General features: G+C 66.8%; 52 protein-coding genes (2 of these 52 running past the window's edge). 25 read left to right on the forward strand and 27 right to left on the reverse strand.

Annotated elements, in window-relative coordinates; genetic code table 11:
* Positions 1 to 1,954, reverse strand: the 5' portion of a protein-coding gene (locus CFB50_RS15145) for a DUF3683 domain-containing protein (RefSeq protein WP_089446387.1). Its footprint begins 2,072 nt before the window's first position; 1,954 of the gene's 4,026 nt are visible here — the first part of the coding sequence; its start codon is at positions 1,952 to 1,954; its stop codon lies beyond the left edge, outside the window.
* Between the two features lie 574 nt (positions 1,955 to 2,528).
* On the opposite strand from CFB50_RS15145, the gene ilvA reads away from it, so the two are divergent.
* Together ilvA and queF are read left to right on the forward strand one after the other, a co-directional pair.
* Complete coding sequence (ilvA, locus tag CFB50_RS15155) at positions 2,529 to 4,052, forward strand: threonine ammonia-lyase, biosynthetic (RefSeq protein WP_089446389.1); 1,524 nt, start codon at positions 2,529 to 2,531, stop codon at positions 4,050 to 4,052.
* 11 nt (positions 4,053 to 4,063) lie between these two features.
* Complete coding sequence (gene queF, locus CFB50_RS15160; RefSeq protein ID WP_047852210.1) at positions 4,064 to 4,888, forward strand: NADPH-dependent 7-cyano-7-deazaguanine reductase QueF; 825 nt, start codon at positions 4,064 to 4,066, stop codon at positions 4,886 to 4,888.
* Positions 4,889 to 5,012: 124 nt separating this feature from the next.
* Here the strand turns inward: queF and CFB50_RS15165 are convergent, their stop codons facing one another.
* The 4 genes from CFB50_RS15165 to CFB50_RS15180 form a co-directional block, all read right to left on the reverse strand.
* The gene (locus CFB50_RS15165; protein WP_089446390.1) at positions 5,013 to 5,432 is read right to left on the reverse strand and encodes a bleomycin resistance protein; all 420 of its coding nucleotides are present in this window, start codon (positions 5,430 to 5,432) and stop codon (positions 5,013 to 5,015) included.
* Positions 5,433 to 5,607: 175 nt separating this feature from the next.
* Positions 5,608 to 5,994 carry a RidA family protein gene (locus tag CFB50_RS15170; protein ID WP_011353171.1) on the reverse strand — a complete coding sequence of 129 codons (387 nt, stop codon included), beginning with the start codon at positions 5,992 to 5,994 and terminating at the stop codon, positions 5,608 to 5,610.
* Between the two features lie 75 nt (positions 5,995 to 6,069).
* Positions 6,070 to 7,551, reverse strand: a complete 1,482-nt coding sequence (locus CFB50_RS15175) for an N-acyl-D-amino-acid deacylase family protein (RefSeq protein WP_089446391.1) — start codon at positions 7,549 to 7,551, stop codon at positions 6,070 to 6,072.
* Between the two features lie 2 nt (positions 7,552 to 7,553).
* Positions 7,554 to 8,492 (reverse strand): MurR/RpiR family transcriptional regulator, encoded by a 939-nt coding sequence (locus CFB50_RS15180; RefSeq protein ID WP_089446392.1) that lies wholly within the window; start codon positions 8,490 to 8,492, stop codon positions 7,554 to 7,556.
* 133 nt (positions 8,493 to 8,625) lie between these two features.
* On the opposite strand from CFB50_RS15180, the gene CFB50_RS15185 reads away from it, so the two are divergent.
* Together CFB50_RS15185 and CFB50_RS15190 are read left to right on the forward strand one after the other, a co-directional pair.
* Positions 8,626 to 9,906 (forward strand): amino acid deaminase, encoded by a 1,281-nt coding sequence (locus CFB50_RS15185; RefSeq protein ID WP_089446393.1) that lies wholly within the window; start codon positions 8,626 to 8,628, stop codon positions 9,904 to 9,906.
* A 166-nt stretch (positions 9,907 to 10,072) separates the two neighbouring features.
* On the forward strand, positions 10,073 to 10,654 hold the full coding sequence (locus CFB50_RS15190) for a DJ-1/PfpI family protein (RefSeq protein ID WP_021161332.1): 582 nt from the start codon (positions 10,073 to 10,075) through the stop codon (positions 10,652 to 10,654).
* Positions 10,655 to 10,723: 69 nt separating this feature from the next.
* On the opposite strand, the gene CFB50_RS15195 is transcribed toward CFB50_RS15190, so the two are convergent.
* Both CFB50_RS15195 and CFB50_RS15200 read right to left on the reverse strand, forming a co-directional pair.
* The gene (locus CFB50_RS15195; RefSeq protein ID WP_089446394.1) at positions 10,724 to 11,170 is read right to left on the reverse strand and encodes a MarR family winged helix-turn-helix transcriptional regulator; all 447 of its coding nucleotides are present in this window, start codon (positions 11,168 to 11,170) and stop codon (positions 10,724 to 10,726) included.
* 26 nt (positions 11,171 to 11,196) lie between these two features.
* On the reverse strand, positions 11,197 to 12,792 hold the full coding sequence (locus tag CFB50_RS15200; protein ID WP_089446395.1) for an MDR family MFS transporter: 1,596 nt from the start codon (positions 12,790 to 12,792) through the stop codon (positions 11,197 to 11,199).
* A gap of 108 nt (positions 12,793 to 12,900) precedes the next feature.
* Here CFB50_RS15200 and CFB50_RS15205 point away from each other — a divergent pair, with 108 nt between their 5' ends.
* Entirely contained in the window at positions 12,901 to 13,743 is an 843-nt protein-coding gene (locus CFB50_RS15205) for an EcsC family protein (protein WP_089446396.1), read from the forward strand.
* Here the strand turns inward: CFB50_RS15205 and CFB50_RS15210 are convergent.
* From CFB50_RS15210 to CFB50_RS15230, 5 genes are all read right to left on the reverse strand, one after another.
* Positions 13,713 to 14,675 (reverse strand): alpha/beta hydrolase, encoded by a 963-nt coding sequence (locus tag CFB50_RS15210; RefSeq protein WP_089446397.1) that lies wholly within the window; start codon positions 14,673 to 14,675, stop codon positions 13,713 to 13,715. The two genes, CFB50_RS15205 and CFB50_RS15210, sit on opposite strands and share 31 nt — an antisense overlap.
* Before the next feature lie 89 nt (positions 14,676 to 14,764).
* Positions 14,765 to 15,199, reverse strand: coding sequence for a CHRD domain-containing protein (locus CFB50_RS15215; RefSeq protein ID WP_069248846.1), 435 nt, complete (start codon positions 15,197 to 15,199; stop codon positions 14,765 to 14,767).
* Between the two features lie 367 nt (positions 15,200 to 15,566).
* Positions 15,567 to 16,340 (reverse strand): class II aldolase/adducin family protein, encoded by a 774-nt coding sequence (locus CFB50_RS15220; RefSeq protein WP_089446398.1) that lies wholly within the window; start codon positions 16,338 to 16,340, stop codon positions 15,567 to 15,569.
* 199 nt (positions 16,341 to 16,539) lie between these two features.
* Positions 16,540 to 18,162, reverse strand: a complete 1,623-nt coding sequence (locus CFB50_RS15225) for a phospholipase D family protein (RefSeq protein ID WP_089446399.1) — start codon at positions 18,160 to 18,162, stop codon at positions 16,540 to 16,542.
* 225 nt (positions 18,163 to 18,387) lie between these two features.
* A complete protein-coding gene (locus tag CFB50_RS15230; RefSeq protein WP_069248848.1) occupies positions 18,388 to 19,104 on the reverse strand; it encodes a FadR/GntR family transcriptional regulator in 717 nt (238 codons plus the stop codon).
* A 134-nt stretch (positions 19,105 to 19,238) separates the two neighbouring features.
* Between CFB50_RS15230 and CFB50_RS15235 the strand changes: the two genes are divergently transcribed.
* The 4 genes from CFB50_RS15235 to CFB50_RS15250 are packed head-to-tail and all read left to right on the forward strand — an operon-like array spanning position 19,239 to position 23,972.
* A complete protein-coding gene (locus tag CFB50_RS15235) occupies positions 19,239 to 20,036 on the forward strand; it encodes a (Fe-S)-binding protein (protein ID WP_089446400.1) in 798 nt (265 codons plus the stop codon).
* Positions 20,033 to 20,767, forward strand: coding sequence for a LutC/YkgG family protein (locus CFB50_RS15240; RefSeq protein WP_089446401.1), 735 nt, complete (start codon positions 20,033 to 20,035; stop codon positions 20,765 to 20,767). The genes CFB50_RS15235 and CFB50_RS15240 overlap by 4 nt, the downstream gene beginning before the upstream one ends.
* On the forward strand, positions 20,764 to 22,209 hold the full coding sequence (locus tag CFB50_RS15245; protein WP_089446402.1) for a LutB/LldF family L-lactate oxidation iron-sulfur protein: 1,446 nt from the start codon (positions 20,764 to 20,766) through the stop codon (positions 22,207 to 22,209). The genes CFB50_RS15240 and CFB50_RS15245 overlap by 4 nt, the downstream gene beginning before the upstream one ends.
* 50 nt (positions 22,210 to 22,259) lie before the next feature.
* Positions 22,260 to 23,972 carry a lactate permease LctP family transporter gene (locus CFB50_RS15250; RefSeq protein ID WP_089446403.1) on the forward strand — a complete coding sequence of 571 codons (1,713 nt, stop codon included), beginning with the start codon at positions 22,260 to 22,262 and terminating at the stop codon, positions 23,970 to 23,972.
* Positions 23,973 to 24,072: 100 nt separating this feature from the next.
* On the opposite strand, the gene CFB50_RS15255 is transcribed toward CFB50_RS15250, so the two are convergent.
* From CFB50_RS15255 to CFB50_RS15275, 5 genes are all read right to left on the reverse strand, one after another.
* Complete coding sequence (locus tag CFB50_RS15255) at positions 24,073 to 24,834, reverse strand: M48 family metallopeptidase (RefSeq protein ID WP_089446404.1); 762 nt, start codon at positions 24,832 to 24,834, stop codon at positions 24,073 to 24,075.
* Between the two features lie 196 nt (positions 24,835 to 25,030).
* On the reverse strand, positions 25,031 to 25,813 hold the full coding sequence (locus CFB50_RS15260) for a glycosyltransferase family 2 protein (RefSeq protein WP_089446405.1): 783 nt from the start codon (positions 25,811 to 25,813) through the stop codon (positions 25,031 to 25,033).
* 125 nt (positions 25,814 to 25,938) lie between these two features.
* On the reverse strand, positions 25,939 to 27,240 hold the full coding sequence (locus CFB50_RS15265; protein WP_089446406.1) for a chorismate transformation enzyme, FkbO/Hyg5 family: 1,302 nt from the start codon (positions 27,238 to 27,240) through the stop codon (positions 25,939 to 25,941).
* Positions 27,241 to 27,327: 87 nt separating this feature from the next.
* Positions 27,328 to 28,044, reverse strand: a complete 717-nt coding sequence (gene fabG, locus CFB50_RS15270; protein WP_089446698.1) for a 3-oxoacyl-ACP reductase FabG — start codon at positions 28,042 to 28,044, stop codon at positions 27,328 to 27,330.
* Positions 28,045 to 28,155: 111 nt separating this feature from the next.
* The gene (locus CFB50_RS15275) at positions 28,156 to 28,416 is read right to left on the reverse strand and encodes a phosphopantetheine-binding protein (protein WP_069249366.1); all 261 of its coding nucleotides are present in this window, start codon (positions 28,414 to 28,416) and stop codon (positions 28,156 to 28,158) included.
* Positions 28,417 to 28,988: 572 nt separating this feature from the next.
* Here CFB50_RS15275 and CFB50_RS15280 point away from each other — a divergent pair.
* From CFB50_RS15280 to CFB50_RS15325, 10 genes are all read left to right on the forward strand, one after another.
* Positions 28,989 to 29,642: a hypothetical protein gene (locus CFB50_RS15280; protein ID WP_089446407.1), complete on the forward strand. Its 654-nt coding sequence runs from the start codon at positions 28,989 to 28,991 to the stop codon at positions 29,640 to 29,642.
* 50 nt (positions 29,643 to 29,692) lie between these two features.
* Complete coding sequence (locus CFB50_RS15285; protein ID WP_089446408.1) at positions 29,693 to 31,441, forward strand: AMP-binding protein; 1,749 nt, start codon at positions 29,693 to 29,695, stop codon at positions 31,439 to 31,441.
* Positions 31,438 to 32,421 (forward strand): LpxL/LpxP family acyltransferase, encoded by a 984-nt coding sequence (locus CFB50_RS15290; RefSeq protein ID WP_089446409.1) that lies wholly within the window; start codon positions 31,438 to 31,440, stop codon positions 32,419 to 32,421. The genes CFB50_RS15285 and CFB50_RS15290 overlap by 4 nt, the downstream gene beginning before the upstream one ends.
* A complete protein-coding gene (locus CFB50_RS15295) occupies positions 32,418 to 33,074 on the forward strand; it encodes an outer membrane lipoprotein carrier protein LolA (RefSeq protein ID WP_089446410.1) in 657 nt (218 codons plus the stop codon). Before CFB50_RS15290 ends, CFB50_RS15295 begins: the two co-directional genes overlap by 4 nt.
* Entirely contained in the window at positions 33,074 to 35,551 is a 2,478-nt protein-coding gene (locus CFB50_RS15300) for an MMPL family transporter (RefSeq protein WP_089446411.1), read from the forward strand. Before CFB50_RS15295 ends, CFB50_RS15300 begins: the two co-directional genes overlap by 1 nt.
* Entirely contained in the window at positions 35,548 to 36,441 is an 894-nt protein-coding gene (locus CFB50_RS15305) for a polysaccharide deacetylase family protein (RefSeq protein ID WP_089446412.1), read from the forward strand. The genes CFB50_RS15300 and CFB50_RS15305 overlap by 4 nt, the downstream gene beginning before the upstream one ends.
* A gap of 63 nt (positions 36,442 to 36,504) precedes the next feature.
* Positions 36,505 to 37,716: a beta-ketoacyl-[acyl-carrier-protein] synthase family protein gene (locus CFB50_RS15310; protein WP_089446413.1), complete on the forward strand. Its 1,212-nt coding sequence runs from the start codon at positions 36,505 to 36,507 to the stop codon at positions 37,714 to 37,716.
* A gap of 8 nt (positions 37,717 to 37,724) precedes the next feature.
* Entirely contained in the window at positions 37,725 to 38,540 is an 816-nt protein-coding gene (locus CFB50_RS15315) for a beta-ketoacyl synthase chain length factor (protein WP_089446414.1), read from the forward strand.
* Positions 38,540 to 39,049 (forward strand): hotdog family protein, encoded by a 510-nt coding sequence (locus CFB50_RS15320; protein ID WP_089446415.1) that lies wholly within the window; start codon positions 38,540 to 38,542, stop codon positions 39,047 to 39,049. The genes CFB50_RS15315 and CFB50_RS15320 overlap by 1 nt, the downstream gene beginning before the upstream one ends.
* Positions 39,033 to 39,377 carry a hypothetical protein gene (locus CFB50_RS15325; RefSeq protein WP_089446416.1) on the forward strand — a complete coding sequence of 115 codons (345 nt, stop codon included), beginning with the start codon at positions 39,033 to 39,035 and terminating at the stop codon, positions 39,375 to 39,377. The genes CFB50_RS15320 and CFB50_RS15325 overlap by 17 nt, the downstream gene beginning before the upstream one ends.
* A 101-nt stretch (positions 39,378 to 39,478) precedes the next feature.
* On the opposite strand, the gene CFB50_RS15330 is transcribed toward CFB50_RS15325, so the two are convergent.
* The 8 genes from CFB50_RS15330 to CFB50_RS15365 form a co-directional block, all read right to left on the reverse strand.
* Positions 39,479 to 39,685, reverse strand: coding sequence for a hypothetical protein (locus CFB50_RS15330; protein ID WP_089446417.1), 207 nt, complete (start codon positions 39,683 to 39,685; stop codon positions 39,479 to 39,481).
* A 108-nt stretch (positions 39,686 to 39,793) separates the two neighbouring features.
* Positions 39,794 to 40,537 carry an acetoacetyl-CoA reductase gene (gene phbB / locus CFB50_RS15335; protein WP_089441026.1) on the reverse strand — a complete coding sequence of 248 codons (744 nt, stop codon included), beginning with the start codon at positions 40,535 to 40,537 and terminating at the stop codon, positions 39,794 to 39,796.
* 217 nt (positions 40,538 to 40,754) lie between these two features.
* Positions 40,755 to 41,936 carry an acetyl-CoA C-acetyltransferase gene (locus CFB50_RS15340; protein ID WP_089446699.1) on the reverse strand — a complete coding sequence of 394 codons (1,182 nt, stop codon included), beginning with the start codon at positions 41,934 to 41,936 and terminating at the stop codon, positions 40,755 to 40,757.
* A 292-nt stretch (positions 41,937 to 42,228) separates the two neighbouring features.
* Entirely contained in the window at positions 42,229 to 42,813 is a 585-nt protein-coding gene (gene phaP, locus CFB50_RS15345; RefSeq protein ID WP_089446418.1) for a TIGR01841 family phasin, read from the reverse strand.
* 498 nt (positions 42,814 to 43,311) lie between these two features.
* Complete coding sequence (locus CFB50_RS15350; protein ID WP_039345972.1) at positions 43,312 to 44,076, reverse strand: ParA family protein; 765 nt, start codon at positions 44,074 to 44,076, stop codon at positions 43,312 to 43,314.
* Positions 44,077 to 44,177: 101 nt separating this feature from the next.
* A complete protein-coding gene (locus tag CFB50_RS15355) occupies positions 44,178 to 44,801 on the reverse strand; it encodes a DNA-3-methyladenine glycosylase (RefSeq protein WP_089446419.1) in 624 nt (207 codons plus the stop codon).
* Positions 44,788 to 45,336 carry a G/U mismatch-specific DNA glycosylase gene (gene mug / locus CFB50_RS15360; RefSeq protein WP_089446420.1) on the reverse strand — a complete coding sequence of 183 codons (549 nt, stop codon included), beginning with the start codon at positions 45,334 to 45,336 and terminating at the stop codon, positions 44,788 to 44,790. Before mug ends, CFB50_RS15355 begins: the two co-directional genes overlap by 14 nt.
* 481 nt (positions 45,337 to 45,817) lie before the next feature.
* On the reverse strand, positions 45,818 to 46,063 hold the full coding sequence (locus CFB50_RS15365; RefSeq protein ID WP_089446700.1) for a helix-turn-helix domain-containing protein: 246 nt from the start codon (positions 46,061 to 46,063) through the stop codon (positions 45,818 to 45,820).
* 95 nt (positions 46,064 to 46,158) lie between these two features.
* Here CFB50_RS15365 and CFB50_RS15370 point away from each other — a divergent pair, with 95 nt between their 5' ends.
* The 6 genes from CFB50_RS15370 (at position 46,159) to tnpC (ending at position 53,939) form a co-directional block, all read left to right on the forward strand.
* Entirely contained in the window at positions 46,159 to 46,869 is a 711-nt protein-coding gene (locus CFB50_RS15370; RefSeq protein WP_089446421.1) for a hypothetical protein, read from the forward strand.
* Between the two features lie 25 nt (positions 46,870 to 46,894).
* Positions 46,895 to 47,170, forward strand: a complete 276-nt coding sequence (locus CFB50_RS15375; protein WP_089446422.1) for an MbcA/ParS/Xre antitoxin family protein — start codon at positions 46,895 to 46,897, stop codon at positions 47,168 to 47,170.
* Between the two features lie 643 nt (positions 47,171 to 47,813).
* The gene (locus CFB50_RS15380; protein WP_144020658.1) at positions 47,814 to 51,146 is read left to right on the forward strand and encodes a hypothetical protein; all 3,333 of its coding nucleotides are present in this window, start codon (positions 47,814 to 47,816) and stop codon (positions 51,144 to 51,146) included.
* Between the two features lie 402 nt (positions 51,147 to 51,548).
* Positions 51,549 to 52,025 (forward strand): IS66-like element accessory protein TnpA, encoded by a 477-nt coding sequence (gene tnpA / locus CFB50_RS15385; RefSeq protein WP_144020614.1) that lies wholly within the window; start codon positions 51,549 to 51,551, stop codon positions 52,023 to 52,025.
* Complete coding sequence (gene tnpB / locus CFB50_RS15390) at positions 52,001 to 52,351, forward strand: IS66 family insertion sequence element accessory protein TnpB (RefSeq protein ID WP_027810102.1); 351 nt, start codon at positions 52,001 to 52,003, stop codon at positions 52,349 to 52,351. Before tnpA ends, tnpB begins: the two co-directional genes overlap by 25 nt.
* A 31-nt stretch (positions 52,352 to 52,382) precedes the next feature.
* Positions 52,383 to 53,939, forward strand: coding sequence for an IS66 family transposase (tnpC, locus tag CFB50_RS15395; protein ID WP_089444703.1), 1,557 nt, complete (start codon positions 52,383 to 52,385; stop codon positions 53,937 to 53,939).
* Between the two features lie 48 nt (positions 53,940 to 53,987).
* Here tnpC and CFB50_RS15400 read toward each other — a convergent pair whose 3' ends face one another.
* Together CFB50_RS15400 and CFB50_RS15405 are read right to left on the reverse strand one after the other, a co-directional pair.
* Positions 53,988 to 54,776 (reverse strand): phospholipase D-like domain-containing protein, encoded by a 789-nt coding sequence (locus CFB50_RS15400; protein ID WP_089446424.1) that lies wholly within the window; start codon positions 54,774 to 54,776, stop codon positions 53,988 to 53,990.
* Positions 54,777 to 56,492, reverse strand: the 3' portion of a protein-coding gene (locus tag CFB50_RS15405) for a hypothetical protein (RefSeq protein ID WP_089446425.1). The gene runs 189 nt beyond the window's last position; only the last 1,716 of its 1,905 coding nucleotides appear in the window; the start codon falls outside the window, past its right edge — the gene reads right to left on this strand; its stop codon occupies positions 54,777 to 54,779.

A 56,492-nucleotide genomic window follows, 5' to 3' on the forward strand; every position in this document is an offset into this window, starting at 1 on the left:
CGCGCAGCGGCTGGTCGAGCCGGTCGCGCACGAATTCCCAGCGGGCACGCACGCGCTTGAGCAGCTCCAGCGCCTGCTGGACCCGGTCTTCGAGCAGTTCGGCGCTCGGGATCTCGTTCGCGTCGTCGGTCTTGCCAAGGGGCAGGTTGCCGGCACGGAAAAACGCTTCCAGCGCGTCGACGAGCTGCAGCTTGTTCTTCAGCGACAGCTCGATGTTGATCCGCTCGATACCGTCGGTGTACTCACCCATCCGGTTCAGCGGGATCACGACGTCTTCGTTGATCTTGAACGCGTTCGTGTGCTTCGCGATCGCGGCCGTGCGGCTGCGGTCGAGCCAGAAGCGCTTGCGCGCCTCCGCGCTGACCGCGACGAAGCCTTCGCCGCTCTTGCCGTTCGCCATCCGGATCACTTCGGACGTGGCGTGCGCGACCGCATCGGCATCGTCGCCGACGATGTCGCCGATCAGCACCATCTTGGGGAATGAATTGCGCTTGCTTTTGGTCGCGTAGCCGACCGCGCGCAGGTAGCGCTCGTCGAGGTGCTCGAGGCCCGCGAGGATCGCGCCGCCCTGCTTCGACGTTTCGAACAGGTAATCCTTGATCTCGACGATGCTCGGGATCGCCTCGCGCGCCTGGCCGAAGAATTCGAGGCAGACGGTGCGCGTGTGCGCGGGCATCTTGTGCAGCACCCAGCGCGCGGACGTGATGAGCCCGTCGCAGCCTTCCTTCTGCACGCCCGGCAGGCCGGCGAGGAACTTGTCGGTCACGTCCTTGCCGAGCCCTTCCTTGCGGAACCGGCGGCCTTCGATCTCGAGCATCTCGCTCTTCAGCAGCTTCTCGCCCGGCGCGTAGGCGCCGTCGAACCACTTCAGCTCGAAGCGCGCGACCGCGATGTCGTGGATCTTGCCCTGGTTGTGCTCGTGGCGCGTGACTTCGAGCCAGTTGCCGTCCGGGTCGACCATCCGCCACCAGGCCAGGTTGTCGAGCGCGGTGCCCCACAGCACGGCCTTCTTGCCGCCCGCGTTCATCGCGACGTTGCCGCCGATGCACGATGCGTCGAGCGAGGTCGGATCGACCGCGAACACGTAGCCGGCCGCTTCCGCCGCCTCGGTCACGCGGCGCGTGACGACGCCCGCGCCGGAGAAGATCGTCGGCACCTTGTGCGCGACGCCCGGCAGCTCGGTCAGCTCGACCGCGCCGAGTTGCTCGAGCTTTTCGGTGTTGATGACGGCGGAGAACGGCGTGAGCGGCACCGCGCCGCCCGTGTAGCCGGTGCCGCCGCCGCGCGGGATCACGGTCAGGCCGAGCTCGAAGCAGGCCTTGATGAGGCCGGCGATCTCGGCTTCGCTATCGGGGGTCAGCACGACGAACGGGTATTCGACACGCCAGTCGGTCGCGTCGGTCACGTGCGACACGCGCGACAGCCCGTCGAAACGGATGTTGTCCTTCTGCGTGCAGCGGCCGAGCGCCTTGGTCGCGCGGCGGCGCAGGTCGGCCATCTTCTCGAATTCGTCGGCGAACTCGTTGACCGCGCGCTGCGCGGCGGTTTCGAGCATCTCGACGCGCGAGGCACGCTCACGGCCCGCGTCGTCGCGGTGCTCGGTGAGGTCCGCGCTGCGGCGCTTGCCGATTTCGGTGAGGCGGTGGTTCAGCGCCTCGATCAGCAGCGCGCGGCGCTTCGGGTTGTCGAGCAGGTCGTCCTGCAGGTACGGGTTGCGGCGCACGACCCAGATGTCGCCGAGCACTTCATACAGCATCCGTGCCGAGCGGCCCGTACGGCGCTCGGCACGCAGTTCGTCGAGCACCGACCACGCCTCTTCGCCGAGCAGGCGGATCACGATCTCGCGATCCGAGAAGGACGTGTAGTTGTAGGGAATCTCACGCAAGCGGGGCGCGGGGTCGGAGGCGACGGCAGCGGCCGCGCCATGCGGATCGAAAACTTGTGGTGCGTTCATGTTCGGACGACTCGGAGGGCCGATACACCGTGCACGGGCGTCGGCAAGCGCGTGGGCGCAATCTTGGGGAAATCTGTTCTGTTACCAGGCGCGCGGCTGTCCTTCATGGGGCCGGAGCGGGCGACTCGCCCCTCCTGGCCGGCGACAGGGCCTGGCGGCACTCGGAACGATCAGCACGATCGCGCGCGGCGCGCATGCCGTTCGGCCGCGGGGCAGGCTGCGCGCGGCGTCGGCTTCAACGGTGCGATCCGAGGGTGCCTCTGCATCTTCCGATCCTTGATTCAAAACGGAATTCTAACCCATGATCGGGCCATGCGTGACACGTCGGACAGGTCGTGGGGCTATCCCCGCGAGCCGCGCCAGGCCTGGCTCGGCGCGATTTCATGTGATCATTCGCCGTCCGTCCGGTCGGTAACCACGCGGTTAAGCCGGTAAAAAAGGCCGCGCGCGCTCGCCGACGCCCCGCCCACACGGCCCCGCGAGCACCCGCTCGGCATGCCGCTTGCGTGCAGGCAGACCCTTGGCGCTATCATTGATCCTTTACCGTCTGCTTCCGCACTGCACGCGAGCGCCCATGGCATCCCACGATTACCTGAAGAAAATCCTCACCGCGCGCGTCTACGACGTCGCGATCGAGACGGAACTCGAATCCGCCCGCAACCTGTCGGCCCGCCTGCGCAACGCCGTCTACCTGAAGCGCGAGGACAACCAGCCGGTGTTCTCGTTCAAGCTGCGCGGCGCGTACAACAAGATGGCGCACATTCCGTCGGAAGCACTCGCGCGCGGCGTGATTACGGCGTCGGCCGGCAACCACGCGCAGGGTGTCGCGTTCTCGGCGGCCCGGATGGGCGTCAAGGCCGTGATCGTCGTGCCCGTCACGACGCCGCAGGTGAAGGTCGATGCGGTGCGTGCGCACGGCGGCCCGAGCGTCGAGGTGATCCAGGCCGGCGAGTCGTACAGCGACGCGTATGCATACGCGGTCAAGGTGCAGGAAGAGCGCGGCCTCACGTTCGTCCACCCGTTCGACGATCCGTACGTGATCGCCGGCCAGGGCACGATCGCGATGGAAATCCTGCGCCAGCACCAGGGCCCGATCCACGCGATCTTCGTGCCGATCGGCGGCGGCGGGCTTGCGTCCGGCGTCGCGGCCTACGTGAAGGCGGTGCGGCCGGAGATCAAGGTGATCGGCGTGCAGGCCGAGGATTCGTGCGCGATGGCGCAGTCGCTGGAAGCCGGCAAGCGCGTCGAGCTGAGCGAGGTCGGCCTGTTCGCGGACGGCACTGCCGTGAAGCTGGTCGGCGAGGAAACCTTCCGGCTCTGCAGCGAATACCTCGACGGCGTCGTGACGGTGAACACCGACGCACTGTGCGCAGCGATCAAGGACGTCTTTCAAGATACGCGCAGCGTGCTCGAACCGTCCGGCGCGCTCGCGGTCGCGGGCGCGAAGCTCTACGCGGAACGCGAAGGCATCGAGAACCAGACGCTCGTCGCGGTCACGTCCGGCGCGAACATGAACTTCGACCGGATGCGCTTCGTCGCCGAGCGCGCGGAAGTGGGTGAAGCGCGCGAAGCCGTGTTCGCGGTCACGATCCCCGAGGAGCGCGGCAGCTTCAAGCGCTTCTGCTTGCTCGTCGGCGACCGCAACGTCACCGAGTTCAACTACCGGATCGCCGATGCGCAGGCCGCGCACATCTTCGTCGGCGTGCAGATCAAGCGCCGCGGCGAATCGGCCGAGATCGCCGCGAACTTCGAATCGCACGGCTTCAAGAGCGTCGACCTGACGCATGACGAGCTGTCGAAGGAACACATCCGCTACATGGTGGGCGGCCGCTCGCCGCTCGCGCTCGACGAGCGCCTGTTCCGCTTCGAATTCCCGGAACGGCCGGGCGCGCTGATGAAGTTCCTGTCGTCGATGGCGCCGGACTGGAACATCAGCCTGTTCCACTATCGTAACCAGGGCGCGGACTACAGCTCGATCCTCGTGGGGCTGCAGGTGCCGCAGGCCGATCACGCCGAATTCGAACGCTTCCTCGCGGCACTCGGTTATCCGTATGTCGAGGAGAGCGCCAACCCGGCTTACCGCCTCTTCCTGTCGTAAAGGCGTCACGCATGAATCCCGAACATTCCCCGCTCGGCAAGGCCACCGTCTACGCCGCCCAGTACGACGCGTCGCTGCTGTTCCCGATCCCGCGCGCCGGCGCGCGCGAGCAGCTCGGCATCACGTCGGCGCTGCCGTTCTTCGGCACCGACATCTGGAACGCCTACGAGCTGTCGTGGCTCAACGCGCGCGGCAAGCCGCAGATCGCGGTCGCGACGTTCTACGTGCCGGCCGAATCGCCGAACATCGTCGAATCGAAGTCGTTCAAGCTGTATCTCGGCTCGTTCGCGCAGACGAAGTTCGATTCGATCGACGCGGTGCGCGACGCGCTGAAGCGCGACGTGTCGGCCGCGTGCGGCGCGACCGTGTCCGTGCAGCTCGTGTCGCCGCACGATTTCGGCAAGCTCGAGATGGACGAGCTCGACGGGCTGTCGCTCGACCGGCTCGACCTCGACACCGACGTGTACGAACCCGATCCGTCGCTGCTGTCGGCCGCTGAAGACGAAGCGCCGGTCGAGGAGACGCTCGTGTCCGACCTGCTGCGCTCGAACTGCCCGGTCACCGGCCAGCCCGACTGGGGCAGCGTGCAGATCCACTACGTCGGGCCGCAGATCGATCACGCGGGCCTGCTGCGCTACATCATCTCGTTCCGCAATCACACGGGCTTTCACGAGCAGTGCGTCGAGCGGATCTTCCTCGACATCCTGCACGCGTGCAAACCGGTGAAGCTCGCGGTGTACGCACGCTATACGCGTCGCGGCGGGCTCGACATCAACCCGTTCCGCACCAACTACAACCAGCCGATGCCGGACAACGCGCGCAACGCGCGGCAGTGACGGCGGCGGGTGGCCGCGGTTCGCAGTTGGCAACGTGCGGCGGTACCCCCTGATAAAACGGCCCGACCGGGTTCAACCGGCCGGGCCGTTTTTCATTGCGCGGAGAAACGCGGCCGGCCCACGGTCAACCTTTCACCGGCCGCTCCGGAAGAAGCTCCACCAGGCGCAACAAATAGCCGTCGGGATCCTGCACCAGCATCTCGACCTGGCCATGCTCGATCTCGCCCTCCCGATACCAGGACGTGCGCGGCTCGACGAACAGCGTCACGCCCGCGGCGCGCATCCTGTCGAGGATCGGATCGAGCGCATCGACCTCGATCTGAAAATTGATCCCGCGCCCGAACGGCGGCTCCAGCGGGCCGGTCAACCAGCCCTCCGGGCTGTGCTGCTCGAGCATCAGCTGAGCGCCCCCGATCTCGAGATAGGCGAACCCGTCTTCCGGACGCTCGAAGCGAATCCGGAATCCGAGCACGTCGCGATAGAAGCGAATGCTTCCGGCAAGGTCCGAGCAAATCAGCTCCGGCACCAGCGCAGCCCATTCCATGCACATCCTCCCCGTATGGTCATGCGGCACCTTACATGAACGGACGGGATGCGTTGCGACGGTTGCGGCCTCGGGAACACAGCCCGCCGGTCGACCGGTGCCCGGCACATGAAAAAACGGGCCCGGCGCATGCGAATGCGCCGGGCCCGTTGCGTAGCGGCTTGCCGTGGCGGCGTTACTTCGCCGGCGCCTTGTACGCGATGCAGTCGACCTCGACCTTGCAGTCGATGACCATGCTCGACTGCACGCACGCGCGTGCCGGCGGATGCTCGCCGAAGTACGAGATGAACACCTTGTTGAACGACGCGAAATCGCGCGCGTCGTCGAGCCACACGCCGCAGCGCACGACGTGCTCGAGGCCGTAGCCGGCTTCCTTCAGGATCGCGATCACGTTCTCGATCGTCTGCTTCGACTGCGTGACGATGCCGCCTTCGACGACCTCGCCGTTCACCATCGGCGTCTGGCCCGACACGTACAGCCAGCCGTCGGCTTCGACCGCACGTGCAAACGGCATCACCTGGCCGCCCGTGCCCTTCGCTTCGCCTACGCCATATCGCTTCATCGTTTCACTCCTTGTTTCGGTTACGAATGCGCGCACCGACGACGGCGCGCGCGGCAGATCGGACAACCACCGCGTTCAGAACGCGGCGTCGGCACTCGCCGGCACGCGCTCGCCGCGCGCGACGAAGCCGCCGGCGCGCTCGCCGGTCGGCTGGCCGTTTTCATAAGTGAGCACGCCGTTCACCCACACGGCGTCGATCCCGTGCGCGGGCTGCTGCGGCTTCTCGAACGTCGCGGCGTCGATCACGCTCGCCGGATCGAACAACACGAGATCCGCGTGGTAGCCCACGTGCACCTCGCCGCGCCGTGCGATCCCGTAGCGGCGCGCGGACAGCGACGTCATCTTGCGGATCGCCTCTTCGAGCGGCAGCAGGTTCGTGTCGCGCACGTAGTGGCCGAGCACGCGCGGGAACGCGCCCCACAGCCGCGGGTGCGGCAGCGGATCGTTCGGCAGGCCGTCGGAGCCGACCATCGTCGCGGGATGCGACAGGATCCGGCGCACGTCGTCCTCGGACATGTTGTGGTACACGGCGCCCGCCGGGCGGATGCGCTGCGCGGCCTCCTGCTCGGTCACGCCCCACTCGGCCGCGATCGCCTTCAGCAGCTTGCCCGCCACTTCCGGGTGCGGCTCGGACCATGTGATCGTGATGTCGATGTCGCCCGTCACCTGCTTCAGGTCAAGAGTCGACGAGCTGCGGCTGTACGGATAGCAGTCGCAGCCGACCGGCTGGTAGCGGCGCGCGCCTTCGAGCGACGCGAGCACTTCGGTGCTGCGCCCCCAGTTCGACGGGCCCGCGCACTTCAGGTGCGAGATCACGACCGGCACGCGTGCATGGCGGCCGACCTGGTACGCCTCTTCCATCGCATCGAGGATCGCGTCGAACTCGGTGCGCATGTGCGTCGTGTACAGCGCGCCCGCATTTGCGAGCGGTTCGGCGAGCGCCATCACCTCCTCGGTCGGCGCCGCGAACGCGGAGCCGTACGCGAGGCCCGACGACAGGCCGAGCGCGCCGTTCGCGAGCGCCTCCTCGAGTTGCGCGCGCATGCCGGCGATCTCGCCGTCGGTCGCCGCGCGGTCGAGGCGGTCCATCTGGTTGTTGCGCAGCGCCGTGTGGCCGACGAGCGCCGCAACGTTCACGGCCGGACGCGCGCCGTTCACGGCCGCGACGTAGTCGGCGAAGGTCGGGTACTGGAACGCACCGCGCTCGCCGAGCAGGTTCATCGGATCGGGCGGATCGCCCGCGAGCGTCACCGGCGACGCGCTGATCCCGCAGTTGCCGACGATCACGGTCGTCACGCCCTGCGAGATCTTCGGGATCATCTCCGGTGCGCGGATCACGTGAGTGTCGTCGTGCGTGTGCACGTCGACGAAGCCCGGCGCGAGCGCGCGGCCGTTCGCATCGATGACGTTCTCGGCAAGCCAGTTCGACAGGTTGCCGATCGCCGCGATCAGGCCGTTGCGGATCGCGACGTCGCGCGTGACGGGCGGCGCGCCGGTACCGTCGTAAAGCTGCGCGCCGACGATCAGCGTATCGGCGGCTTCGGGGTGCGAATGCATGGTCAGTCTCCTACCGGTTGACGGTCTCCGCCGCCGCGGTGCGCATCGAGCGCGTGTTTGATGCGACGCAGCGATTCTCGGCCCGCATCGCCGAGCCGCAATGCGACGCCGGTAACGAGCACATCGATCGCCATCATCATCGCGTAGCGCGATGTCGACGGCTTGTAAATGAAATCGGTTTCGAACGCGACGACCGGAATCAGGTGGTCGGCCAGCTTCGCGAGCGGCGACGCCGGCGCGGTGATCGCGATCAGCTTCGCGCCGTAGCGCTTCGCGAGCCGGCAGCTCTCGAGCAGCTCGGGCACGCGGCCGCTCACCGACAGCGCGACGACGACGGTGTCGCGCGACAGCGTCGCGGCCACCATCCGCTGCAGCACGCTGTCCTGGTAGCTCGCGACCGGCCGGCCGAAGCGCACGAGCCGGAAGCGCAGCTCGTCGGCGAGCGCGGTCGAGCCGCCGCCCTGCCCGTACACGTAGGTCATCTTCGCGGCGGCGAGCAGGTCGGCCGCTGCCTCGAACGACGTATTGCGCAGCAACTGATGGTTGTGCGCGAGCGCCACGCGGATCTCGTCGTAGACCATCGACGCGGGGCTCGTATCGTCGGCCGGCGCGTCATCGGACGGCACCAGAAAGCGCTGGCCGACGGCCGCCGCCTGCGCGACGAGCACCTTCAGCTCGCGCACGTCGCGGCAGCCGACCGCTTTCGCGAAACGCGTGACTGTCGCGACGCTGACCTCCGCGTCGCGTGCAAGCGCGCCGATGCTGGCATGCGCGGCGCGCGCCAGGTCGGCGAGGATGAACGCGGCGACCTTGCGCTCGGCTTCGCGCAGCTCGGGCGCACATTCGGCGATCCGCGCGACGATGTCGAGCACCGGCGGAGCGGCCGAAGCCGGATGAAGCTCGGCTGCAAGCGAGGCGGGTGGGGTGGCGGGCGTATTCATCTGCAAAAAGGGGGCGAAGCTCGAGGGTGCGAAGCTCGATGTTACTAAATAACATCACCGCGCCGATGCTACTTTCTGTACCATCGGCGTGTCAACTTCAGTGCAATGCATAGTGATGATGGAGCGGGATGACATGAAAGTTACAAACTATCAGGAAGCGACGATCGATCCGTTCGGCAAGGGCCTCGGCAATCTGCCGAGCGCGAGCGTGCCGCTCGGCGACGCAGGCCGCCTCGAGTGGAACCTGCTGGCGGAAGACGTCAGCCTGCCGGCCGCCGTGCTTTACGAGGACCGCATCGAACACAACCTGAACTGGATGCAGGCCTTCGTCCAGAAGTACGGCGTCAAGTTTGCGCCGCACGGCAAGACGACGATGGCGCCGCAACTGTTCCGCCGCCAGCTCGACGCCGGCGCGTGGGGCATCACGCTCGCGACCGCGCACCAGACGCAGGCCGCGTATCACGGCGGCGTGCGGCGCGTGCTGCTCGCGAACCAGCTGGTCGGCCGCCAGAACATGACGATCATCGCCGGGCTGCTGTCCGATCCCGACTTCGAATTCTTCTGTCTCGTCGATTCGGCGGAGAGCGTCGACCAGCTCGGCCGCTTCTTCGGCGCACTGAAGAAGCCGCTGAACGTGCTGCTCGAACTCGGCGTGCCGGGCGGCCGCGCGGGCGTGCGCGATGCCGCGCAGCGCGAGGCCGTGCTCGCCGCGATCGCGCGCTATCCGGACACGCTGAAGCTGGCCGGTATCGAACTCTACGAAGGCGTGCTGAAAGAGGAAGGCGAGATCCGCACGTTCCTGCAGGAAGCGGTCGCGCTCACGCGCGAGCTGGCCGAAGCAGGCCGCTTCGCGCGTACGCCGGCGATCCTGTCCGGTGCCGGTTCGGCGTGGTACGACGTGGTCGCGGAGGAATTCGCGAAGGCGTCGAACGCCGGCTTCGCGGAAGTCGTGCTGCGTCCGGGCTGCTACCTGACGCACGATGTCGGCATCTACAAGAAGGCGCAGACCGACGTGTTCGCGCGCAACCCGATCGCACGCACGATGGGCGAAGGACTGCTGCCCGCGCTGCAGCTGTGGGCCTACGTGCAGTCGGTGCCGGAGGCGGATCGCGCGATCGTCGCGCTCGGCAAGCGCGACGCGGCGTTCGACGCGGGGCTGCCCGAGCCGGCGCGCCACTTCCGCCCGGGCCGCGACACCGCGCCGCGCGACGTCGCCGCCGCCGAAGGCTGGGCCGTCACCGGGATGATGGACCAGCACGCGTACCTGCAGATCCCGCCGGGCGCGGACGTGAAAGTGGGTGACATGGTCGCGTTCGACATCTCGCACCCGTGCCTGACGTTCGACAAGTGGCGCCAGGTGCTCGTGCTCGATCCGCAGTTCAACGTGACGGAAGTCGTCGAAACCTTCTTCTGACGCCCGTCGCGCACATCGTGCACAACCGCCCCGCCGCTCGCGCGGGGCGGCCGTCACGCGCGCTTCAAGCGGCCGGAGTACACTGCGCTTTCGTCCTCGGGGCCCCAGGCGGGCGTTGCACTTGCCTGTCGCGCGGGCCCTCAACGCAGCTCCACTGGAGAAAGCCATGGCCGCGAAGAAGATCCTGTTCCTGACCGGCGATTTCGCCGAAGACTACGAAACGATGGTGCCGTTCCAGGCGCTGCAGGCCGTCGGCCACCATGTCGATGCAGTCTGCCCGGGCAAGCGTGCGGGCGACAAGATCAAGACCGCGATCCATGATTTCGAGGGCGACCAGACCTACACCGAGAAGCCCGGCCACCAGTTCACGCTGAACGCGGCGTTCGACGACGTCGACGCATCGCGCTACGACGCGCTCGCGATCGCGGGCGGCCGCGCGCCCGAATACCTGCGACTCGATCCGAAGGTGATCTCGCTCGTGCGCGAGTTTGCCGAAGCCGGCAAGCCGATCGCCGCGATCTGCCACGCGGCGCAACTGCTCGCGGCGGCCGACGTGATCCGCGGCAAGCGCATCTCGGCCTACCCGGCGTGCGCGCCCGAAGTGAAGCTCGCGGGCGGCGAATACGCGGACATCCCGGTCGACGCGGCCGTGACCGACGCGCCGTTCGTCACCGCGCCCGCGTGGCCCGCGCATCCGGCCTGGCTCGCGCAGTTCCTCGCGCTGCTGGGCACGCGCATCGAGCTTTGAACCTGAAGTGAATTGAGATGAGATGAAGGGCCGGGCCGGCGGCGAGTTCGCGCCGCCCTGCCCTGCGCTTCAGCGCGCGGCCGGCGTCGAGCCGACGTCCGCGATCCGCGACTCCAGCATCGCCAGCGCGGCCGACAGTGCATTCAGCACGTCGTCCGGCAGTTGCGCCATCGTCTGATCCAGAAACGCCTTGCGGCGCGGCAGGCATGCGTCGAATGCGGCGCGGCCGTCGTCCGTCAGCGTCACGTTGGTCACGCGATTGTCGCGTGCGTCGGATTCACGCTGGATCCAGCCGAGCGCGTCGAGCGACTTCAACTGGCGCGTGAGCGCGCCCGGATCGACGCGCAGCACTTCGACGAGCTTCTTCTGCGACGCATGCCCGCCCATCGTGTGCAACGCGACCATGATGCGCCAGCGCGGCATCGGCTGCCCGACCTGCGCCTCGAACGCGATCATGAACGCGCGATACGTGCGTCCGAATTGCTGCAAGATCGCGACGCGGTCCTGTTCTTCCATGCGCTCAGTTCTACTCGTTCAATCGTTCAGTCGGCCGCGACATGCGGTTCGATCTTGTGCCGCAGCGCGATCGGCGGCACGCGGCGGCACTGCCACACCGACACCACGGCGATGACGGCTGCCATCGCGACGCCCAGGTGAATCGCGCCGACGAGCGATTCGCGGGCGGCTTCCAGCAGCAGCGCGCCATTATGCCCGGCGCGCGTCAGCTCCGCGACGAGACCGCCCTGCGCGGCGCGATCGATCAGGATCTGCGGATCGGCGAGCTGCGCATGCCACTGCATCGCGTGGTCGGCCGACAGCGCCTCGCGCACGCCGCCCGAATACATCTGGTTGACGAGCGTGCCGGTCAGCGCAGTGCCGATCATCCCGCCGACCATCCGCAGCGACTGCAGCAGCGCGGTCGCGATGCCGAGGTGCTCGCGGCCGGCCGTCTGCTGCGCGAACACGGTGAGGTTCGGCAGTACGAAGCCGAGCCCGATGCCGCCCGCGACCATCAGCGCCATCAGCAGCCACTTCGGCGTCGTGTGCGTCGACACGACGATGCCCGCGCAGGTGATCGCGAACAGCACGAAGCCGACGTGCAGCATCGCGTTCGGGTTGCGGATGCGCGTGACGACCCGGCCGTTCATGATGCTGCCGATCGTGATGAACACGACGAGCGGCGTGATCACGAGCCCCGCCTCCTTCGGCGACATCCCGAACCCGCCCTGGAACAGCAGCGGCGCGTAGAACAGCAGCGAGAACATCGAGAAGCCGGCAAGGATCGCCAGCACGAAGAGCGCCGACAGCGCGCGGTTGCCGAACATGTCGAACGGCAAGATCGGCTGCGCGCAACGCTTCTCCCAGCGCCACAGGCCGAAACCGGCCGCAACCGCGACGACGAGCAGCAGCGACGCCCAGCTCGCGACGCCGTACTTCGGCAGCCATTCGACGAACAGCTGCAGCGCGCCGAGCGACAGCGCGATCAGCAGCGCGCCCGGCCAGTCGAGCCGCATCTTGCGATCGTGCTCGACGTGGCGCAGGTGCGGCAGGTAGCGCCACACGAACAGCAGCGACAGCAGGCCGACCGGCAGGTTCACGTAGAACACCGAACGCCAGCCGAACGACTGGGTCAGCACGCCGCCGAGCGACGGGCCGACCGCGTTCGCGATGCCGAACGCGGAGCTCATCAGCACCTGCCAGCGCAGCCGCACGACGGAATCGGGGAACAGGTCGGGAATGCACGCGAACGCGGTGCCGACCAGCATCCCGCCGCCGATCCCCTGCAGCCCGCGCGCGAGCACGAGCATCAGCATGTCGTTCGCCATCCCGCACAGCACGGACGCGCCGGTGAACACGACGATCGACGCGATGACGAACGGCTTGCGGCCGTAATAGTCGCCGAGCCGGCCGAAGATCGGCACCGTGATCACGGAACTGAGCAGGTACGAGGTCGCAACCCACGCGTACAGGTCGAAACCGCGAAGCTCGGCGACGATGGTCGGCAACGCGGTGCCGACGACAGTCTGGTCGAGCGCGACCAGCATGGTGACAAATGAGATCCCGGTCATCGCCAGCAGCGATTCACGGAACGGCAGGACTTGCCCGCTCGAATGGTGGGCGGCAGTATGGACGGCCATTTTTTTGTTGGCGCAACTTTTGACGAGTCAAACAATCTCAAAATTCTAGCACGCCGGAGTAATCTAGGCTGGCGACGGTCAAACCGGACCAGACCGCCAAGGAGAAAGATGGAACCGATTTCAATCACCCCCGCGACCCCGCTGTCTCAGGAGGATCGGGACGCGCTGTGGCGCGCGAAGCAGGTGCTGGAAAGCCCGTCGCTGACGATGAAGCTGACGGGCATGCTCGGCGCGCCGGTCGAGAAAATGATCGCCCGGCTGCCGGATTTCGCGACCGGCAAGATCAACGACGCGACGCAGCTCGCGCTGCGCAAGTGCCTGAACATCGCGCTGCGCACGCTCGGCAAGCCGCCCGGGCCGGACGCCGAACCCGACAAGCCGAGCAACCTGCTGCACAAGCTCGCGGTTGCGACGACCGGCGCGGCGGGCGGTGCGTTCGGCTTTCTCGCGCTGCCGGTCGAGCTGCCGGTGACGACGACGCTGATCTTCCGCTCGGTGTGCGACATCGCGCGCAGCGAGGGTGAAGACCTGGGCTCGGTCGATACGCAGCTGCAATGCCTGGCCGTGCTCGGCATGGGCGGCAACCCGGACAAGCAGGAAGAGGACGCCGATCTCGGCTATTTCGTGCTGCGCGGCGCGCTCGCGCAGGCGATCTCGAAGGCCTCGTCGGACATCACGACGAAGGGCATCGCCGCGCACAGCTCGGCGGCCGTGTTCAAGCTCGTGCAGACGGTGGCGTCGCGCTTCTCGGTGCAGGTGACCGAGCAGATGGCCGCGAAGTCGATTCCGGCGATCGGCGCCGTGCTCGGCGCGACCGTCAATACGCTGTTCATCGACCACTTCCAGCAGATGGCGCACGGCCACTTCACCGTGCGCCGGCTCGAGCGCAAGTACGGCTCGGTGGCCGTCAAGGCCGCCTATCAGGCGATCGACGCCTCGCCGGCCCGCTGAACCGCGCGTTCGACCGCGACGCGGCGCAGGAACGCGGCCGCGCGGTCGAGCGCGTCACGTGCTTCCGGCACCATCGGCGCGTACAGCTGCCACACGTGCGGCATGTCCGGCCACACCTCGATCTCCACCGCGACCCCGGCCGCCTTTGCCTTTTCGGCGACGCGGCGCGAATCGTCGAGCAGCACCTCGGTGCTGCCGACCTGGATATACAGCGGCGGCAGGCCCGCGAAATCCGCATAGAGCGGCGATGCGTACGGATTCGTGCCCGGCTCGTCACCCAGGTACAGCTTCGCGGCCTTCGGCAGCGCCGCGCCCGCGAACATCGGATCGGCGCCGTCGTTCGTGCGCAGGGTCGCGCCGGTGGCGGCCAGGTCGGTCCACGGCGAAAACAGGATCGCGCCGGCCGGCAGCGGCTCGCCGCGATCGCGCAGCGCGACGAGCGTCGCAAGCGCGAGGCCGCCGCCCGCCGAATCGCCGCCGAGCACGATCGACTCGGGCGGCGTACCGAGCGCCAGCAGTTGCCGGTACGCGGCCAGCGCATCGTCGAGCGCGGCCGGGAAGCGGTTCTCGGGCGCCAGCCGGTAGTCGAGCGAGAACGAGCGCACGCCCGCACGCTTCGTCAGGCCGAAGACGAGCGGACGGTGGGTCTTCGTCGAACAGAAGTAGTAGCCGCCGCCGTGGAAGTACAGCAGCGTGCGGCCAGGCCCGCGGCCCGCAACCGAGTCGGTGCGTTCGAGCCACTCGCCGCGCAGCGGCGCGTCGCCCGGGCCATAGCACGGGCGCAGCCGGTAGCCCGACGGCGCACGGCGCGGCACGACCATCCGCAAGTCGGTAAAGCGCCGTGCGCGGGCGGGATCGAGCACCTCGCGCGTGGTCTCGGGCCGGAACTGCCAGCGCAGCAGCCAGCAGGCGAACTTGCTTTGCCAACTCATCGGACGCACTCCGTAATCACAGTGTGACGATGGTACGTGCGATCGCTCCCGCACCGCTCGACAGGTGCCTCTAGATCAAACGCCCGCGCTCAGTTCGCCGGCATCACCTGGCCGCGGATCTCGCCGGCCGGGTGCTCCTTCGTATGGACGTTGAAGTACCACTTGCCGCCCATCAGGTCGGTGACCTGCGCGTCGGTGAGTTCCTTCGAGCCCTTGATCGGGCTCGCCAGTTCCTCCTTCGGAATCGGCACCTGCACGCCCGCGTTCTGGCCGACCGGCGCCGGCCCGTGGAAGTGCGCGGCGGTGGCCGGCCCCGTGAGGTGTTCGTAAGAGACCTTCCACTGCAGCATGTGCGTGGCCGTGTCGTAGGTGGCCTCGACGTCGCCAGAGCCCTTGGTCGCCGTGGGCGGCACTTCACTCGACGGCTGGAGATTGGCGGACAGGCGCACCGTTTCGGCGGCGGCGCTGCCGGCGGCCAGCACGCCCGCGAGTAACGCGACCTGGAGCAAACGCAGCTTGAGCATGGACTCTCCTTGTACGACGTTGTACGCCGCCCGAGCGGGGGCGCCAGATAGGATGGTAGTCGATCGCCGCCGGTCCGGGAGTCCACCGAACGGCCATGCTGCGAATCGCCGCACCGCGTCCGGCCGGCCCGCTCGCGCGGCGCACGGCGCATCAGTCTGCATCAACCTGGAATGGACCTTTGCAGCCGGATGACTGAATCGGCGCGCGGCCTTTCGCTACACTTCGTCTCACAGTTGCTTGTTTCCTTCGTCCGAAGGAGTCTGCGAGTATTCACGCGGCCGCCCGGCCGCGTTTTTTTTGCGCACGCCGCCGTCGGATCCGGTTCACCCCGCAACAGGCATGACGAAGCGACAGCCCCGCTTCACGTCACGCACGATAGCCCGGATCGATGCGATCGACGATCCGCTGCAGCGCGTCGAACGCGTCCTGCCCCGCGCCATGCTTCGGATCGAAATTCAGCGAATCGCGCACGCACCCTTCGAGCACCGGCGGCGCGATCGGCAGCGCGTCGCCGATCGCATGCGTGGCGACCTGCACCTCACATGCACGATTGAGCAGCCACATCAGCGAGAACGTCTGCGCAAGCGTCGCCCCGATCGTCACGGGCCCATGGTTGCGCAACAGCAGCACCGGCCGCCCGCCTGCACTTTCGACGATGCGCCGCCCCTCTTCGAGATGCACGGTGATGCCCTCGAAGTCGTGATACGCGATCTTCCCGTACAGCTGCGCCGAATAGAAATTGGAGAACGACAGCCCGTCGCGCGAACAGCACACGGCCATCGTCGGCGTCGTATGCACGTGCATCACGCAGTGCGCATCGGGCAGCGCCGCATGGATCGCGCTGTGGAACGTGAAGCCGGCCGGGTTGATCGGCCAGTCGGAATGACCGATCACGTTGCCGTCGACGTCGATCTTCACGAGGTTCGACGCGCACACCTCGCGGTAATGGAGCCCGAACGGGTTGATCAGGAAATGACCGTCCTCGCCTGGCACGCGCAGGGAGATATGGTTGTAGATCAGCTCGGTCCAGCCGAGATGATCGAAGATGCGGTAAGCGGCCGCGAGCTGCACGCGCGCCTGCCATTCGGCTTCGGAGAAGCGCGCGGGGCGCGTGAACGGCTGGTTCGGGACACGTTGCATGGGGGAACTCCGGTTGCGACGGCGCGCGGCCACGGCGAGCGGCGGTGCGCATCGTCCATCGTCTGCCGGCGCCGTTCCGACCCGCATTGTGCGAGCGGCCCGCTGGCGCCCTTCACGATTCACATATCGTTGCGCGCACAACCTTATCACCTTTCCCCGCGCACCGGTATCGCGGGTTTTGCCGGAGCCGTTGCCGCCCTTACAACTGGTCGTCGACCGGCAGCAGCGTGAAGATGCCCGTCATCACGTTGCGCAGCAGCCCCGCATGCGGGTCGACGTGATAGGTGGCGGCCTGACCGCCTTCGGTGCCCGTCCATTCGAGCGCGGGCGGGCTGCCGTCGGTCCGCTTCGCGAGCGCGACGCGGTAGCTTTCGTCCGGCTGCGTCACGCGCGCGAAGATCGCCGCGGCCTGCTGCGCGAGCACCGGGCTGTGGATCACGAGCGCGAGCTCGGTGTTCAGGTGCGCGGAGCGCGGGTCGAGGTTCAGCGAGCCGATCACGAGGATTTGCCGGTCGATCACGTACGCCTTCGCATGCAGGCTCGCGCGCGAGCGCGAACCGAACAGCCGCGCGGGCTGCTGGTCCGGCTGCGACTTGAATTCGTACAGCTCGACGCCGCGCTGCAGCAACGGCACGCGGTACGGCGCATAGCCGGCCTGCACCGCGACCGCGTCGGTCGCCGCGAGCGAGTTCGTCACGATCGCGACGCGCACGCCGCGCGCGGCCGTATCCCCGAGGATCTTCACGCCGGCGTCGTGCGGCACGAAGTACGGCGAAAACGCGAGGAATTCGTTCTGTGCGCCGCGCATCAGCTCGGCCAGGCGCTGCATCGGCGGGCTCACGTACGTGTCGGTCGGCCGCGCGATCTTGGTCGGCGCATCGACCTTGAATTCGGCCGGCGCCCATACGAGCTCGAGTTCGTCGCGCGCGATCTGCCGGGCGAGCGGCGTCGCGTTCAGCGGCTTCGCGTTGTACGGATCGGCGTTCTTGCGCCAGTGATCGCGCAGCTCGTCGCGCATCGTGTCGAGATCCTTCGGATCGAACGTCTGCTGATTCAGCACGCGCAGCGGGTAGCTGCTCGCGCTCGCCCAGTAGTCGTCGAAGCTCTTCGAGATGTCGCTCGTCACGGGGCCGGCCGCCAGCACGTCGAGATCGCGGAACTGCAGCGTCGGGCTCGCACTGAAGTATTCGTCGCCGAGATTACGGCCGCCGACGATCGCGAGCTGGTTGTCCGCGATCATCGCCTTGTTGTGCATCCGGCGCGTGAAGCTGTCGATCCGCGTGAAGAAGTTGGCCGTGCGCTCGACCATGCCGCGCTGCGATGCGCCGAACGGGTTGAACACGCGGATCTCGATGTTCTGGTGCGTGTTGAGCGCGGCCATCACGCGGTCGATATCGTGGAAGTTCAGGTCGTCGACCAGCATCCGCACGCGCACGCCGCGATCGGCCGCGTACAGCGCCGCGGCGAGCAGCAGCTTGCCGGTCGTGTCCTCGGTCGCGATGTAGTACTGCATGTCGAGCGTCTTCGTCGCCGCCCGCGCGAGCGCGATGCGCATCTGCAGCGCGGTGGCGCCATCGGCCAGCAGCCGGAAGCCCGACTGCCCCGGATGCGCGGCTTCCGGCGCGGCTAGCGCATCGCGCAACGGTGTCGCGGTATCGGCCGACAACGCGTGGGAGACGGGGCGATCGAGCGAGGTGGCGGGCGGATGCGTCGCGCACGCGGCGAGCGGCAGCAGCGCGCAGACGACCAGCGCGCGGGCCTGGCGGCATGCGGCGCGCCACGACAGCGCGGCCGGTGCGCGCCGGATCAAAGAGGTGAACACGGAAACTTCCTCGACTGGCGGGACAAAAGGCCCGCATGCGCCGCGGCGCGCGGCTGGCGCGCGGTTCCGGCCGATTCTAGTGGGCGCGCGATGAACCGGTCAATCGCGCGGGGCGGCGCCGGCCACTTCGAGGCGCAGGCGTGCCGCCGACTGCCGGGCATCGATGCCCCGCCGCGCCGGAAGCGGCCGCGGGACGGGCCACGCGCCAAAGCGGTCCAACCAATCTCAGGCGCCATCGCCGCTGCGCTCGAAATGGCTGCGCACATAGTCGATATGCGTCTGCATCGCGGTGCGCGCCTCCTCGGGCCGTTGCGCGCAGATCGCGTCGCACACGACGCGGTGCTGCAGCAACAGCAGCTCGGACGCCTGCTCGTCGTGCGTCGTCATGCCCGCCACGTTGATCGAAATGTGCTCGCGCAGCATCCCGATCACGCTCGTATGCAGGTGCAGGAACATCGTGTTGTGCGACGCGAGCGCGATCGCCTCGTGCAGCTTCGCGTCGGTCGCGGCCTCGACTGCCGCGGCGCCGTTCGCGTGCGCGGTTTCGAGCTCGCGCAGCAGCGCACGGATTCGGCGCCGGTCGTTCGCATCGGCGCGCAGCGCGGCGAAATACGCGGTCGCGCCTTCGAGCACGCGGCGGAACTCGAGGATGTCGTCGCGCAGCGCCGGATGATCGGCGACCAGTTGGCCCCACGGCGACGCGATGCCGGCACGCAACTGGTCCGTCACGTAGACGCCCGCGCCGCGCCGGCTCTGCAGCAGCCCGCGCGCGACGAGCCGCTGCGTCGCCTCGCGCACCGTATTGCGTGCGACGCCATATTCCTGCGCGAGCACGCGCTCGGCCGGCAGGCGCGCGCCGGCCGGCCACGTGCCGTCGAGCAGCGCCGTCTCGATCTTGCGCATCACCACTTCGGTCCGGCCCCGTGCCGTCATCGCTGCCATCGTCGCGTCTCCCTGCGGATTACCTGCCACGCCGATTGGCCCAACCAATTTGAGCTGCGGCGCCGTCGCGGGAATTATGCAGCGAAATCGTCGTCCCGCATCCGCATGCCGGGCCGTCGCCTCTGGAGCGAGACATGAACCCAAGGCAGTACCCCGCCGCCACCGCGCACGTCTATCTGTTCGCGACCTGCCTCGTCGACCTGTTCGTCCCCGAAGCCGGGCTCGACGCGGTCCGCCTGCTGGAACGCGAAGGCCTGACCGTCCACTATCCGCGCGGCCAGAGCTGCTGCGGGCAGCCGGCGTACAGCAGCGGCAACCCCGACGAGGCGCGCCGCGTCGCGGCCGCGCAGCTCGACCTGTTCGCCGAACCGTGGCCCGTGATCGTGCCGTCCGGCTCGTGCGGCGGGATGATCCGGCACCATTGGCCGGCGCTGTTCGCCGACGATCCCGTCCACGGCCCCAAGGCCCGCGCGATCGCGGAACGGACCTACGAACTCACCGAATTCCTCGTACACGTGCTCGACGTGCGGCTCGATGCGCTCGCCGCGCCGGCCGGCGCCGACGAGCGCGTGGTGCTGCACACGTCGTGCGCGGCCCGCCGCGAGATGGGCACACGCGTGCACGGCGTCGCGCTCGTCGACGCGCTGCCGGGCGTGACGCGCATCGAACACGAACGCGAATCCGAATGCTGCGGCTTCGGCGGCACGTTCTCGCTGAAGCATCCCGACATCTCCGGCGCGATGGTGCGCGACAAGGTCGCGTCGGCCTGCGCGACGGGCTGCGACCGGCTCGTGTCCGCCGACTGCGGCTGCCTGCTGAACATCGGCCACGCGGCCGACCAATCCGGCGCGCCGCTACCCGTCGAACACCTCGCCAGCTTCCTGTGGCGGCGCACGGCCGGCGCCGCATCGCTGCGCGGAGACAAGCGATGAGCGCGCGCGACGCAATCCTCCAGCGGCTGCGCGCCGCCGCCCCGGGCGTCGCCGCCGAAGCCGCCCCCGCGCTGGACGCGCGCATCGATACGCATTACGACACGCGCCGCGCGCTGACCGAGGCCGCTCGCGATCCTCGCATGCTTGCCCACGCGATGCAGGCCGCGCTCACCGCGTCGCACGCGGACGTCTGGTGCGCGACCGGTGACGAATGGCCCGCGCAGCTCGCCGCGCGGCTCGCCGAGGCCGGCGTGCGCCGCCTGCTGCTCGACCCGGCCCGCGCCGAATCCGCGGCGCTCGCCCGCGCGCTGCCCGACACGGTCGCGCCGGTGCCGTTCGACCGACCGATCGACGCGTGGAAAACCGAACTGTTCGACACGATCGACGCGGGCTTCACCGTTGCGCGCTCGGGCATCGCGGCCACCGGCACCGTCGTGCTCGCACCCGATGCCGGCACGCCGCGCACGGTGTCGCTGGTGCCGCCGCTGCACGTCGCGCTCGTTCACGCGAGCACGCTGCATCCCGACCTGCACGCGGCAGTACACGCGGAGCGCTGGCACGCCGGCATGCCGACCAACCTCGTGCTGGTATCGGGCCCGTCGAAGACCTCCGACATCCAGCAGACGCTCGCCTATGGCGCGCACGGCCCGCGCCGCCTGTGGGTCGTGATCGTCACCGATACGGCAGCCGCCGGCCCGGCCGCCACCGCCCGCGAGGACTTCCCGCAATGAGCGACCACACGCTGCAATTCGTCGCCCCCGGCGACTTCAAGACCCGCGCGCGCGCCGCGCTTGACGATCCCGCGCTGCGCAAGAGCTTCCGTGGCGCGATGGACTTCCTGCAGGGCAAGCGCGCAACGCAGTTCCCCGACGACACCGAGCTGCAGCAGTTGCGCGACCTCGGCGAAGCGGTGCGGCAACACGCGCTCGCGCAGTTGCCCGTGTTGCTCGAACGGCTGGAGACGAAGCTCACCGAAGCCGGCGTGCACGTGCACTGGGCCGAGACGGCCGCCGATGCGAACGCGATCGTGCTCGGCATCGCGCAGGCGAAGAAGGCGCGCCGCGTGATCAAGGGCAAGTCGATGGCGAGCGAGGAAATCGAGCTGAACCACTCCCTCGCGGAGCACGGCGTCGACTGCATCGAATCCGACATGGGCGAATTCATCGTGCAGCTCGCGGGCGAGAAGCCGTCGCATATCGTGATGCCCGCGATCCACAAGACGCGCGGCGACATCGCCGAGCTGTTCGAAGAGCACATCCCCGGCACGCGCTACACCGAGGACGTCGACGAGCTGATCCAGACCGGCCGGCGCGCGCTGCGCCGCGCGTTCGCCGAGGCGGACATCGGCCTGTCCGGCGTGAACTTCGCGGCGGCCGACACGGGCACGCTGTGGCTCGTCGAGAACGAAGGCAACGGCCGCCTGTCGACGACGGTACCCGACACGCACGTCGCGATCATGGGGATCGAGAAGGTCGTCGAGAAACTCGAGCACATCGTACCGCTGTCGAGCCTGCTCACGCGCTCGGCCACCGGCCAGGCGATCACGACCTACTTCAACCTGATCTCGGGCCCGCGCCGCGACGGCGAACGCGACGGTCCGCGCGAGCTGCATCTCGTGCTGCTCGACAACGGGCGCACGCAGGCCTACGCGGACGAGCAGCTGCGCGCGACGCTGCAGTGCATCCGCTGCGGCGCGTGCATGAACCACTGCCCCGTCTATACGCGCATCGGCGGCCACGCATACGGCACGACCTACCCGGGCCCGATCGGCAAGATCATCTCGCCGCACCTGCTCGGCCTCGACGCGACGGCCGACCTGCCGACCGCATCGACGCTGTGCGGCGCCTGCGGCGAGGTGTGCCCGGTGCGGATTCCGATCCCGCAGCTGCTCGTGCGGCTGCGCACCGAGGCGAACCGCAAGCCCGACGAACCCGTCGCGCATCCGCTGCGCGGCCAGGGCGCGAACTACAACCGCGCGGAAGACCTCGTGTGGCGCTTCTGGTCGGGCGCGTTCGCGCATCCGCGTGCGTACCGCGCGTTCCGCTGGACCGCAACGCGGCTGCGTGCGCTGACGCCGGCAAAACAGATGGGCTGGACGCAGCACCGCACGCCGCTCGAACCGGCGCCGCGCAGCCTGTCCGACTTGCTGCGCGCACGCGGCCAGCCCGAATAGCCGTTTCGTTTCTCAAGCCGTATCGACAAAAACCTATGGAGGAGACATCCATGCAGGCCTGGCATCAGATCTACACCCCGCTCGGCAGCCTCGGGCTGTCGGCGTTCGTCGCCGCAATCCCGATCATTTTCTTTTTCGTCGCGCTGGCCGCGCTGCGGCTCAAGGGCCACGTCGCCGCGGCGATCACGCTGCTGCTGTCGCTCGGCGTCGCGATCCTCGCGTACGGAATGCCCGTGCCGCAGGCGCTCGCGGCGGCCGGCTTCGGCTTCGCGTACGGCATCTGGCCGATCGCGTGGATCATCGTCGCGGCCGTGTTCCTGTACAAGATCGTCGTGAAGACCGGCCAGTTCGACATCATTCGCGCGTCCGTGCTGTCGATCACCGACGACCAGCGCCTGCAGATGCTGCTGATCGGCTTCTCGTTCGGCGCGTTCCTCGAGGGCGCGGCCGGCTTCGGCGCGCCCGTCGCGATCACCGCCGCGCTGCTCGTCGGCCTCGGCTTCAAGCCGCTGCACGCGGCAGGACTGTGCCTGATTGCAAACACGGCGCCGGTCGCGTTCGGTGCGATGGGCATTCCGATCATCGTCGCCGGGCAGGTGACGGGCATCGACCCGTTCCATATCGGCGCGATGGCCGGCCGCCAGCTGCCGCTGCTGTCGCTCGCGGTGCCGTTCTGGCTCGTGTTCATGATGGACGGGCTGCGCGGCGTGCGGCAGACCTGGCCGGCCGCGCTCGTCGCGGGCGGCAGCTTCGCGGTGACGCAATACTTCACGTCGAACCACATCGGGCCCGAGCTGCCGGACATCACGTCGTCGCTCGTGAGCCTCGTCGCGCTCGCCGCGTTCCTGAAGGTCTGGCAGCCGCGCACCGCGAAGCAGACGGCAGGCGGCCTCGTCGCGTCGGGCGGCGGCGCCGCGCTCGCGGGCTTCGGCGGTGCCGGCTCACGCAACGGCTTCGGCACCGGCACGAGCCGGCAGGCGTCGCCGTACACGCTCGCGCAGACCGTGCGCGCGTGGTCGCCGTTCCTGATCCTGACGGCCGTCGTCACCGTATGGAGCATCGCGCCGTTCAAGGCGCTGTTCGCCGCGCACGGCGCGCTCGCGTCGACCGTGCTGAAGTTCCATGTGGCGGGGCTCGACCAGCTCGTCGTGAAGACCGCGCCGATCGCCGCGACGCCGAAGGCGCTCGACGCGGTGCTGAAGATCGATCTCGTGTCGGCGGTGGGCAGCGCGATCCTCGTGACCGCGCTGATCTCGATGGCGCTGCTGCGGATGAAGCCGCGCGACGCACTCGTCACGTTCGGCGAGACGCTGAAGGAACTGACGCGCCCGATCCTGTCGATCGGCCTCGTGCTCGCGTTCGCGTTCGTCGCGAACTATTCGGGGATGTCGTCGACGCTCGCGCTGATGCTGGCCGCGACCGGCGGCGCGTTCCCGTTCTTCTCGCCGTTCCTCGGTTGGCTCGGCGTGTTCCTGACGGGCTCGGACACGTCGTCGAATGCGCTGTTCTGCTCGCTGCAGCAGGCCACGGCCCATCAGCTCGGCGTGCCCGAGACGCTCGCGGTGGCCGCGAACACGACGGGCGGCGTGACCGCGAAGATGATCTCGCCGCAGTCGATCGCGGTCGCCTGCGCGGCGACGGGCCTCGTCGGCAAGGAATCGGAGCTGTTCCGCTTCACGGTGCGGCACAGCCTGCTGTTCGCGGTGATCGTCGGGCTGATCACGCTCGCGCAGGCGTACGTGCTGCCGGGGATGGTGCCGTAAGCGGCGCCCGCCCCAAAAACAAAACCCCACGCCCGGAAGAGCGTGGGGTTTTTCATGTCGCCGCTTGATCGCCCGCCGCGGCAGGCGACCGGTTGCGCGATCAGCTGCCCTTCGCGATGCGATCCTCGATGTGCTGCGCACGGCTCGCCGACGACGGGTGCGAATCCATCATCGAGCTCTTGCCGCCGTCCAGCTTCGCGAGCTTCTGGAATGCGGTGACGAGGCCCTTCTGGTTCATGCCCTTCTGCTTCATCAGGTCGAACGAGTAGTCGTCGGCCGCGCTTTCCTGCGTCTGCGAGAACTGCGCGTTGATGAACTTCTCGGTGATGTCGCCGAGCTGCGAGCTCGTCAGTGCCGCCACGCCCGGCGATGCCGCGCCGGCCGCGGTGCGCGCCGCGCTGACCGCGTAGGCCGTCTGCATCGCCTTCTTCGAGTGACCCAGGGCAACGTGGCCCATTTCATGGCCGATCACGCCGCGCAGCTCGTCGTCGTTCATCTGGTCCATCAGGCCGCTGTACACGCGCACGCAGCCGTTGCCCATCGCCCACGCGTTGACGTCCTTGGTCATGTAGACCTTGTAGTTGATCTTCTGGCCGTTCAGCGTCATGTCGCCGAAGCCCTTCATCACTTTCGTCAGGCGCTTCGCGTACGCGCTGTTCGCCGGCGCGATCTTCGATTCGGCATCGCTCGCCTTGCACGAGTCGTTCGACAGTGCGGCGATGTCGCTGTCCGACAGCGTCGCTGCCTTGTACAGGCTGGTCCCCGCCGACGTCAGGCTGTTCGCGTCAAGGCTCTGTACCCCGCCGCACGCGCTCAACAGAAACGCCACGCCACACGCTGCCACCGCTTTCTTGAGTTGCATCCCGGAATCCCTCGATAGTTGTATTTGGGAGCGGCGATTTTGCATAATCCGGCAGAAAATTACCAGATGTTTACATCCGATGACACGTTGATTACTCAACAAACAGGAACGAAGCGGCGCGCCGACAAGGGATTGACGACGGAAAACGGAGCAATCGCCGCAGCCGGGCGGCGACCGGAAGGGGAAACGGGCGGGCTCAGGCGGTCTGGTCGTGGCGTCGCGTCAGCCGCCGTGCGAACAGCATCGGCAGCCGCACCGCGAAACCGGTGAACAGGCGCAGGTGCATCCACGCGAGCAGCGCGTTGTCGCGGCCGTAATGGAAGTGCGAGACGCCGCCCTCGTGCCGGCCGAAATAGCGCACCGGCGCGTCGATGCGGATCGGCCGCACGCCGGCCCAGCACAGCCGCACGGCCGCCTCGGGATCGAAATCGAAGCCGCGCATCCACGGCTGGCGGCGCATGATCGCGGCCAGCGGCGCGACCGGATACACGCGAAACCCGTACAGCGAATCGCCGATCCCGGCCCACAGCGTCTCGAGGTCGGCCCATGCGTTCGACAGCCGGCGGCCCTGCACGCGCAACTGCGGCGCACTCGCGTCGAACTTCGGCACGCCCAGTACCATCGCGTCGGGCGCGGCCTGCGACGCGGCCATGAAAGCGGGAATCAGGTCGGCCGGATGCTGGCCGTCGGAATCCATCGTCAACACATGCGTGAAGCCGCTCGCGGCCGCCGCGTCGAGCCCGGCGAGCACCGCGGCGCCCTTGCCGCGGTTCTCCGGCAGCACGATCACGCGCAACCCCGGGTCGCGCTCGGCCATCGCCTGCAGCCGTTCGGCGCTGCCGTCGGTGCTGCCGTCGACGACGACCCACACCGGATTCCACTGCGCGCGGGCATTGCGCACGGTCGTGTCGACCTTGGCGCCCGGGTTGTAGCTCGGAATCAGGACGAGATGGGTGGACGAGGCGTGCAGCTTGGACATGGAAACGGCCGATTGCGAAGACGGGGATCCTGACAAAAGTTTATGACTTGCCGGCGACCGTCGGCAGGCTTCGTCGACGTCTCCCGCGTGCGGGGCCGGTTGCTCGATCGTGAGGTTTTCTCGCTTCATGACAACCATGCCTCCTCATGACCCGCGCTGGCCTCGATCTCGACCAGCAGGTCGTCGCGGCACACGTCCGCATGAACGACGAGCGGCCGCACGCCGGGGCCGGCCGCCTCGCGCAGCACGTGCTCGATCGCGGCCAGCGCCGTGGCATCGCCTGCGTCGCGCACGTAGACGCGATAGCTCAGGTCGGCGAGCGAGAACGGGCCGTGCCCCTGGCGCGCGGCCTGCTCAAGCACGGCCGCGAGGTTCGCGACCGTCTCGCGCGTTTGCGCGACGACGTCGCCGTGATGCACGGTGCGGTGCCCGACGATGCTCGCGGTGCCCGACACGAACAGCACCGGCGCGGCATCGCCTTCCGACCATGCGGCGGCGCGCGCGAACGTCGGCGCACGCGGGCCGTACTCCGCCGGATAGTGATATGCGCTGACCTGGCGCGGGTTCTCGACCGGATCGGCCGGCGTGCGGCTCGCGAGGAAATGGATCGCGAGCGGCGCGGCCTGCGATGCATCGCCCGCGACCGGCACGACCGAGCCGAGCGCACATGCGGCCGGCACGCCGCCCGTCAGTGCGCGGCGGCACGCATCGAACGCGTGCTGGCGGCCGATATTGAACTGACGATAGCGCTCGATCCCGAACTGCACGGCATTGATCGCCGGCACGGTATTCCAGATGCGCAGCGGATGCGGCATGCCGAGCGAATCGAGCACGTCGAACAGCGTGTGGTACGCGTCGTGGGTCGCGCGTTCGAGCGGTGTGCCGCTGTCGTGCGATTCGTTCGCCTCATGTGCTTCTTCGTGCACGAGGATGCTACCGAACACGAGGCCCGCCGTTTCGCTGTACCGATAGTGCAGTGCGCCGCGCCGTTCGCTGCGCAGGTCGCGCGCATGGCATTGCCAGATTTCGCAGACGGCGTCGTCCGGCGCGATGCCGGCGCCGAGCAGCGTCATCGGCACCGGTGCGACCGGCAGGTCGGGCACGACATCGGCCAGCATCCGTGCCGCCGCGTCCGCTCGTGATTCGGCGTGCGATGCCGTGCCCGCGCCAATGCACACCGCACCCAACGCGCCGGGAAACGCGCGCTCGAATCCATCGCCACGACCACGCGCATCGTGCGGCAACGCGGCGAGCCGCGCATGGCTCATCCGGACGAGCCGCAGTGCGCGGCCGCCGCCGTGCGCGAGCGCTTCTTCGCCCGATCGCGATGCGGTCGGCCCGGCCGCCGTCTGCCCGCGCACGACGGGCGCGGCAGAGGACGACAGGGAACACGGGCGCCGTTCGGCGTCGACTGGATGCACGGACACTTCGATTTCCTCACTATGCGGCGCAGGCCGCGCAACATCGCGGCCTGCGCCGCGTTGCGTTACGTCACGCCGACGCTGCGCGCTTCGTCAGGCGAGCCCGCCGTTGACGGACAGCACCTGCCCCGTCACATAGGCCGCGGCGTCGGACACCAGGTACGCGACCATCGCCGCGACTTCGTCGGGCCGGCCCGCGCGCTGCGCGGGCACGATCTGCTTGATGCGTTCGGCGGGAAACGCGTGCTCGGCCATCGGCGATTCGATGATGCCGGGCGCGACCGCATTCACGGTGATGCCGCGCGACGCGAGCTCCATCGACAGCGACTTCGTCGCGCCGATCAGCCCCGCCTTCGCGGCCGCGTAGTTGACCTGCCCGCGATTGCCGGTCACGCCGGCCACCGACGCGATGTTGACGATCCGGCCGCGCCGCGTGCGGATCATCGGCAACAGCAGCGGCTGCGTGACGTTGAAGAAGCCGTTGAGCGTCACGTCGAGCACGCTGTGCCACTGTTGTCGCGACATGCCGGCCATCGGCGCATCGTCGTGAATGCCTGCGTTGTTGACGAGGATCTGCACCGGCGCATCGTCGATGAACGGCTTCAGCGCGGCGAGCGTCGCATCGGCGTCGGTCACGTCGAACGCGATCGCGTGCGCGGAGCCGCCGGCCGCGACGATCTGCTGCGCGACGGCCTCCGCCTGCGCGAGATGGCGGTTCGCATGGACCCACACTTCATGGCCGGCCTGCGCGAGCGCCGTGCAGATCGCCTGCCCGAGTGCGCCGCTGCCGCCCGTCACGAGCGCCCGCATCGAATTGCTCCGTTCATCGCGTTCCACCTCGATCGACGCGGCCGCGTATCGTCTGTCGATCGCGGCCGCCTGCCGTCATCATCTGCGCGTCGCGCCCGTGCGCGGACGCCGTCACTTCGTGCGGTGCGCGGCGACGTACGCAGCCAGCGCACCGAGCGTCGCAAAGATCTTCTGGTTGTCCGGATTGTCCGAACGCAGCTCGAAACCGTATTTCTTCGAGATCAGCAGTGCGATTTCCAGGATGTCGATGGAGTCGAGCCCGAAACCCTCGCCATACAGCGGGGTCTCGGCCGTCACGGTGTCGAGCGTGACGTCTTCGAGATTCAATTCGCCGATGATCAGCGTGGCGAGCTCTTGTTCCAGTGCGTTCATCATGCGTGCGGGCAGGCGGCCCGTGGCAGCGGAAGGTGCCCGGAAACGGCAATCGCCATGCACGCCCGGCGCGTGCGAATCTCCGTCCCTCCGGCGTCTGCCGGCTTCCCCGCCTGCTTTATTTGGGGATCGTTTGTAAAAGTTACGCGGATTCTAGACGAACGGGTATCGGGCCGTATACCGCCAATGGTTACAGACTGGCGAGCCGGCTCCGCGGCCCGTTTCGGGACCCGAATGCACGAGACGCTTGAGCCGCTTCGGATGGAAATGGACCGACCCCGCGAAACCGTTCGTCCGGCGCCATACAATCGGTTACAAAACCCGTTCGCGCCCGCCCCGAACACGCCGTGCCGCGGCCCTAAAATGAGCGTGCCCGACCACCGGCCCGGACACGCGTCCCGGCCGCCATTCATATGATGTTTGACGGCCCGACCACCGCGTCCGGCCACGATCCGCCCGATGTCGCCAGTCATGCCGCGCCTGTCCTTCCGCTCCGTTCCGGTTCGCCCGTCCGTCCGCTGCCGCCCGGCCGCCGGGCACGCGTTCGCGCGCCGCGTGTGCGGAGGCCGCCGATGAGCCGGCTGCTGCCCGTCGCGCGCGGCATCGCCGCGGTCGGCGCCGTCGCGGCGTACCAGGCCGGCGCGCACTATGCGGCCGCGACGCCCGGCGCGCACGGCTTCGGCCTCGCGATGGCGCTCGTGCCGCCGCTGCTGCTCGCACTCGGCGCGGCGCTGCGCTCGCCGCATCGCGCGTGGCTCGTGCCGGCGTGGCTGCTTGCCGCCGCCGCGCTATGGGTCGCGCGCGTGCCGCTCGCCCGGCATTTCGAATGGGGCCTGTATCTGGAACACGCAAGTTTCAACCTCGCGATGGCGCTGCTGTTCGGCCGCACGCTCGCCGCCGGCCAGGTGCCGCTGTGCACGCGCTTCGCGACGATGATCCACGGCGCGATCACGCCGGCCGTCGCGCGCTACACACGGCAGATCACGCTCGCGTGGACGCTGTTCTTCGTCGCGATCGCCGCCGTGTCGACGCTGCTGTTCGCGACCGCGCCGATCGTCACGTGGTCGACGTTCGCGAACTACCTGTCGCTGCCGCTCGTCGCCGTGATGTTCGCCGCCGAGCATGCGTGCCGGCGTTTCGCACTGCCGCACGAACCGCGGCCGCGCATGGTCGATGCGGTGCGCGCGTATCGCGCGACGACTCACGCATCGCAGCCGTCACGATGAATTCACGGCCGGCGCCGCGCGCCGGTCTTCGCTCCCGTTTTGACCGATTTATGCCGACTCACCCGCTGGTTTTCCATTCGTCGCCGGACCAGACGATCGCCTGGCGCGACGGCGCGCCCGTCACCGTGCGCGCATTCGTCGCCGACGTCGCGCGCGTGGCCGCCACGCTGCCCGCCAGCGGCCACGTGTTCAACGTGTGCCGCGACCGTTACCGCTTCGCGGTCAGCCTGTGCGCGGCGCTCGTTGCCGGCAAGATCAGCCTGCTGCCGTCGACGCACACGCCGGAAATGGTCCGCCAGCTCGCATCGTTCGCGCCCGACGCGTTCTGCCTGCACGACGCGCCCGACTGCACGATCGACCTGCCGCGCTTCGCGTACCCCGACGCCGCTCCCGGCGAGCTCGCGAGCGATGCGCCGTTCGTCGTGCCGCAGATCGACGCGGCGCGAATCATGGCCTACGTGTTCACGTCCGGCTCGACCGGCGCACCCGTGCCGCACCGCAAGACCTGGGGCTTCCTGGTCGGCTGCGTGCGCGCGGCGGCCGACCGCCTCGGTCTGCTCGACGGCCGCGCGGCCACGCTGATCGGCACGGTGCCCGCGCAGCACATGTACGGCTTCGAGTCGACGGTGCTGCTCGCGCTGATCGGCGGCCTCGCGTTCAGCAACCGCCAGCCGTTCTACCCGGTCGACATTCGCGACGAACTCGACGCGATCCCGCAGCCGCGCGTGCTCGTCACGTCGCCGATCCACCTGCGTGCGCTGCTGGCGGCCGGCCATGCGCTGCCGCCTGCCGCGCTCGTGCTGTCGGCCACCGCGCCGTTGTCGGAAAAGCTCGCGTGCGAAGCCGAGGCCGCGCTCGACGCGCCGCTCGTCGAGATCTACGGCAGCACCGAGACCGGCCAGATCGCGACCCGCCGCACGTCGCAAGGCGCGACCTGGTCGTTGTTCCCGGGCATCCGGCTCGACGCGCGCGACGAACGGGAAAGCGACGACGGCGAGCCGACGGTCTGGGTGTCGGGCGGGCACGTCGAGGCGCCCGTGCCGATGGGCGATGCGCTCGAACTGCTCGGCGACGGCCGGTTCCTGCTGCACGGCCGCAAGGCCGACCTCGTCAACATCGCCGGCAAGCGCACGTCGCTCGCGTACCTGAACCATCAGCTCAATGCGATTCCGCAGGTGATCGACGGCGTGTTCTTCATGCCCGACGAAGCCGCGCCCGCCCACGCCGGCGCGGGCCTCGAACCGGTCACGCGCCTCGTCGCGCTGGTCGTCGCGCCGACGCTCGCGGCCGCCGATCTGCAGCGCGCGCTGCGCGAGCGGATCGATCCCGCCTTCATGCCGCGCCCGCTCGTGTTCGTCGACGCGCTGCCGCGCAACGAAACGGGCAAGCTGCCGCGCGACGTGCTCGCCGCGCTCGTTGCGCAACATGCGCGTACTTCGGCCGCGCCGACGCCCGTGCGCGACCCGGCCGGCGCGCCCGCATCCGCGCTCGGGTTCACGATCCCCGCCGATCACCCGGCGCTGCCCGGCCACTTCCCCGGCCATCCGGTCGTGCCGGGTGTCGTGCTGCTCGATCACGCGATCCATGCGATCGGCACGGCGCTGGACCGTCCGCTGCACACGTGGCGGCTCGGGTCCGCGAAATTCCTGAGCCCGGTCGCACCCGGCGAACCGCTCGATCTCGCTTACGACGCCGCAGCCAGCGGTGCGATCCGCTTCACGCTGCGCGCCGGGACGCGCGAGGTCGCGAGCGGCGTACTGTCCGCGCCGCCGGCCGCGCGGGACGGCGCGCAGCCATGAAGCGCACCGCGTGGGCCGAACGCCAGGAGCGCAGCAACGCGGGCTTGCTGCGCGTGATGACGTGGATCTCGCTGCGCTTCGGCCGGCAGCGCGCGCGCGTCGTGCTGCACCTGATCGCGACGTATTTCGTGCTGTTCTCGCCGGTCGCGTGCGCAGCGTCGCGCGACTACCTGCGCCGCGTGCTCGGCCGCCCCGCGCGCTGGCGCGACGTGTACCGGCACGTGTTCACGTTCGCGGCAACGATCCACGACCGCATCTACCTGATGAACGGACGCTTCGACCTGTTCGACATCCGGCTGCACGGTGAAACGCTCGTCGACGACGCGCTCGCGGGCGGACGCGGCGCGTTCCTGATGGGCGCGCACCTCGGCAGCTTCGAGGTCGTGCGCGCGATCGGCCGCACGCACCCGGACCTGCGCGTGGTCGTGACGATGTACGAGAAGAACGCGCGCAAGATCAACGCGACGCTCGCCGCGGTGAATCCCTCCGCGCAGCCGGAAGTGATTCCGCTCGGGCAGGTCGACTCGATGCTGAAGGTACGCGAGCGCCTCGACGCGAACTGCATGGTCGGCATGCTCGCCGACCGCACGCTGCTCGACGACGCGGCCGCGTCGCTGCGCCGGCTGCCGCTGCTCGGCGCGCCGGCCGCGTTCCCGCTCGGGCCGCTCTACATGGCCGCGATGTTGAAGCGGCCGGTGATCTTCATGACGGGCCTCTATCGCGACGGCAACCGCTACGATGTGCACTTCGAGACGCTCGCCGATTTCTCCGACGTGCGGCGCGACGCACGCGCGGCGGCCGTCGACGCGGCACTCGCGCGCTACGTCGCGCTGCTCGAAAAATACTGCCGCGCGGCACCGTACAACTGGTTCAACTATTTCGATTTCTGGCAAGGCAGCGACGCCGCGACCGTGACCGCACGCAGCGACGCGGTGCGCGCCGGTGCCGGCCTGTCCGCCACGAGGGATTCCGACGCATGACCGCCGTTCGCCGCTGCCTGCCCACGCTTCCGTCCGCGCTGCGTCGCGCCGTCCGCGCGCTGACCGTCGCCGTCGCGGCGACCACCACCGCGTTCGCGCTGACGGCCGGGCCCGCGCAGGCGGCCGACACGGCACCGGCGTGGAACCTCGACCGGTTGATGTCGACGCTTGCGCAACACAAGTCGGGGCGCGCGACGTTCACCGAGACGAAGTACCTGTCGATCGCGACGCAGCCGGTCGAATCGTCGGGCGAACTCGTGTTCGTCGCGCCCGACCATCTCGAGAAGCACACGCTGAGCCCGAAGCCCGAACACCTCGTCGTCGACGGCGACATGCTCACCGTCGAGCGCAACAACCGCAAGTTCACGCTCGCGCTCGCACGCTATCCGGAACTCGGCGCGTTCATCGACAGCATCCGCGCGACGCTCGCCGGCAACCGCTTCGCGCTCGAACAGGTGTACAAGGTCGCGCTCGCCGGGCGCGGCGACGACTGGACGCTGACGCTCACGCCGCTCGACTCACGGATGCTGAAGGTCGTCAGCACGATCACGCTCGACGGCACGCGCGACGTGTTGCGCAGCGTCGCGATCCGGCAGGCCGACGGCGACCGTTCGGTGATGCGGCTGCAGCCCGTTCCGGCGAACCCGAACTGATGGACGAACGCACCCGCCCCCTCGCGTCACCGGTCGCGCGCCGCCTGCATGCGCTGCGGCAGCGCGCGGTGCTCGTGTGGCTGCTCGCGCTCATCGCGTGCGGCGTCGCGATCGGGCGCGCGCACTTCACGGCTGACCTGTCCGCGTTCCTGCCGAGCGCGCCGAGCGCCGGGCAGCGCGTGCTCGTCGACCAGTTGCGCGACGGCGTCGTGTCGCGGCTGATCCTCATCGCGATCGACGGCGGCGATGCCACGACGCGCGCCGCGCTGTCGCGACGCGTCGCCGGTGCGCTGCGCACCGATCCGCAATTCGCGGCTGTTCACAACGGCGAAGCCGCGAACGACGCGCGCGACCGCCAGCTCATCTTCGATCATCGCTACCTGTTGAGCCCGGCCGTCACGCCGCAGCGCTTCAGCGCCGCCGGCCTGCATCAGGCGCTCGGCGACAGCCTCGACCTGCTGAGCTCGTCGGCCGGCCTCGTGGCCAAGGCGATGCTGCCGCGCGACCCGACCGGCGAAGTCGCCACGTTCGTCGACCCGCTCGACAGCGCGGCGGAACCGGCGAGCCGTGACGGCGTGTGGGCGTCGCGCGACGGCACACGCGCGGTGCTCGTCGTGCAGACGGCCGCCGCCGGTTCCGATACCGACGCGCAGGCCCGCGCGATCGACTCCGTGCGCCGCGCGTTCGCCGCCGCGCAGCAGGCCGTGCCGAACGCCGCCGCAGCCACGCTCGCGATGACGGGCCCCGGCGTGTTCTCGGTCGACACGCGCGACACGATCCGGCACGACGTCGAACGGCTGTCGACGGCGAGCGTCGTGCTGATCGTCGCGCTGCTGCTGACGCTGTACCGTTCGCCGCGCACGCTCGCGCTCGGCTTGCTGCCGGTGCTGACGGGCGTCGCGGCCGGGATTGCGGCCGTCAGCGTCGCGTTCGGCACGGTCCACGGGCTGACACTCGGCTTCGGCACGACGCTGATCGGCGAAGCCGTCGACTATTCGATCTACCTGTTCGTGCAGTCGGCGCAGGCCGGCACGCGCGGCACGGCACGCCCGGCCGACGCGACGCGCGCATGGGTCGCCGCGTACTGGCCGACGATCCGGCTCGGCGTGCTGACGTCCGTGTGCGGGTTCGCGTCGATGCTGTTCTCCGGATTCCCGGGCCTCGTGCAGCTCGGGCTGTATTCGATCGTCGGGCTGACGGCCGCCGCGCTCGTCACGCGCTTCGTGCTGCCGCACCTGCGCGGCGAGCATGTCGCGATCCGCGACGTGTCGCGCGTCGGCGCCGTGCTCGCGCGTGCGGCCGACGCCGCGCCGCGGCTGCGCTGGCCGCTCGCCGTGCTGGTGATCGCCGCGGGCGCGACGCTCGTGCTGCATCGCGACGGCCTGTGGAGCCGCGAGCTCGCCGCGCTCAGCCCGGTGCCGGCGCACGCGCAGGCGCTCGATGCGCGGCTGCGCGCCGATGTCGGCGCACCCGATGTGCGCTATCTCGTCGTGATTTCCGCATCGACCGAACAGGCCGCGCTCGAAGGCGCCGAGAAGGTGGCCGCGCAATTGCAGCCGCTGGTCGACCGCGGCGCGCTCGCCGGCTTCGAAAACCCCGCGCGCTACCTGCCGAGCGATGCCGCGCAGCGCGCGCGCCAGGCGAGCCTGCCGGATGCCGGCGTGCTCGCCGCGCGGATGCACGATGCCGTCGCGAACCAGCCGATCGCGGTCAAGCCCGACCTGTTCGCGCCGTTCATCGCCGACGTCGAGGCCGCGCACCACGCACCGCTGCTGACACGCGCGGACTTGCGCGGCACGTCGATGGCGCTCGCCGTCGATGCGCTGCTGACCGAACGCGACGGCCGCTGGAGCGCGATGCTGCCGCTGCGCGCGCCGGACGCCGCCCGCGCCGCGCAACCGGCGTCGAGCCTCGATGCCACGCCGATTCGCGCGGCCGTCGCGCGCGCGGGCGTGCCCGATGCGCTGTTCGTCGACATGAAGGCCGAAGCCGATCGCCTGTACGTGAGCTATGTGCACGAGGACATCCGGCTGTCGCTCGCGGGTTTTGCCGCGATCGCCGTGCTGCTGCTGATCGCGCTGCGCTCGCCGCGCCGTGTCATGCGCGCGCTCGCGCCGCTCGTCGCGGCCGTGCTGGTCGTGACGGCCGGCTTCGCGCTCGCCGGCGTGCAGCTGACGATCCTGCATCTCGTCGGGATGCTGCTGATCGTCGCGGTCGGCTCGAACTACGCGCTGTTCTTCTGCAAGCGCGACGACGCGCAGCCCGTCACGCCGTACACGCTCGTGTCGCTGCTGATCGCGAACTTCGCAACGGTCGCCGGCTTCGGGCTGCTGGCGCTGTCACGCGTGCCGTTGCTCGAAACCTTCGGGCTGACCGTCGGCCCGGGCGCGATGCTCGCGCTCGCGTTCGCCGCGATTCTCGCGCCGCGCCCGGCCGAGGCTGCGGCCATCAACCGTCATCGAGGAAACCGCGCATGAACGCGCCGTCGTCCGTTCCGTCGCGGCAGCCCGGCGATACGCGCCGATGGAAGCCGACGCCGCTGATCGCGGGCACGGCCGCGCTGCATGCGGGCGCGGCGGCCGCCGTCGTCGCGCAGCCGGCCGCGTGGCCGTGGGCGGTCGGTGGCGTGGTCGCGTCGCATCTCGCGCTGACCGCCGCCGGCCTGTGGCCGCGCAGCACATTACTCGGCCCGAACTGGACGCGCCTGCCGGCCAACGCGGGCCGCCGCATCGCGCTGACGATCGACGACGGTCCGGACCCGGACGTCACGCCGCGCGTGCTCGACCTGCTCGACCGTTACGACGCGCGCGCGACGTTCTTCTGCATCGGCGATCTCGCGCGCCGTCATCCGCGCTGGATCGAGGCGATCGTCGCGCGCGGTCATGCGATCGAGAACCACAGCCAGCGGCACCGGCACACGTTCTCGCTGTCGGGGCCCGCCGCGCTGCGGCGCGAGATCGCGGCCGCGCAGCAGACACTGACCGAGATCGCCGGCACGCGCCCGCTGTTCTTCCGTGCGCCGGCCGGCCTGCGCAACCCGTTTCTCGAGCCGGTGCTGTGCGAACTCGGCCTGCAGCTGGCGAGCTGGACGCGGCGCGGCTTCGACACGCGCGCCCGCGATGCGGCGACCGTCACGCGTCGCCTGCTGCACGGCCTCGATGCGCGCGACATCCTGCTCGTGCACGACGGCCACGCGGCGCGCGATGCGCGCGGCGAACCGGTAGTGCTCGACGTGCTGCAAGCGGTGCTGCGCGCGGCCGCCGACGCGCAATTGCACTGGACCACGCTGCGCGCGGCGCTCACACCGGAACCGCCCGGCGGGCCGGGCGAGCCGGCCGGTTCGGCACCCCCGTTTGATAAAATCTGACCTCGAACGGCGCGCCTGCCAGCCCTGCTGCGGCGCCCGTTCCGGCCACCGGATGCGACCCTCGTGAAACCTCTCCTGCTCTCGCACTTCACCGCCACCAGCTGCATCGGCCGCGGCCTCGATGCGACCCTCGATGCGCTGCGCGACGCGCGCGGCGGGCTCCAGCCCTGCGACTTCGAACGTGCAGATCTCGACACGTGGATCGGCGCGGTGGACGGCGTCGATGCGCAGCCCGTGCGGGCTGATCTCGCCGACTTCGAATGCCGCAACAACCGCCTCGCGCAGCTCGGCCTGACGCAGGACGGCTTCGACGCACGCGTCGCGGCGGCCGTCGCGCGTTATGGAGCGGCACGCATCGGCGTGTTCATCGGCACGAGCACGGCCGGCATCCTCGAAACCGAACACGCGTACCAGCGCCGCGATCCGGCGAGCGGCGCGCTGCCCGCCGACTTCCGCTACGCACACACGCACAACCCGTATTCGCCGGCCGCGTTCGTGCGCGCGTTTTTCGCGCTGCACGGGCCGGCGATGGCGATCTCGTCCGCCTGCTCGTCCGGCGCGAAAGTGTTCGGCTCCGCGCGCCGCATGATCGAGGCGGGCCTGATCGACGCGGCCGTCGTCGGCGGCGTCGATTCGCTGTGCCTGACGACGCTGTACGGCTTCAATTCGCTCGAACTGCTGTCGCGCCAGCCGTGCCGTCCGTTCGACGTCGCGCGCGACGGCATCTCGATCGGCGAGGCCGCCGCGTTCGCGCTCGTCGAACGCATGCCCGACCCGCCCGCCGCACTCGACGCCCACGCGATCCTGCTGCTCGGCATCGGCGAATCGAGCGACGCGCATCACATGTCGTCGCCCCATCCGGACGGGCTCGGCGCACGCGTCGCGATCGAGCAGGCGCTCACCGCCGCCGGCCTCGGTGCGAACGATATCGACTACGTGAACCTGCACGGCACCGCGACGCCGAGCAACGACGCGGCCGAAAGCCGTGCGATCGGCGCGCTGTTCGCCAGTACGCCTTGCAGCTCGACGAAGGGCGCGACCGGCCACACGCTCGGCGCGGCGGGTGCGCTCGAGGCTGTCGTCGCCGCGCTCGCGCTGCGCGAGCAGTTCGTGCCGGCCGGCGTCAACACGACGCAGCCCGACCCGGCACTCGCCGCCGATTACGTGCTCGCGAGCCGCGATACACGCGTGTGCGCCGTCCTGTCCAATTCGTTCGGCTTCGGCGGCACGAATTGCAGCCTGATCCTCGGCCGCGCCGACCACGCCCGCCGTTGAGGCCCGCCATGGCACTCACCGCCTTCATCGAAAGCATCGGCCTCATCGGGCCCGGATTGAACGACTGGCCGCACGCGGCCGACGTGCTCTCGGGCCGCGTACCGTATGCGCCCGCCCGCACCGAGCTGCCTCCCCCGGCCGGCCTGCCGTCGGCCGAGCGGCGCCGCACCGGCCCCGTCGTGCGCGCGGCGCTCGCGGCCGGCCACGAAGCGGTGGCCGCGAGCGGACGCGACGCCGCGACGCTCGCGACCGTGTTCAGCGCCTCGGGCGGCGACGGGCAGAATTGCCACGCGATCTGCGAGACGCTGGCCGGCGATGATCGCCAGCTGTCGCCGACGCGCTTCCACAACTCCGTGCACAACGCGCCGGCCGGCTACTGGAGCATCGCGACCCGCGCGATGGCGACGTCGAACGTGCTGTGCGCGCACGACGGCAGCTTCGCCGCGGGCCTGCTCGAGAGCCTGTGCCAGGTCGTCGTCGATCGCGTGCCGACGCTGCTGATCGCGTACGACACCGACTATCCGGAACCGCTGCGTACGGTGCGACCGATCGGCGACGCATTCGGCGTGGCACTCGTGCTCGCGCCCGAAGCAAGCGAACGCGCGCTCGCCCGCATCGACGTGCAGCTCGCCGACGCACCCGCCACGCCGCTCGCGAACGCCGAACTCGATGCACTGCGCGCCGGCAATCCGGCCGCACGCGTGCTGCCGCTGCTCGACGCCATCGCCGCGCGGCGTTCGACGCGCGTCGTGCTCGACTACCTGGCCGATACACGCGTGCAGGTCGACGTCGCGATGCCGGATACGTTCACGGTGCGCGCGTGATGACTGCGACGATCCCGCTCGTGCCGCCGCTCGATCACGCGTGGATCGCCGCACACATTCCGCACGACGGCGCGACGTGCCTGCTCGATACGGTCGATGCGTGGGATGCCGCCTGCATCCGCTGTACCGCGACGAGCCACCGCGATCCGCGCAACCCGCTGCGCGCATACGGCCGGCTCGCGTCCGTCTGCGGCATCGAATACGCGGCGCAGGCGATGGCCGTGCACGGCGCGCTGCTCGGTGCGCACGAAGCGCGCCCGCGCGTCGGCTATCTGGCGAGCGTGCGCAACGTCGACGCGTTCGTCGACCGTCTCGACACGTTCGCGCAGCCGCTCGTCGTCGAAGCGGAACGCGTGAGCGGCGACGCCCGGTCGGTGCTGTACGGCTTCGCGCTGCGCTGCGGCGATCGCGTGCTGCTGTCCGGCCGCGCCGCGGTAATGCTCGACGCGTCGGCAGCCGGCGCGCTTCGCCCAGGCCCGGCGCCAGCCGGCGATGCAAATCCTCGATGAAGCCGCTTACTCAAGAGAAGGAAACCAGCTCGTGAAAGTTCGTCAGTTCATTGGCACAGCGTTCGTTCTGGCGCTGATCAGCCCGATCGCGCACGCGGACATGTCGGAAGTGAAGCAGGACATCAAGCGCGATTCGAAGGAAGCCGCGCACAAGACCGGCGAGGCGGCCCGCAGCTTCGGCCACGCGACCGCGAGCGCCGCGAAGGCGGTCGGGCACGGGGTCGCACACGCATCGCGCGAAGGTTGGGATGCCACCAAGCGCACGACGAAGCGGATCTTCCACAAGAACGACTCGGGCGAGTCGGGTGGAAAGAGCGAAAAGAACTGATCACGCATCCCGCGCGCGTTGCCGACGGCATGCGCGCGGGGCATGACCGCTCATCGACCGCTCACCGAGCGTTCGCCGATTGCGATGCGCCGGCGCTGCCGTCAGCGAGCACCGTGCATGCGGCGCCGCGACCTCGCCGGCCGGCGCGCGAAGCACTTGCCGTACGCGACGAACCAGCAATCGCGATGATCGAAGTTCCGCAGCAGCCGCGCGCGGCGCCGCTCGAGCCAGTAGAGCGAGATCGCCATCGTCAGCGCGACGGCCAGCGCCGAGCCGCCGATCACGAGTCCCATCCAGGTGTCGCCCATGCGTTCTCCGGAATGCGAGGCCGAAGCGGCGCGCCTGCCGCCGCTCCGGCACGGGATAGTGGGGAACGCGACCCGCTCGCGCGCGAACGCCGTGCGGGCCGCCACGCGTCAATGCATGTGCTGGCCGCCGTTGATCGCGATGTTGGAGCCCGTCACGAAGCCGGCCTCCTCCGAGCACAGGTAAGCCACCAGCGCGGCGACTTCCTCGGGCTTGCCGAGCCGGCCCGCCGGAATCTGCGGGAGGATCTTCGAGTCGAGGATGTCCTGCGGGATCGCCGTGACCATCTTCGTCGCGAGGTAGCCCGGCGACACCGTGTTCACCGTCACGCCCTTGCGCGCGATCTCGAGCGCGAGCGATTTCGTGAAGCCGTGCATGCCGGCCTTCGCGGCCGCGTAGTTGGTCTGGCCGACCGAGCCCTTCGAGCCGTTCACCGACGAGATGTTGACGATGCGACCCCAGCCGCGCTCGACCATGCCTTCACAGACCGGCTTCGTCATGTTGAACACGGAATCGAGGTTGGTGCGGATCACCGCATCCCAGTTGACCTTGTCGAGCTTGCGCAGCGTCATGTCGCGCGTGATGCCCGCATTGTTCACGAGAATGTCCACCGGGCCGACGTCCCGCGTGATCTTCTCGATGCATTGCTGGCACGAATCGTGATCGGCCACGTCCACCGGGTACGCGTGGAACTCGCGGCCGGCCGCGTGCATCTCGGTCAGCCAGCGGTCCGCGCCGGTATTGTTCGGCGAATACGTGACGACTACCCGGTGGCCCGCGTCGTTCAACCTGATGCTGACCGCTTCGCCGAGGCCGCCCATTCCACCAGTCACAACTGCAATTCGCTTAGTCATCCTATTAATTACCGACAAAAAAGTAATCGATCAAGGCGGAGCGGCGGCGTCGCTCAGGCTGCCGCCCCACCGCTTCGATGCGCAGCCGCCCGCGTCGCGGGCACGGCACGCACCGGCACCTCGCGCTTGTTGTTGACTGCTTGTCGTGCGCAAAAACCGCTTCGCCCGCTTGCGGCGCCGGCCGGCGCCGCAAGCGGAACGAGTCGTCAGACCCTGCTCAGACGCGCTCGACCGCGAGCGCGACACCCATCCCGCCGCCGATACACAGCGACGCCAGCCCGTGCTTCGCATCGCGCTTGGCCATCTCGTGCAACAGCGTCACCAGGATCCGGCAGCCCGACGCGCCGATCGGGTGGCCGATCGCGATCGCCCCGCCGTTCACGTTCACCTTCGACGTGTCCCAGCCCATCTGCTTGTGCACCGCCAGCGCCTGCGCCGCGAACGCCTCGTTGATTTCCATCAGGTCCAGGTCGCCCGGCGTCCAGCCCGCGCGCTCCAGGCACCGGCGCGATGCCGGCACCGGGCCCATCCCCATCACGCTCGGATCCACGCCCGCGTTCGCGTACGCCTTGATCCGCGCCAGCGGCGTCAGGCCGAGTGCCGCCGCCTTCTGCGCCGACATCACCAGCACCGCCGCCGCGCCGTCGTTCAGCCCCGACGCGTTCGCCGCCGTCACCGAGCCGTCCTTCGAGAACGCCGGCTTCAGCCCGGCCAGCGATTCCGCCGTCACGCCGTGACGCACGAATTCGTCGGTGGCGAACTGCAGCGGCTCGCCCTTGCGTTGCGGAATCGCCACCGGCACGATCTCGTCGTCGAAGCGGCCGGCCTTCTGCGCGGCTTCCGCCTTGTTCTGCGACAGCGCCGCGAATGCGTCCTGCTCTTCGCGCGTGATTCCGTATTCCTTCGCGACGTTCTCCGCCGTGATGCCCATGTGGTACTGGTTGTACACGTCCCACAGGCCGTCGACGATCATCGTGTCGACCAGCTTCGCGTCACCCATCCGGAACCCGTCGCGCGAGCCCGGCAGCACGTGCGGCGACGCGCTCATGTTCTCCTGGCCGCCCGCGATCACGATCTCCGCGTCGCCCGCGACGATCGCGTTCGCCGCCAGCATCACGGCCTTCAGGCCCGAGCCGCACACCTTGTTGATCGTCATCCCCGGCACTGCGCTCGGCAGCCCGGCCTTGATCAGCGACTGCCGTGCCGGGTTCTGCCCAGAACCGGCCGTCAGCACCTGGCCCATGATCACTTCGCTGACCTGCTCGGGCTTCACGCCCGCACGCTCCAGCACCGCGCGGATCACCGTCGCGCCCAGCTCGGGCGCCGCAATCTTCGCAAGCGAGCCGCCGAATTTGCCGACCGCGGTCCGCGCGGCCGATACGATCACTACATCCGTCATGTCCAGTTCCTGCATCGAAATCAGTTGGTCGTTCTGACGCCGGCGCGTGCCGGCCTTGGCTGGCGATCGCGCATTTCGGGCCACTCGGCTCGATAGCGGTCGCACGCCGCCATACGGCGCGCGCCGCCCGTTCGAACGGGCGGCACACCGGTACGGCTCGCCGGTTCACCGGCGTCTTGCGGCAAACCGGAGGTTCGCCGGACGCCACGCGGCACACGCGGCGTCCGGCGCCATCCGGCGCCGATCGATCGTGTCGCGCTTATGCGCGACACGTTCTTGCGTAGCTACGCGATCACGCAGCCGAATCGCGTGCGGCCGCGGCGTCCTTGCGTGCGGCGGCAGCCGTTTGCTTCGCGCCACGCGTGGCCGTTTCGCTGACCGCATCGAAACCGCTCTGCGCGGCTTCGATCGCCTGGCCCGTCGCTGCGCGAACCGAATCGGCTGCGGCGGTCGCCGCCGACAGCGCCGAGTTCAGCGCGGCCACCACCGGCGCCGAGCCGGCCGGCGCATGCTTCGACAGTTCGCCGAGCACGTCCTTCAGGCGCTTGTCATTCTGTTCGTATTGCGCTTGCGCGACCTTCGCCCATTCGGCCTGCGTCGACACCGCGATGTCGAACAAATGGCGGCCGTACGACACGGCCTTGCCGGCTGCTTCCTGCGGTACGGCGACCTGCTGCGCGAAGCCCACGGCCGGGTTGCTGCTGTTGAATGCGTTCTTCAGCTTGTCCTCGTACTCCTCGAGCGCCGTCCGGGCCGCTTGCAGGTTGAGTTCGACGACAGCCTCGAAACCTTGGATCGCCGGACGGGCAATCGCAAACCACGCTGCAATACCGGATTGATATTCGGCGTTGATTTTTTCGGGGGCAAATACGGACATCGGGCACGCTCCTGTTAGCAATGCGAGAGACGACGTAAAGAAAATTGGAAGCCGGATCGACAGCAGGCTTCCTTATTGACAACCCGTCACTCATTTGAGCGCGGGAAGTTGAAGGACCCCATTCTAGATCGATTAATTGTCAATTAAATGGCATTAATGCTAGGTATAAACCCTTATCTTAATCCAAGGTGACCGCTGGAACCCCTGATGCGCCGACATCGCAGACGACACCGCACGTCACTCTGTCCCGCAATGTATTTTTACCTTTTTACAGGATAACTTCATGATGTCGCGCAACATTTACCAATTCATTATTCCGTTTATTAGAAAACCGGGGCGTATTGAAAATGGAGCGGTCACCTATGTAATCGTTTTTTCTGGATTTATTATGAAATCGTTTTCGGCATTATTAATGACGGAATAAATGATCATATGAATTACAGCCGCAAAAAAAACGGCCGCATGATGCGGCCGCGGGTTCGTCAGGCAGGTGCGGAATCAGCCGGCCAGTTCCCGGTGCAGCGCGAGGAACTCCTGCGCGAGCTTGTGCCCGGGTTCCAGATGGATCACCGGCTTGGACTGCTGATGCGACTCGCGGATCTTCACCGACGCCGACAACCTCGACGCGAGCACCGGCAGCCCTTCCTCGACGAGTTCGTCGACCAGCCGCTGCGGCAGGCTCGCCCGCGGCTGGAACTGGTTGATGACGATCCCTTCCACCTCGAGCGCTGCGTTGTGGTCCTGCTGGATTTCCTTCACGTTCTCGAGCAGCGTGTACAGCGCACGGCGCGAGAAATCGTCGCAGTCGAACGGGATCAGGCAGCGCTCGACCGCGATCAGCGCCGAGCGCGTATAGAAATTCAGCGCGGGCGGCGTGTCGATGTACACCGCGTCGTAGGTGTCGAGCTCGTTCAGCGCGTCGCGCAGCTTGTAGATCTTGTAGCGCGACTCGAGCTTGCCGTGCAGCGTGTCGAGCTCGGGATGCGCGGGCATCACGTCGAGCCCTTCGAACGGGGTCGGATGAATGAACGACGCGACGTCGACCGGGCGGAAGTTGAAGGTCAGTGCGGTTTCGAAGAAATCGGCGACACCTGGCTGCGCGTCGGCTGCGGCGTCGCCGAGCAGGTAACGCGTCGAATTCGCCTGCGCATCGAGGTCGATGACGAGCGTGCGCAGCCCTTCGCTCGCGCTGATCGCCGCCAGGTTGCAGACGATTGTCGATTTGCCCACGCCGCCCTTCTGGTTGAATACGACCCGCCGCATTGTGTCTCCTCGATCGATCACGTCGAAAAGGCAAGCTTAGCCGGTCAATAATGGCGGGCGCGTGACGCAGGTCGAATTGTGCGCATCTGGCACGGGGTGTATCAGCGGCGCGTCACTGGCCCCGATACGTACGGGTTGCCCGGCACGCTCCAACGCCACGGCAGATTCGTGCCGACACGAATGCCGATGCGCGGCCCGCCCGCCGGATCGGCGGGCGGCGCGATGCCGTCGTCGACGATCGCGAACCCTTCGTGCGCACCGATCAGGTCGACACCATCCTGCGCGCCGCCGATCCCCATCGCCTGGGTCAGCCGCGCCGGTCCCCGGCACAGGTCGCGATCGCGCGTCCGCGGCGGCCGCGCCGCACGCATTTGCTCGAGTCCGTGCAGCGGCTCGAGCGCACGGATCAGCACACCCGTTCCCGTGCCATCCGGGCCGCACACGCAGTTGCAGCACCAGTGCATGCCATACGTGAAATAGACGTACAGGTGCCCCGGCGGCCCGAACATCGTCGCATTGCGCGGCGTCTTGCCGCGGTAGGTATGCGCAGCCGGGTCGATCGCGCCGGCATAGGCTTCCACTTCGACGATCCGCCCGGCCCGGCCGTCCGCGGCCGCAAGGATCTTGTTCAGCAGTTGCGGCGCGACGTCGGTGGCGACTCGGTCGAAGAATGCGCGGGGCAGCACGGTGCCCGGCCACCGACGCGCGGTTTCACTGCGCCGCATCCTGCCGCTCCGGTTGAAGACCGGAAACGGCCTTCGCCTGCAGACGAAGCTGACGGTATGCGTCGACCAGATCGTCGAGACCGAACGCGAGGTTTCTCCCGCTCGGATTGGGCAGCGCCCAGACGCTCGCCCCCTGCATGCGGGCCGGTTGCAGCCCCCACTCGATTTCTCGCTGCCCGGAAAGCGCCGAGTACGCCGCCTTGCCGAGAAAGGCGACGAAGCGCGGCCTGTAACGCGCCAGCTTCTGGTCGAACTCCGCGGCCGCAGCGATGAATTCCGCGCGCGAAAGCTGATCGGCGCTCGCGGTCGGCCGCTTCACCACCGCGGTCAGGCCGCAGCCATATTGAAGAATCGCGTGATCGTCCTGCGGCGAGATTTCCGCCGGCGTGAAGCCCGCGAGATGAATCACGCGCCAGAAGCGGTTGCTTCTCCCCGCGAAGTGATGCCCGGTGGCGGCTGCGGTCAGGCCCGGGTTGATCCCGCAGAACAACACGTCGAGCTGCGGAGCGATGAGGTCGGGAAGTTCGTCAGCCACGGTTTGCCTGGCGCGCAAGGAACATCGACGTAAACGAAACAAGGCCCGAAGGCCCGGGCCAAGCAACTGGCTTGACTCGGACGTTCGGGCCCATCGTGATGCGGGATGCCGACTTGCCGATCAGAACGGTTATGCACACTAAAAAGTGTTGATAGAGGCTCGCTTTCCCCATGGCTTATAGCGCTCATAACTCGTCACCTTGGCTTTTTGTAGGTTATCGCCAGCAAGCCACCTTGTCCAGAGCAAAAATTTGCTTTCTGGACGATTCTGTGGGTAGCGGTAGGTTCTTCGCTCGTTGTTGGCAAGCCGCCGAACGTGCGATCCCCCAAGCAGGGAACAAGTCTAAGCACCGGTGGACAACATAGCACCACGACATGAGCGACTGGGGATAGGTCTGAGGGACCAATCAGTGATTGAGCATCAAAAATCGGACCCCGCAGTCAATGATGCTCAAGCATTTTTGTGGAGGTTACGAGCATTCTTATAGTCCTGCAGCTGTCAGCAATTCTGAAGGCCGGCACGAGAGAGCGCGCGCAATTTTGAACAGGTTCAGGAGCGTAACGTTGCGTTCGCCACGCTCGATTTTGCCCATGTGGCTTCTGTCTATGTTCGCGAGGTGGGCGAGCACTTCTTGAGTAATGTCGAGCTCCAATCTGCGAGCGCGAATGGACCTCCCCACTTCCTTGAGATGCTCGTCCGAGTCGCTTCGACCAGATACCCTTTCCATCAAGATATGGTCGAGGTACCATGCCAAATTGGCCACGGCATTTACGACCCAAATCGAATGCCGACGGTTGTATCGGTAGAGATGTCCGAGGTGCTATGGAACAAACTGCAGCAGAGGGGGTTCACCTTAACGAGGTGTTTTCGCAAGTACGGTCAGCGGTTGCGGACGTGCGAGCTGGGCTAGCCCACTTCGAGCGAATGCTCGACGCGATCGATGCCGGTGACAGACATGTCTCCCGTGGCTACCTCGATCTGGTCAGTGCACTTATGCTGACGGGCTCGGTGGACGTGCGGTATCGAGGCGATTACATTACTGTTCCACTTCGCAGACTTTCCGACTGGTTTAGAGATCCGGGGACCATCGCGGCCGAGCGCTATGAGGTCGATGAAACGACATTTCGGCGATGGGCGGACCATGAACTTAGTGATGGCGCGGGCATGATCTTTCTGCCGTGCATGCAACAAGGTTGCCGGCAAACACGCATGCTGACCTTTTACGACCCGCAGGAAATGCAAACTGCGGAAGCTAAAGCAGCCTCAGGCATTTGGTATTGCCACCACCATCGGCTATTCGCGTGGCAGTCGGAAAATGCACTTGGTGGCGATCATCTTGTTCTCCTGCAGCGCGTGCGTGATTTTCCCGGCTGCAATCGACAACAGCTTGGAGCAAAGAAGGGGGAAACTGACTTCCTCGTATCGATTGGGCTGCTATTAGTGCAGTTGCCAGGTGCTGATGGAAGCGGCCGCGCACTTTCGTTTCACTTGACAGACGTTGGTCAAAGAATTGTTCGGGAGCGTTCGAAGTAATGTAGGTACCTTCACGAGGATTGCGATGGCTGAAAGCGATGACAAGAATCCATTGCCGCTTGCCGGAAAGGACGAAATACCGTCGGCTGTAGTCGAAATGCTTGCGGCTCAAATTCAGCGGATAGTAGAAGAATCGGGAAACCCAGCGGAATTCGACGCGCGGTCATGGCTCGAAGACTGGTTACGCACGCCGGTTCCGGCGTTGAACTGGCGCCCCCCCATGGAATATCTCGACACTCCCGGCGATATTGATCTTGTGTCAAGGATTCTTGCAAGCGCCCAATCCGGCACGTACTGGTGACCCTATACCGTGACAGAAGGCAGGGAACGGGGCATACCGATTTGGACGTTGTTCCGCAGTATGTTCTCCGCCCCACCTCTTCAAAGGCCTGGTCGCTGAGCGGGCCTTTTTCTCTATCCGTGGCGCGTCCGGCGCGCAAAGGTCGTAAGCGGCCGGGCAAGCCGTCATGAGCTTGTGTAAAGCTCTTGGAAATATCGTGCCCACCTAACGAAGCGGCCGCGTGAACTCTATCGACGAAGGGACGCTCGCGGAACGTCGACACCGGCGACGCTGCATTGAGGGCTTAAAGGTTAATGTGGTGGCTGCCTGCCAAGGAAACGGGGTATCGGTCGCCGCGGTCGCGCTGCAACACCGGCGCAACGCAAACCTGCTGCGGTGCTGGACTGATCAGGCCCAAGACAGGTGCGTATTCGAATGTTCGCACACACGTCACGAACGGTGGTTCGTGAACACCCATTTCGGCAGCTGATGAACAACTGCGACGGCGTCGCGAACACCGCCCACATCGGGCTGGTCGCAGCCAGAAGCGGACATTCCCCGATCGCAATTGCAATGGCTGACAAGAGAAGAAGGCGACTTCCTCTCGCGAACGGAGTCACGAAAGCTTATGATGTTTTGATTCCAATCCTGTGTGTTTCGGACCATGACCGAACAAACAAAAAACGCGCTGGGCAATCCTGGGTATTCGCCGTCGCGTTACATGCGCGAACGTCACCCCGACTTGTTTTCCGACTCGATTTCAGAACTGGAATATCAGGTAGAGCGCGAGATCTTGTCCTACCACCTCGAAACACTCACCAATCAAAAGGACGAAACTGCATTCGAGAATTTCGCGCAACGCCTATGCGAAAAATTCATCGCACCGAATATTCGTCCACAGACGGGGCCGGTTGGCGGAGGCGATGGTAAGACTGACGCAGAGACTTTCCCTGTGTCGGGTGAAATCTCAGCGCGATGGTTCGTTCCCAACAACGACAAAGCCGGCGAGCGCAAAGCCTTCGCCTTTAGTGCCAAAAAGACCTGGCAACCAAAGATAAAGTCGGACGTTGCCGCAATCGCTGGCACCAAGCGCGACTATGATCAAATCATCTGCGTGACAAACCAGTTCGTCCCCGCAAAAAAGTCGGCTGACCTGCAGGACGAACTTCTCAAGCAACATGGCATTCCAGTCACGATTCTGGATCGCACGTGGCTCCTCGACCGAGTTTTCAAGCACGACAGCATGGACATTGCCGTCGAGGAGCTTGGCGTTGGCAAGGGTACCGAGAAGCACACAAAGAAACTTGGCCCCAGTGATACCACCCGTGCAGCAGAGCTCGACACGCTTGAGGCAAAGATCGCCGATGGTTCGCAATACCAGGCGCAACCTGCAGCGCTGGTAGAAGATGCGCGGCATGCCGCGCTTCTGACACGAGGACTAGAGCGTGCGCCCGCTGACGTGAATGGACGCTTTGACCGAGCACTTCGTCTCGCGCGAGACCACAATATCAAAAAGCTTGAACTGGCAATTGCCTATGAGTGGGCATGGACCTCTTATTTCTGGCTTGAGGACTACATCCGCACGTCTGAACTCTACGATGACGTCGAACATCTCGCTCTCGGTTCAGACGATGCAAACGACTTAGAGCGTTTGAGCAACCTTCTGCCCCTGGTACGCGTGAGTGTACGTACTGGCTTGCTGGACGAATCGAAAGGAAAACTTAAGGTCCGGACTACTGCACTCAAAACTGCACTGGAATCTCTGGTGGGGCAAACCAATCGCCCAAACAATGCCCTGCATGCCGAAGCCTTGTTGCTGATGACCCGCGTCTCCGAAAAAGGCATTGAGCATCGTGACGACCAGCTCAAGGACATCTGGGTCTCGTTCACCGACGTCATCAAAAGAGCTGGAGGGCTAGGAACATTTCCGTTCACCAGCATCGCAGATGCCCTCACACAAATCGGCGAGTTCATTGCTGACAGCGATGAGTTTGACACGCTGTTCGAGACCATCACCGATGCTCTCGCGGTACGCAGCAGCGAAGGCGAGGCTGCAACTAAAAATGTCCAACGCGCGTACCAGAAGCTTGGGAAGGGCTTGCCATACGACGCAATCCGATGGTTCGGACGTGCTGTCGCTCTGCTCATTAAGGATGAGTACGAGGACGCCTTGATCAACGCGTTGATAGGCGCTGGTTTGGCCTTCGAGGAAGTTGGACTTCCTTGGGCAGCAAGGAATTACACCCTCGCCGCTGTCAGTCAGGAATTCTCAGCCTTCAAAAGATACGGCAACATCGGCGCGCTGCGCGCCTCGGTCTTGTCTAGGTACTTCGATACCGAGTGCAAACTGGGCCGCGTTCCACAGATCCTAAGCGCGCACGAGCTCGAAATGATCGTGCGCAATGCGCAAGCACGCACGGATGGGCAGCGTCGCCATCTCGAGAGGGTGCAGGAAGCGCACATGATGGAAATCGCGGCGCTGCTTCTGCAATTCCCCGTCAATAAAATGACCGAAATCGCTCAACTTCCCGACGCGCTCGAACGGCTCGCATTACCGATGGCCCGCGCTGCTCTGCTTTACTTGATGGGCAACGAAGGTATCTTGAGAACGGAGGGCTGGATTCCGGAACAGGAAACGTCCGAAGGCGCAGAGTCCTTCATGCGTAACCTGCGCAACTACGGCGCGAAAGCGGAGTATCCCATTCCAGACTTCGCAGTCGGTGAAACCGTCACGTTGACATCCAACGTGCTCGGATGCCGCATCGAGGTGGTGTGCGCCAACAATCTTGTCTCTATGGGAATCGGTGAAGCTGTACTCGGATCTCTCGAAGCTTTGCTTGCGACGAGCCTCGATCATCGAATTCTTCCTCAAGTGGATCACCTACAGTTGCGGGTTGGGCCCTCTGATGCCGCTGGGCTGGCGCCTCTTCTGCAGTTTGCCGACGTCGACGGCGAGCCTGTCGGCACGATCACACATCGAATGGTCATGGAATATAAGACCAAAGAGGATTTGCTGTCGTTTCCGAATTGGATGAAGGACGCCGTCCTCGAAATCTTTCTTCGCTTTGCCGCCCCTCAAGATGTCGAGACATGGGGTAAGGCACTATTCGAAGACGAACGGGCCCTAGATCGCGCACTGACATTCTCGAACGTTCCCATCATGCTTGGTAACCTGCATGGTGATCGCGTTCTGCTTTCTATCTCCGATTGGATCGATCCTGCTGACCGCACATATGTGGTCAAGCGCACGGAAGAATGGCTTCCCGCACCGCTTCGGGAACTCGATAAGTCGTTTGACGACACGCGACGCGGCGAAGGCCTTGCGCCGAAAGAAATACTCGCTGCGGCAAAGGCAAAGCATTCGAACACGCGCTGGGTTTCTCCCATCGACACACAGAAATGGGACAAGGCGAAATGGAGCGGGACCCTGTTCATGGGGTTCCCGCCCGGACCCGATATGCCGCCTCCCATACTGGGATTCGCCTACGAGAATATTTCGGCTGCCAAAGACATCTTCCAGTCATGGCGTAAGCGGTATGGCGATGACGATGTCAAGGACGATCTTAAAATCACCATCGTCCGCGGCATTTCGCGCGGCAATCCCGCTGCCTATGCAGTGATGGTGAGTCAAAACCCCGCCAATGTTCCGTTCTCAAGCGGAAAAACTATCGGTTTCCTTTCACGCTTCAATCGGATGTACCCGAGGACCACGAAGAACCTCGATCTGTTCCTCGAGGAGTATTCGCGTCACGGTCGATATGTGCTGCTTCCTGCCCACCTGCCAAACAAGATGGCTCCGCCCGACCCCGTCTTCGATTTGCCTATCGGAAAGCACAATCTGACCGTAATCAACGCGTGGGAGATTGGCACCAACGACTTGGCCGCGACAGTTCTGCGTCTGGATGAGCCTCCCTTTATCCCAGCGGACCAACCGAATCCGCCTGTTATCGAGACACTGGAATGGCTAAAATCCTTGCGCGCGCGTGGATCGTCATGATTAGACAGTGTTCTATTGAAGGATCAGCTGTCGTTAGTTTAGGAACGCCAGTAGGCTAATCGCCTTTGCAGCGTGGAAGGGGAGCGAGTTTGCAGGATGGGCCGCAATGCGGCCTCTCGAACAGCGAAAACGAGTAACCGCTTTGGGTTGCAGCAGCCACGTTGCACGACAGTGTCTCCGCAAAGCGGGTTAGGCGATTCTTGCCGAAGCAGGCTGCCCTTACAGTATCGGCGTTCCCCCGCTGCGCAAGCAGTCACGTCTCGCGGACTTTGTCGCGGCGAAAAGCAAAGAAACATGCGATCGTACGGACATCCGTAAGCGCTCTTTGATTGACGCCATTGCACGGCGAGGCTGATTCACCGAGGCTACGTGTCCATGTTCAATGAGCGTGGACAGGTGTGCATGAACGAGCAACGCGGAGGTTTGCAGAGCCGATTGGTGGTCGATCGCAAGCGAGACGGACGGCGTAAGTACGACGAGGATGCGAAGCGCGAATTGATACAGGCGTGTCTGAAGCCCGGGGTGTCGATCGCGCGGACGGCCATGGAGCACGACGTCAATCCAAACCTCGTTCGGACGTGGATTTCCAAGTATCAGCGCGAACAAGCCGCGGGCGAGATAGTCAGCTCCGTGACGGAGCCGTCACGAGAGGCTCGCGTCGAACTGCCGGCGGCTTGCGTGCCTGAGGAATCAGCCTTTATGCAGGTCGTCACCTCCGCGGTTGCTCCCACTCCGACTAAATTGGCTGCGGCATTCTCACTGAATGTGCACCTGCCAAACGGCGTTTCCTTAGAATTGGGCCCGGCGAACTTCGATGAACTGACGGCCGTTGTGCAAATGCTCGGGAGGCTGCCATGTTCCGGTTCGACGAAGGGCTGAAGGTTTATCTGCATCGCGATCCAGTCGACTTCCGCATGGGCATCAACGGACTGTCGATCCTGGTCGAACAGGCGATGCGCCTGAACCCGATGACCTCGGCGCTGTTCGTCTTCGGCAACCGCCGGCGCGATCGAATCAAGATTCTCGGCTGGGGCGGCAACGGCTTCTGGTTGCTGCTCAAGCGACTCGAAGCCGATCGCTTCATCTGGCCGAACGGAGGCGACACAATCACGCTCAGCGCCGAGCAATTGCACTGGCTGCTCGACGGCATCGACCTGGCCGTGATCCAGAAGCATCCCCAGCGATATTACGCGCGGATGAGCTGAACACCGCGCGGGTGACATGGTCTAATCGGCCATGCCGAACAGCCCCGTCATGCCGAGTGTTGAGGAATACCAGGCACTGCTCGCCGAACGCGATGCGCTGCGCGGTGAGCTTCGACTCGTGACGGCCCAGCGCGATCTGGCCGAAGAGAAGCTGCGGGCCTACAAGCACGAACTGTTCGGTGCATCGAGCGAGGCGCGCCATGCCGACCAGCTCGGCCTGTTCAACGAAGCAGAGGCATTGGCGGCGACTGCCGACGCGCCCGCGCGTGAAGACGTGCCCGGCACCTCGGTCGCCGCCCACACGCGCGGCAAGCGCGGGCGCAAACCACTCAATCCGAGCCTGCCGCGCGAGGTCGTGCGGCACGAGTTGCCAGAAGCTGAACGATTCTGCGCGCACGACGGCCACGCCCTCGTCGAGATTGGCGTAGAAACGAGCGAACAGCTCGACGTGATTCCCGAGCAAGTGCGCGTCGTTCAGCACCAGCGGGTCAAGTACGCCTGCCCTTGCTGTGATCTCGGCATTAAGGTCACGCCAGCGCCGACGCGCATCATCCCTCGCGGGCTGCTCACGGAATCCGCGCTGGCGTGGATCATCACTGGCAAGTACCAATACGGCATGCCACTGTATCGCCAGGCCACGCTGCTGCGTCGCTTCGGCGGCGACATCTCGTCGAACACGCTGGCCGCTAGCGTGGTGCGAGTGGGGCTTGCTACGCAGCCGGTGATCAACCTGATGCGTGACGCGCTGCTCGAATCCGACCTGATCTACGGCGACGAGACAACGTTCCAGGTGCTGAAGGAACCGGGACGAAGGCCGCAGGCAAAGAGCTACCTGTGGGCGCAGGTCAACGGCTCAGGGCCGCCCGTGCGGATGTTCTCGTACTCGCCGGGACGTGGTGCCCAACATGCGCAGAAGCTCTATGCCGGCGTGCAGCCCGGCACTGTGCTGATGACGGACGGGTACGAACTCTATAACGGCATCGCCCACGATCACCAGCTCGTGCATCTCGGATGCTGGGCGCATGTACGCCGCGGCTTCATCAAGGCCGAGGAGTCGGTGCCGAAAGCGGCACGCTCATCGGATCTGCTGGCGACGCGCTTCGTTAAGCTGATCGGCAAGCTGTTCACGGCCGAGGCGCGAAGCGCGAAGTGGACGCCTGAACGCCGGCAGCGATTGCGTACCCGATACAGCGCCCGAGCGCTCTCCCTCGTCGAATGCATGATGGTCGAGCATCTGCCCGCCGTCGTGCCGTCGAGTCTGCTCGGCAAGGCGCTGCAATACATGAGCGGGCAATGGCCCAAGCTGGTCCGCTACATCGAGAACGGCAACTGGCCACTCTCGAACAACCTGTGTGAAAACGCGATCAGACCGTTCGTCGTCGGCCGCAAAGGCTGGCTGTTCTCCGACACTGTCGCCGGCGCGCAGGCCAGCGCCAATCTGTACTCCCTCGTCGAGACGTGCAAGGCGAACGGCATCGAACCGTATCGCTACCTCGTCTGGCTGTTCACGAAGCTGCCTCTCGCTGCAACCGCCGACGACTACGCGGCCCTCATGCCATGGAGCATGCCTGCCACTCCCAACCTCTGATGGGTGTCGTTAAAAGACCGCATACGGACATCCGCCGCGATCCGTGCGCTACACCGTGGAGAAGACCTGAACTACGAGGTTGCTTGCCAGAAGCGCTGCCACGACCCGGGAAGCGTCTCTGGCCGCAGACGCCCCCAGCAGCGCTCCGGCTTCGAAATTCGAAGCAAAGCCCTTACCCGTCAAATTCGCGGAGCCGATCGACATTCGCTCGTCGTCCGTGATGATGAGCTTCGGATGAAGGAGGGTGTTTTCGGCATCGACCGCTGCGTATACGGTCAGTCGGCCCGCGAGGCCACCTGCGGTGCGCCGCAGTTCCTCGATGGATGCAGAAGCAAGCGATGACCGCAGATCTGCGTCGTGCGTTATGAGAACAACCGCGACGCCACGATGCAGTGCGGCAATCAACGGCTCGAGCAGGCGGCCCAGTCCTCTTGGCTCAAGATACGGGGAAACGAGCATCAGTGTTCTCGTCGCACCCTCGACAAGTTCTCTTGCGGCCCTATAGTAGGACTCCTCGATCTCGGGCAGATGGAGCTGGGGCGGCAAAGTCCAGATCAGCCGGCCCGAACCTGGTTGCGGCGATCCCGTTCCCCAAAGCGAGCAAAGCAGGTCGGCGACCGCCTCCGGCTTGAGATGCGGATCAGCCTCGGAAACGGCTCCATATTCGACAAGCGCCGCCCACAGCAGCCGGTCCCCGTCACAACCCAAGAGTGACCTTGCCCAGAACAGGCGCGCCTGGTCCACAGGTTTTCCAACCATCATCCAAAGCGCCTGCCCGAGCCGTCGGACGCCCTCCTCGTCATTCAGCGCTTCCGCAACTCTTTGGATCGTGCGCATCTATTGCTCGGGGGCAGCGAGGAACGCCCTCTGCCAGAAGCCGACGCGCAGCCCGAAACCTTCTAGCTCGCTACCAGGCGGCGTTGGCCCGCCGTATAAGGTCGCGCGCGAGAGCTCCCGGTTGAAGAGCACGCAGTTGTGCTCGCGATGCGTGCAGCCGGCGCAGCTTCCTCCATCGTCAGCACACAGGGGGTCGTATATGCACTCCCGCCCCGTCTGGACCGCGTCCCAAAGCCAGGTGTTCAAACGCTGCTCGAACAGAGTTGTGAGCCCACCGATTTTCGTGTCGGCGTAGCGATTCGCGTAGAGGATGAAAGACAATGAACCCGGCAGCAGATACTCGCCGACGCTCGATGGCGAGAATCCGCTCCATTCAATGCGCCGCAAGAAGATGTGGCTCATCGAATGCAGCAGCGTGCGAACCGCGACCGAGTTTCTGTCGGCATAGGCGGGCTCGTATTGCGCCACGCGAAGCCCCGGCAGATTCCTGTAGACCCATGCCCATGCCGACGGAACGTCGGCGGGTGGCTTGCCTGCGGCGAGCTCGTTGTTGCAGAGCCAAGCTGCGACCTGGACGGGGTCCAACTGGAACCACAGCGCCTCGGTTTCCGAGCTCAATGCGAAGATCGGAATTCGCCCACGCTCGTCCAACGGGAACGGCGTGAGCACCGTACGCGCCGGGTCGCGCATGATTCGCGTGTAGCCGAACGCGCAAAGCGCGAGCGGAAAGTCGCTCACGACGCGAATGGCTTGGATGCCCATCAAATTATGAGCCTTGTGTTCGGCCTCCTCGATGTCGGCCGCGCCGACCACGTCACCGCGCGTTCGAAGCATGTCGGCGACGTCGCGTGTCGTGCTGATGCTGGTCTTGTCCATCAGCGTTGTGTGCTCAACAAGCCACCGCCGCGGGACCTCCTTGGAAGCGGCGCCCCGGCCCCCTAAAAGACCATCGACGCGATCAAGAACGTCCTGCCCGAGTGGCTTTGCCACTCTCGCGTCGTGCTCCTTCACGAGAGGATGGTCGGGCTTCATCGCACGAAGCGCCTCGATCGCCTCGTTGGCCAAGCCGCTCGATGTGTCTTTGGCCGCGCGCTCGCGATCGAGCAAAAGCTTCGTAACGGGTTCGTGGAGAAGGCCCCAGGTTCGTGCCAGCATGAAGGCCACGCTGTCCAGCGCTGCCTTGAGCTTGATCTCCGCTTCCTCGGGAAAATTGATGAACGCGACGGTATGCGGTATGTAAAGGGCCGGGTCACCCGTTGGAACGACCCGCAACCATCTCTCGGAATGCTTCGGCGGCAAGGAATCGCTGTATGCACACTTGCAAGGCGTCATGCGCAGCCCCTGGATGTCGCAGTGACACGCCGCGCAGAACCAGCGGGCCTGCTTGACCCGCCCAGGGTCGTAAAGCGCGAGGTGCTCGGGTCCATGGCCTTTCGGACAGCGCTGCGTGGGAAGAAATATCTCCTCGAGCCGGCCGCAGTTGTGGGCCTGGACGTAACGCAGGCGCGTCATTCGGCCGGCAGGACCGCAGACACTGCAGACCGCCGAGGCAGTCGCGCCACGTCGCTGCAAGTCAGAGAACCGCGCCGTTCGTTGACACTTGCGGCAGATGAAGACCTCGGGATACGGAGCGAAATTGACCTGGCGCGCCGTGCCGATCCTATACTTCGTCCGCTTCGCAGGATCCCGAGGGTCGGGATACTTCTCGACGTAGCG

The sequence above is a fragment of the Burkholderia sp. AU33423 genome (assembly GCF_002223135.1).
Lineage (GTDB): Bacteria > Pseudomonadota > Gammaproteobacteria > Burkholderiales > Burkholderiaceae > Burkholderia > Burkholderia lata_D.

Coding starts and splice junctions, on each gene's coding strand:
- ilvA (WP_089446389.1), top strand. CDS start 2,529: ATGGCATCCCACGATTACCTGAAGAAAATCCTCACCGCGCGCGTCTAC.
- queF (WP_047852210.1), top strand. CDS start 4,064: ATGAATCCCGAACATTCCCCGCTCGGCAAGGCCACCGTCTACGCCGCC.
- CFB50_RS15165 (WP_089446390.1), bottom strand. CDS start 5,432: ATGGAATGGGCTGCGCTGGTGCCGGAGCTGATTTGCTCGGACCTTGCC.
- CFB50_RS15170 (WP_011353171.1), bottom strand. CDS start 5,994: ATGAAGCGATATGGCGTAGGCGAAGCGAAGGGCACGGGCGGCCAGGTG.
- CFB50_RS15175 (WP_089446391.1), bottom strand. CDS start 7,551: ATGCATTCGCACCCCGAAGCCGCCGATACGCTGATCGTCGGCGCGCAG.
- CFB50_RS15180 (WP_089446392.1), bottom strand. CDS start 8,492: ATGAATACGCCCGCCACCCCACCCGCCTCGCTTGCAGCCGAGCTTCAT.
- CFB50_RS15185 (WP_089446393.1), top strand. CDS start 8,626: ATGAAAGTTACAAACTATCAGGAAGCGACGATCGATCCGTTCGGCAAG.
- CFB50_RS15190 (WP_021161332.1), top strand. CDS start 10,073: ATGGCCGCGAAGAAGATCCTGTTCCTGACCGGCGATTTCGCCGAAGAC.
- CFB50_RS15195 (WP_089446394.1), bottom strand. CDS start 11,170: ATGGAAGAACAGGACCGCGTCGCGATCTTGCAGCAATTCGGACGCACG.
- CFB50_RS15200 (WP_089446395.1), bottom strand. CDS start 12,792: ATGGCCGTCCATACTGCCGCCCACCATTCGAGCGGGCAAGTCCTGCCG.
- CFB50_RS15205 (WP_089446396.1), top strand. CDS start 12,901: ATGGAACCGATTTCAATCACCCCCGCGACCCCGCTGTCTCAGGAGGAT.
- CFB50_RS15210 (WP_089446397.1), bottom strand. CDS start 14,675: ATGAGTTGGCAAAGCAAGTTCGCCTGCTGGCTGCTGCGCTGGCAGTTC.
- CFB50_RS15215 (WP_069248846.1), bottom strand. CDS start 15,199: ATGCTCAAGCTGCGTTTGCTCCAGGTCGCGTTACTCGCGGGCGTGCTG.
- CFB50_RS15220 (WP_089446398.1), bottom strand. CDS start 16,340: ATGCAACGTGTCCCGAACCAGCCGTTCACGCGCCCCGCGCGCTTCTCC.
- CFB50_RS15230 (WP_069248848.1), bottom strand. CDS start 19,104: ATGGCAGCGATGACGGCACGGGGCCGGACCGAAGTGGTGATGCGCAAG.
- CFB50_RS15235 (WP_089446400.1), top strand. CDS start 19,239: ATGAACCCAAGGCAGTACCCCGCCGCCACCGCGCACGTCTATCTGTTC.
- CFB50_RS15240 (WP_089446401.1), top strand. CDS start 20,033: ATGAGCGCGCGCGACGCAATCCTCCAGCGGCTGCGCGCCGCCGCCCCG.
- CFB50_RS15245 (WP_089446402.1), top strand. CDS start 20,764: ATGAGCGACCACACGCTGCAATTCGTCGCCCCCGGCGACTTCAAGACC.
- CFB50_RS15250 (WP_089446403.1), top strand. CDS start 22,260: ATGCAGGCCTGGCATCAGATCTACACCCCGCTCGGCAGCCTCGGGCTG.
- CFB50_RS15255 (WP_089446404.1), bottom strand. CDS start 24,834: ATGCAACTCAAGAAAGCGGTGGCAGCGTGTGGCGTGGCGTTTCTGTTG.
- CFB50_RS15260 (WP_089446405.1), bottom strand. CDS start 25,813: ATGTCCAAGCTGCACGCCTCGTCCACCCATCTCGTCCTGATTCCGAGC.
- fabG (WP_089446698.1), bottom strand. CDS start 28,044: ATGCGGGCGCTCGTGACGGGCGGCAGCGGCGCACTCGGGCAGGCGATC.
- CFB50_RS15275 (WP_069249366.1), bottom strand. CDS start 28,416: ATGAACGCACTGGAACAAGAGCTCGCCACGCTGATCATCGGCGAATTG.
- CFB50_RS15280 (WP_089446407.1), top strand. CDS start 28,989: ATGAGCCGGCTGCTGCCCGTCGCGCGCGGCATCGCCGCGGTCGGCGCC.
- CFB50_RS15285 (WP_089446408.1), top strand. CDS start 29,693: ATGCCGACTCACCCGCTGGTTTTCCATTCGTCGCCGGACCAGACGATC.
- CFB50_RS15290 (WP_089446409.1), top strand. CDS start 31,438: ATGAAGCGCACCGCGTGGGCCGAACGCCAGGAGCGCAGCAACGCGGGC.
- CFB50_RS15295 (WP_089446410.1), top strand. CDS start 32,418: ATGACCGCCGTTCGCCGCTGCCTGCCCACGCTTCCGTCCGCGCTGCGT.
- CFB50_RS15300 (WP_089446411.1), top strand. CDS start 33,074: ATGGACGAACGCACCCGCCCCCTCGCGTCACCGGTCGCGCGCCGCCTG.
- CFB50_RS15305 (WP_089446412.1), top strand. CDS start 35,548: ATGAACGCGCCGTCGTCCGTTCCGTCGCGGCAGCCCGGCGATACGCGC.
- CFB50_RS15315 (WP_089446414.1), top strand. CDS start 37,725: ATGGCACTCACCGCCTTCATCGAAAGCATCGGCCTCATCGGGCCCGGA.
- CFB50_RS15320 (WP_089446415.1), top strand. CDS start 38,540: ATGACTGCGACGATCCCGCTCGTGCCGCCGCTCGATCACGCGTGGATC.
- CFB50_RS15325 (WP_089446416.1), top strand. CDS start 39,033: ATGCAAATCCTCGATGAAGCCGCTTACTCAAGAGAAGGAAACCAGCTC.
- CFB50_RS15330 (WP_089446417.1), bottom strand. CDS start 39,685: ATGGGCGACACCTGGATGGGACTCGTGATCGGCGGCTCGGCGCTGGCC.
- phbB (WP_089441026.1), bottom strand. CDS start 40,537: ATGACTAAGCGAATTGCAGTTGTGACTGGTGGAATGGGCGGCCTCGGC.
- CFB50_RS15340 (WP_089446699.1), bottom strand. CDS start 41,936: ATGACGGATGTAGTGATCGTATCGGCCGCGCGGACCGCGGTCGGCAAA.
- phaP (WP_089446418.1), bottom strand. CDS start 42,813: ATGTCCGTATTTGCCCCCGAAAAAATCAACGCCGAATATCAATCCGGT.
- CFB50_RS15350 (WP_039345972.1), bottom strand. CDS start 44,076: ATGCGGCGGGTCGTATTCAACCAGAAGGGCGGCGTGGGCAAATCGACA.
- CFB50_RS15355 (WP_089446419.1), bottom strand. CDS start 44,801: ATGCGGCGCAGTGAAACCGCGCGTCGGTGGCCGGGCACCGTGCTGCCC.
- CFB50_RS15365 (WP_089446700.1), bottom strand. CDS start 46,063: ATGGAAAGGGTATCTGGTCGAAGCGACTCGGACGAGCATCTCAAGGAA.
- CFB50_RS15370 (WP_089446421.1), top strand. CDS start 46,159: ATGGAACAAACTGCAGCAGAGGGGGTTCACCTTAACGAGGTGTTTTCG.
- CFB50_RS15375 (WP_089446422.1), top strand. CDS start 46,895: ATGGCTGAAAGCGATGACAAGAATCCATTGCCGCTTGCCGGAAAGGAC.
- CFB50_RS15380 (WP_144020658.1), top strand. CDS start 47,814: ATGACCGAACAAACAAAAAACGCGCTGGGCAATCCTGGGTATTCGCCG.
- tnpA (WP_144020614.1), top strand. CDS start 51,549: ATGAACGAGCAACGCGGAGGTTTGCAGAGCCGATTGGTGGTCGATCGC.
- tnpB (WP_027810102.1), top strand. CDS start 52,001: ATGTTCCGGTTCGACGAAGGGCTGAAGGTTTATCTGCATCGCGATCCA.
- tnpC (WP_089444703.1), top strand. CDS start 52,383: ATGCCGAACAGCCCCGTCATGCCGAGTGTTGAGGAATACCAGGCACTG.
- CFB50_RS15400 (WP_089446424.1), bottom strand. CDS start 54,776: ATGCGCACGATCCAAAGAGTTGCGGAAGCGCTGAATGACGAGGAGGGC.